67 protein-coding genes and 1 tRNA gene are annotated in these 53,445 nt (G+C 56.6%); 51 read left to right on the forward strand and 17 right to left on the reverse strand.

Going from position 1 to position 53,445, the window contains the following annotated elements:
- The 6 genes from ACR0D7_RS17915 to ACR0D7_RS17940 all read left to right on the forward strand — a co-directional run.
- Positions 1-113: EF-Tu C-terminal domain-related protein (locus tag ACR0D7_RS17915; protein ID WP_480428719.1), on the forward strand; the 113-nt coding region annotated here is incomplete at its 5' end.
- Between the two features lie 334 nt (positions 114-447).
- The gene (locus ACR0D7_RS17920; RefSeq protein WP_480680245.1) at positions 448-1,347 is read left to right on the forward strand and encodes a hypothetical protein; all 900 of its coding nucleotides are present in this window, start codon (positions 448-450) and stop codon (positions 1,345-1,347) included.
- A 282-nt stretch (positions 1,348-1,629) separates the two neighbouring features.
- On the forward strand, positions 1,630-1,944 hold the full coding sequence (gene rpsJ, locus ACR0D7_RS17925; RefSeq protein WP_008756422.1) for a 30S ribosomal protein S10: 315 nt from the start codon (positions 1,630-1,632) through the stop codon (positions 1,942-1,944).
- Between the two features lie 18 nt (positions 1,945-1,962).
- A complete protein-coding gene (rplC, locus tag ACR0D7_RS17930) occupies positions 1,963-2,688 on the forward strand; it encodes a 50S ribosomal protein L3 (RefSeq protein WP_170334115.1) in 726 nt (241 codons plus the stop codon).
- A complete protein-coding gene (rplD, locus tag ACR0D7_RS17935; protein ID WP_155148664.1) occupies positions 2,685-3,302 on the forward strand; it encodes a 50S ribosomal protein L4 in 618 nt (205 codons plus the stop codon). The genes rplC and rplD overlap by 4 nt, the downstream gene beginning before the upstream one ends.
- A complete protein-coding gene (locus ACR0D7_RS17940) occupies positions 3,299-3,595 on the forward strand; it encodes a 50S ribosomal protein L23 (RefSeq protein ID WP_008757532.1) in 297 nt (98 codons plus the stop codon). The genes rplD and ACR0D7_RS17940 overlap by 4 nt, the downstream gene beginning before the upstream one ends.
- 66 nt (positions 3,596-3,661) lie before the next feature.
- Here ACR0D7_RS17940 and ACR0D7_RS17945 read toward each other — a convergent pair whose 3' ends face one another.
- Positions 3,662-4,135, reverse strand: a complete 474-nt coding sequence (locus ACR0D7_RS17945; protein ID WP_480680246.1) for a hypothetical protein — start codon at positions 4,133-4,135, stop codon at positions 3,662-3,664.
- A 363-nt stretch (positions 4,136-4,498) separates the two neighbouring features.
- A complete protein-coding gene (locus tag ACR0D7_RS17950) occupies positions 4,499-5,230 on the reverse strand; it encodes a hypothetical protein (RefSeq protein ID WP_480680247.1) in 732 nt (243 codons plus the stop codon).
- 489 nt (positions 5,231-5,719) lie between these two features.
- On the opposite strand from ACR0D7_RS17950, the gene rplB reads away from it, so the two are divergent.
- The 9 genes from rplB (at position 5,720) to ACR0D7_RS17995 (ending at position 11,888) form a co-directional block, all read left to right on the forward strand.
- A complete protein-coding gene (gene rplB / locus ACR0D7_RS17955; protein ID WP_008757664.1) occupies positions 5,720-6,562 on the forward strand; it encodes a 50S ribosomal protein L2 in 843 nt (280 codons plus the stop codon).
- 3 nt (positions 6,563-6,565) lie between these two features.
- Positions 6,566-6,844 (forward strand): 30S ribosomal protein S19, encoded by a 279-nt coding sequence (gene rpsS, locus ACR0D7_RS17960; protein WP_005980699.1) that lies wholly within the window; start codon positions 6,566-6,568, stop codon positions 6,842-6,844.
- Positions 6,845-6,847: 3 nt separating this feature from the next.
- Entirely contained in the window at positions 6,848-7,228 is a 381-nt protein-coding gene (rplV, locus tag ACR0D7_RS17965; protein WP_039538267.1) for a 50S ribosomal protein L22, read from the forward strand.
- Complete coding sequence (gene rpsC, locus ACR0D7_RS17970) at positions 7,228-7,938, forward strand: 30S ribosomal protein S3 (RefSeq protein WP_008758042.1); 711 nt, start codon at positions 7,228-7,230, stop codon at positions 7,936-7,938. The genes rplV and rpsC overlap by 1 nt, the downstream gene beginning before the upstream one ends.
- Positions 7,939-7,950: 12 nt before the next feature.
- Positions 7,951-8,364: a 50S ribosomal protein L16 gene (gene rplP / locus ACR0D7_RS17975; protein ID WP_480680248.1), complete on the forward strand. Its 414-nt coding sequence runs from the start codon at positions 7,951-7,953 to the stop codon at positions 8,362-8,364.
- 159 nt (positions 8,365-8,523) lie between these two features.
- On the forward strand, positions 8,524-8,988 hold the full coding sequence (locus tag ACR0D7_RS17980) for a YHS domain-containing (seleno)protein (RefSeq protein WP_480680249.1): 465 nt from the start codon (positions 8,524-8,526) through the stop codon (positions 8,986-8,988).
- Between the two features lie 229 nt (positions 8,989-9,217).
- Positions 9,218-9,706, forward strand: coding sequence for a CBS domain-containing protein (locus tag ACR0D7_RS17985; RefSeq protein ID WP_480680251.1), 489 nt, complete (start codon positions 9,218-9,220; stop codon positions 9,704-9,706).
- Positions 9,707-9,729: 23 nt separating this feature from the next.
- Positions 9,730-11,097, forward strand: coding sequence for an ArsB/NhaD family transporter (locus tag ACR0D7_RS17990; RefSeq protein WP_480680253.1), 1,368 nt, complete (start codon positions 9,730-9,732; stop codon positions 11,095-11,097).
- 170 nt (positions 11,098-11,267) lie between these two features.
- Entirely contained in the window at positions 11,268-11,888 is a 621-nt protein-coding gene (locus ACR0D7_RS17995) for a 2OG-Fe(II) oxygenase family protein (RefSeq protein ID WP_480680255.1), read from the forward strand.
- Between the two features lie 211 nt (positions 11,889-12,099).
- Here ACR0D7_RS17995 and ACR0D7_RS18000 read toward each other — a convergent pair whose 3' ends face one another.
- A complete protein-coding gene (locus tag ACR0D7_RS18000; RefSeq protein ID WP_480680256.1) occupies positions 12,100-12,408 on the reverse strand; it encodes a hypothetical protein in 309 nt (102 codons plus the stop codon).
- A 298-nt stretch (positions 12,409-12,706) separates the two neighbouring features.
- On the opposite strand from ACR0D7_RS18000, the gene rpmC reads away from it, so the two are divergent.
- From rpmC to rpmD, 11 genes are all read left to right on the forward strand, one after another.
- The gene (gene rpmC / locus ACR0D7_RS18005; protein WP_010437082.1) at positions 12,707-12,913 is read left to right on the forward strand and encodes a 50S ribosomal protein L29; all 207 of its coding nucleotides are present in this window, start codon (positions 12,707-12,709) and stop codon (positions 12,911-12,913) included.
- A gap of 4 nt (positions 12,914-12,917) precedes the next feature.
- On the forward strand, positions 12,918-13,148 hold the full coding sequence (gene rpsQ, locus ACR0D7_RS18010) for a 30S ribosomal protein S17 (RefSeq protein ID WP_152459158.1): 231 nt from the start codon (positions 12,918-12,920) through the stop codon (positions 13,146-13,148).
- A gap of 76 nt (positions 13,149-13,224) precedes the next feature.
- Positions 13,225-13,593 carry a 50S ribosomal protein L14 gene (gene rplN, locus ACR0D7_RS18015; RefSeq protein WP_008757934.1) on the forward strand — a complete coding sequence of 123 codons (369 nt, stop codon included), beginning with the start codon at positions 13,225-13,227 and terminating at the stop codon, positions 13,591-13,593.
- Between the two features lie 2 nt (positions 13,594-13,595).
- Positions 13,596-13,907, forward strand: a complete 312-nt coding sequence (rplX, locus tag ACR0D7_RS18020) for a 50S ribosomal protein L24 (protein WP_170328772.1) — start codon at positions 13,596-13,598, stop codon at positions 13,905-13,907.
- Positions 13,900-14,460 (forward strand): 50S ribosomal protein L5, encoded by a 561-nt coding sequence (rplE, locus tag ACR0D7_RS18025; protein ID WP_170755578.1) that lies wholly within the window; start codon positions 13,900-13,902, stop codon positions 14,458-14,460. The genes rplX and rplE overlap by 8 nt, the downstream gene beginning before the upstream one ends.
- 19 nt (positions 14,461-14,479) lie before the next feature.
- A complete protein-coding gene (rpsN, locus tag ACR0D7_RS18030; protein WP_068340744.1) occupies positions 14,480-14,785 on the forward strand; it encodes a 30S ribosomal protein S14 in 306 nt (101 codons plus the stop codon).
- Between the two features lie 13 nt (positions 14,786-14,798).
- Complete coding sequence (gene rpsH / locus ACR0D7_RS18035) at positions 14,799-15,191, forward strand: 30S ribosomal protein S8 (protein WP_155148687.1); 393 nt, start codon at positions 14,799-14,801, stop codon at positions 15,189-15,191.
- Positions 15,192-15,202: 11 nt separating this feature from the next.
- Positions 15,203-15,736, forward strand: coding sequence for a 50S ribosomal protein L6 (gene rplF, locus ACR0D7_RS18040; RefSeq protein WP_170356679.1), 534 nt, complete (start codon positions 15,203-15,205; stop codon positions 15,734-15,736).
- Positions 15,737-15,747: 11 nt separating this feature from the next.
- Positions 15,748-16,107, forward strand: coding sequence for a 50S ribosomal protein L18 (rplR, locus tag ACR0D7_RS18045; RefSeq protein ID WP_039523386.1), 360 nt, complete (start codon positions 15,748-15,750; stop codon positions 16,105-16,107).
- Between the two features lie 116 nt (positions 16,108-16,223).
- On the forward strand, positions 16,224-16,793 hold the full coding sequence (gene rpsE, locus ACR0D7_RS18050) for a 30S ribosomal protein S5 (protein ID WP_155148691.1): 570 nt from the start codon (positions 16,224-16,226) through the stop codon (positions 16,791-16,793).
- A gap of 12 nt (positions 16,794-16,805) precedes the next feature.
- Positions 16,806-16,994, forward strand: coding sequence for a 50S ribosomal protein L30 (gene rpmD, locus ACR0D7_RS18055; RefSeq protein WP_058283504.1), 189 nt, complete (start codon positions 16,806-16,808; stop codon positions 16,992-16,994).
- A gap of 130 nt (positions 16,995-17,124) precedes the next feature.
- Here the strand turns inward: rpmD and ACR0D7_RS18060 are convergent, their stop codons facing one another.
- A complete protein-coding gene (locus ACR0D7_RS18060) occupies positions 17,125-18,456 on the reverse strand; it encodes a linear amide C-N hydrolase (protein ID WP_480680257.1) in 1,332 nt (443 codons plus the stop codon).
- A 135-nt stretch (positions 18,457-18,591) separates the two neighbouring features.
- On the opposite strand from ACR0D7_RS18060, the gene ACR0D7_RS18065 reads away from it, so the two are divergent.
- The 9 genes from ACR0D7_RS18065 to rplQ all read left to right on the forward strand — a co-directional run bounded on the left by ACR0D7_RS18065 (position 18,592) and on the right by rplQ (position 25,221).
- On the forward strand, positions 18,592-18,807 hold the full coding sequence (locus ACR0D7_RS18065) for a DUF1127 domain-containing protein (RefSeq protein WP_480680258.1): 216 nt from the start codon (positions 18,592-18,594) through the stop codon (positions 18,805-18,807).
- Between the two features lie 174 nt (positions 18,808-18,981).
- Entirely contained in the window at positions 18,982-19,842 is an 861-nt protein-coding gene (locus ACR0D7_RS18070; protein WP_480680259.1) for a hypothetical protein, read from the forward strand.
- A gap of 144 nt (positions 19,843-19,986) precedes the next feature.
- A complete protein-coding gene (gene rplO / locus ACR0D7_RS18075; RefSeq protein WP_480680260.1) occupies positions 19,987-20,460 on the forward strand; it encodes a 50S ribosomal protein L15 in 474 nt (157 codons plus the stop codon).
- 109 nt (positions 20,461-20,569) lie between these two features.
- Positions 20,570-21,934: a preprotein translocase subunit SecY gene (gene secY, locus ACR0D7_RS18080; RefSeq protein ID WP_058283501.1), complete on the forward strand. Its 1,365-nt coding sequence runs from the start codon at positions 20,570-20,572 to the stop codon at positions 21,932-21,934.
- Entirely contained in the window at positions 21,931-22,575 is a 645-nt protein-coding gene (locus tag ACR0D7_RS18085; RefSeq protein WP_480680261.1) for an adenylate kinase, read from the forward strand. The genes secY and ACR0D7_RS18085 overlap by 4 nt, the downstream gene beginning before the upstream one ends.
- Positions 22,576-22,775: 200 nt before the next feature.
- On the forward strand, positions 22,776-23,144 hold the full coding sequence (rpsM, locus tag ACR0D7_RS18090; RefSeq protein ID WP_008757392.1) for a 30S ribosomal protein S13: 369 nt from the start codon (positions 22,776-22,778) through the stop codon (positions 23,142-23,144).
- Positions 23,145-23,159: 15 nt separating this feature from the next.
- A complete protein-coding gene (gene rpsK / locus ACR0D7_RS18095) occupies positions 23,160-23,549 on the forward strand; it encodes a 30S ribosomal protein S11 (RefSeq protein ID WP_170462414.1) in 390 nt (129 codons plus the stop codon).
- 114 nt (positions 23,550-23,663) lie between these two features.
- Positions 23,664-24,680, forward strand: a complete 1,017-nt coding sequence (locus tag ACR0D7_RS18100; RefSeq protein WP_170387759.1) for a DNA-directed RNA polymerase subunit alpha — start codon at positions 23,664-23,666, stop codon at positions 24,678-24,680.
- Positions 24,681-24,798: 118 nt separating this feature from the next.
- Positions 24,799-25,221 (forward strand): 50S ribosomal protein L17, encoded by a 423-nt coding sequence (rplQ, locus tag ACR0D7_RS18105; protein WP_480680262.1) that lies wholly within the window; start codon positions 24,799-24,801, stop codon positions 25,219-25,221.
- Positions 25,222-25,301: 80 nt separating this feature from the next.
- On the opposite strand, the gene ACR0D7_RS18110 is transcribed toward rplQ, so the two are convergent.
- Positions 25,302-26,285, reverse strand: a complete 984-nt coding sequence (locus tag ACR0D7_RS18110; RefSeq protein ID WP_480680263.1) for a TAXI family TRAP transporter solute-binding subunit — start codon at positions 26,283-26,285, stop codon at positions 25,302-25,304.
- 123 nt (positions 26,286-26,408) lie between these two features.
- On the opposite strand from ACR0D7_RS18110, the gene ACR0D7_RS18115 reads away from it, so the two are divergent.
- From ACR0D7_RS18115 to ACR0D7_RS18165, 11 genes are all read left to right on the forward strand, one after another.
- Positions 26,409-27,758: a DUF3300 domain-containing protein gene (locus tag ACR0D7_RS18115; RefSeq protein ID WP_480680264.1), complete on the forward strand. Its 1,350-nt coding sequence runs from the start codon at positions 26,409-26,411 to the stop codon at positions 27,756-27,758.
- 1 nt (position 27,759) lies between these two features.
- Entirely contained in the window at positions 27,760-28,650 is an 891-nt protein-coding gene (locus tag ACR0D7_RS18120; protein ID WP_480680265.1) for a DUF2950 family protein, read from the forward strand.
- Positions 28,651-28,820: 170 nt separating this feature from the next.
- Positions 28,821-30,206 (forward strand): trypsin-like peptidase domain-containing protein, encoded by a 1,386-nt coding sequence (locus ACR0D7_RS18125; protein WP_480680266.1) that lies wholly within the window; start codon positions 28,821-28,823, stop codon positions 30,204-30,206.
- A gap of 4 nt (positions 30,207-30,210) precedes the next feature.
- Positions 30,211-31,521 (forward strand): replication-associated recombination protein A, encoded by a 1,311-nt coding sequence (locus tag ACR0D7_RS18130; RefSeq protein WP_480680267.1) that lies wholly within the window; start codon positions 30,211-30,213, stop codon positions 31,519-31,521.
- Positions 31,522-31,630: 109 nt separating this feature from the next.
- Entirely contained in the window at positions 31,631-32,674 is a 1,044-nt protein-coding gene (locus ACR0D7_RS18135) for an RluA family pseudouridine synthase (RefSeq protein ID WP_480680268.1), read from the forward strand.
- Positions 32,671-33,342: an HAD-IA family hydrolase gene (locus ACR0D7_RS18140; RefSeq protein ID WP_480680269.1), complete on the forward strand. Its 672-nt coding sequence runs from the start codon at positions 32,671-32,673 to the stop codon at positions 33,340-33,342. Before ACR0D7_RS18135 ends, ACR0D7_RS18140 begins: the two co-directional genes overlap by 4 nt.
- Before the next feature lie 4 nt (positions 33,343-33,346).
- Complete coding sequence (locus tag ACR0D7_RS18145; RefSeq protein WP_480680270.1) at positions 33,347-34,054, forward strand: ATP12 family chaperone protein; 708 nt, start codon at positions 33,347-33,349, stop codon at positions 34,052-34,054.
- Positions 34,055-34,262: 208 nt separating this feature from the next.
- Complete coding sequence (locus tag ACR0D7_RS18150) at positions 34,263-35,282, forward strand: amino acid ABC transporter substrate-binding protein (RefSeq protein ID WP_170387740.1); 1,020 nt, start codon at positions 34,263-34,265, stop codon at positions 35,280-35,282.
- Positions 35,283-35,408: 126 nt separating this feature from the next.
- Positions 35,409-36,677, forward strand: coding sequence for an amino acid ABC transporter permease (locus ACR0D7_RS18155; RefSeq protein WP_480680271.1), 1,269 nt, complete (start codon positions 35,409-35,411; stop codon positions 36,675-36,677).
- Between the two features lies 1 nt (position 36,678).
- Positions 36,679-38,034: an amino acid ABC transporter permease gene (locus tag ACR0D7_RS18160; protein ID WP_480680272.1), complete on the forward strand. Its 1,356-nt coding sequence runs from the start codon at positions 36,679-36,681 to the stop codon at positions 38,032-38,034.
- A 12-nt stretch (positions 38,035-38,046) separates the two neighbouring features.
- Positions 38,047-38,838, forward strand: coding sequence for an amino acid ABC transporter ATP-binding protein (locus ACR0D7_RS18165; RefSeq protein WP_302477035.1), 792 nt, complete (start codon positions 38,047-38,049; stop codon positions 38,836-38,838).
- Positions 38,839-38,883: 45 nt separating this feature from the next.
- Here the strand turns inward: ACR0D7_RS18165 and ACR0D7_RS18170 are convergent, their stop codons facing one another.
- The 11 genes from ACR0D7_RS18170 to rpmH form a co-directional block, all read right to left on the reverse strand.
- Positions 38,884-39,381: a SixA phosphatase family protein gene (locus ACR0D7_RS18170; RefSeq protein WP_480680273.1), complete on the reverse strand. Its 498-nt coding sequence runs from the start codon at positions 39,379-39,381 to the stop codon at positions 38,884-38,886.
- Positions 39,378-40,064, reverse strand: a complete 687-nt coding sequence (locus ACR0D7_RS18175) for a ferredoxin (protein WP_480680274.1) — start codon at positions 40,062-40,064, stop codon at positions 39,378-39,380. Before ACR0D7_RS18175 ends, ACR0D7_RS18170 begins: the two co-directional genes overlap by 4 nt.
- Positions 40,065-40,083: 19 nt before the next feature.
- Complete coding sequence (gene argB / locus ACR0D7_RS18180; RefSeq protein WP_480680275.1) at positions 40,084-40,947, reverse strand: acetylglutamate kinase; 864 nt, start codon at positions 40,945-40,947, stop codon at positions 40,084-40,086.
- Between the two features lie 191 nt (positions 40,948-41,138).
- Positions 41,139-41,792, reverse strand: coding sequence for a ribosome biogenesis GTP-binding protein YihA/YsxC (yihA, locus tag ACR0D7_RS18185; RefSeq protein WP_480680276.1), 654 nt, complete (start codon positions 41,790-41,792; stop codon positions 41,139-41,141).
- A complete protein-coding gene (locus tag ACR0D7_RS18190; protein WP_480680277.1) occupies positions 41,789-42,526 on the reverse strand; it encodes an MOSC domain-containing protein in 738 nt (245 codons plus the stop codon). The genes yihA and ACR0D7_RS18190 overlap by 4 nt, the downstream gene beginning before the upstream one ends.
- Entirely contained in the window at positions 42,523-44,325 is a 1,803-nt protein-coding gene (yidC, locus tag ACR0D7_RS18195) for a membrane protein insertase YidC (protein ID WP_480680278.1), read from the reverse strand. The genes ACR0D7_RS18190 and yidC overlap by 4 nt, the downstream gene beginning before the upstream one ends.
- Positions 44,326-44,448: 123 nt before the next feature.
- A complete protein-coding gene (locus ACR0D7_RS18200) occupies positions 44,449-45,993 on the reverse strand; it encodes a putative bifunctional diguanylate cyclase/phosphodiesterase (protein ID WP_480680279.1) in 1,545 nt (514 codons plus the stop codon).
- A gap of 71 nt (positions 45,994-46,064) precedes the next feature.
- Positions 46,065-46,958: a tRNA 2-thiocytidine(32) synthetase TtcA gene (ttcA, locus tag ACR0D7_RS18205; protein ID WP_480680280.1), complete on the reverse strand. Its 894-nt coding sequence runs from the start codon at positions 46,956-46,958 to the stop codon at positions 46,065-46,067.
- A 56-nt stretch (positions 46,959-47,014) separates the two neighbouring features.
- A complete protein-coding gene (gene yidD, locus ACR0D7_RS18210) occupies positions 47,015-47,260 on the reverse strand; it encodes a membrane protein insertion efficiency factor YidD (RefSeq protein WP_480680281.1) in 246 nt (81 codons plus the stop codon).
- A complete protein-coding gene (gene rnpA, locus ACR0D7_RS18215) occupies positions 47,257-47,682 on the reverse strand; it encodes a ribonuclease P protein component (RefSeq protein ID WP_480680282.1) in 426 nt (141 codons plus the stop codon). The genes yidD and rnpA overlap by 4 nt, the downstream gene beginning before the upstream one ends.
- 25 nt (positions 47,683-47,707) lie before the next feature.
- A complete protein-coding gene (gene rpmH, locus ACR0D7_RS18220; protein WP_005980833.1) occupies positions 47,708-47,842 on the reverse strand; it encodes a 50S ribosomal protein L34 in 135 nt (44 codons plus the stop codon).
- Between the two features lie 296 nt (positions 47,843-48,138).
- On the opposite strand from rpmH, the gene ACR0D7_RS18225 reads away from it, so the two are divergent.
- The 4 genes from ACR0D7_RS18225 (at position 48,139) to ACR0D7_RS18240 (ending at position 51,836) form a co-directional block, all read left to right on the forward strand.
- A complete protein-coding gene (locus tag ACR0D7_RS18225; RefSeq protein WP_170387713.1) occupies positions 48,139-48,870 on the forward strand; it encodes a TVP38/TMEM64 family protein in 732 nt (243 codons plus the stop codon).
- Between the two features lie 4 nt (positions 48,871-48,874).
- A complete protein-coding gene (locus ACR0D7_RS18230; RefSeq protein WP_480680283.1) occupies positions 48,875-50,293 on the forward strand; it encodes a dihydrolipoyl dehydrogenase family protein in 1,419 nt (472 codons plus the stop codon).
- A gap of 19 nt (positions 50,294-50,312) precedes the next feature.
- Positions 50,313-51,695 (forward strand): ATP-binding protein, encoded by a 1,383-nt coding sequence (locus ACR0D7_RS18235; protein ID WP_480680284.1) that lies wholly within the window; start codon positions 50,313-50,315, stop codon positions 51,693-51,695.
- 64 nt (positions 51,696-51,759) lie between these two features.
- A tRNA-Arg gene (locus tag ACR0D7_RS18240) sits at positions 51,760-51,836 on the forward strand.
- Positions 51,837-52,161: 325 nt separating this feature from the next.
- On the opposite strand, the gene ACR0D7_RS18245 is transcribed toward ACR0D7_RS18240, so the two are convergent.
- On the reverse strand, positions 52,162-52,695 hold the full coding sequence (locus tag ACR0D7_RS18245) for a hypothetical protein (protein ID WP_480680285.1): 534 nt from the start codon (positions 52,693-52,695) through the stop codon (positions 52,162-52,164).
- 262 nt (positions 52,696-52,957) lie between these two features.
- Between ACR0D7_RS18245 and ACR0D7_RS18250 the strand changes: the two genes are divergently transcribed.
- Positions 52,958-53,350 carry a hypothetical protein gene (locus ACR0D7_RS18250; protein WP_480680286.1) on the forward strand — a complete coding sequence of 131 codons (393 nt, stop codon included), beginning with the start codon at positions 52,958-52,960 and terminating at the stop codon, positions 53,348-53,350.
- Positions 53,351-53,445: the final 95 nt, after the last annotated feature.

A 53,445-nucleotide genomic window follows, 5' to 3' on the forward strand; every position in this document is an offset into this window, starting at 1 on the left:
CGTTCGGCGTTGAGCTGATCGCGCCGATCGCGATGGAAAACGGCCTGCGCTTCGCGATCCGCGAAGGCGGCCGCACCGTCGGCGCCGGCGTTGTCTCGAAAATCATCGAGTAAGGCGCGCTTGTCGCGCCTGGTTGCGGCAGGCGATTTTCCATAGGAAAATCTGCCGGGAGCAACTCGGTGAAGAACTAAAGAAGGCCGTCCCAAACCGGGGCGGCCTTTTTAGCAAATTGAACTAATTAGTTCGGCGCAAATTTGGATCACTGCAGCGGTTTGCTTGTTTCAGTCTGTGAACTATGCGATCCTGACTGAGATTTTAGATATCAAAATACTGGGATTTCTTATGGCAAATTCTAACGGGCGATCAACGGCAGACATAGTTAACTATTTTAGTTCCAATTTGCCCGAAGGACACGCTCTTCGACAGCTCCAAGGTGGGTTGCCCAACTTGTCGGACGCCGAATACCACCAAGTCAATGAAGATTTGGCCATTTACAGCTTAAATCAATCTGAAACCTTTTTGCCTCTCGAAGAGCTCGCAGAGCTGGCCAAGAGTTTTTCAGCAACGGCAGCAAGAATATATTCCGAAGTGTCGGACAGAGTTCGTGAGGCAATTGTTCTTTTTGCTAAACAACAAAACGTTCCAGTGCCAGTGATTGACGGGATAGGTGGGGATGCAGGGCAATCTGCAAACCCAGTCGATGAAGCTGGCGATAGCGGCGCGGAGATTTCTGCAAGGATTAAGTCTACAAACGTATTGCAACGTCAAATTGACAGTTTTTGGAGTGACTTTGCTGGAAGGACAGATGAAGAAAAGCTATTTGCACTAAAATACTGGGATCAATATGCAAGACAGTTGGACCCTTGTCTTAAACAAGAAATTCAAGGGCCATCTGGATTGTCCCGCCTTTCGCGTAGCGAGAGCGTTGCTGAAAAGGCTAAAGCTAGGACAGATGAAGAAATCGAGCGTCCAAGTAGCTCGAGCCAGAAGTTTTGGCTGGGAGTTCAGAATATTGCGAACCTAATGGGTATAGCTGCCGCTGCTTACACGCTGACAGCCGCGCCGGCTGGAGGAGGTTTCAACCCGACCATAGTCGTTCACGTACAGCAAGTTCAGCAGGTTCAACCACCGCAATATTTTAGGGCAGTTGTAACGGCCCGAAGTGGACTTCTTGTGAGATCTTCAGAAAACAACGGCGTCGTGATTGATGGTCTTGCCTATGGCACGGAAGTCATAGTTGAACAGAAATACGAGACAATGTCTTTGATAAGATACGATAACGAAGACGGCTACGGGGAAAGATCGGGCTTTGTGTCAAACGAATGGATTGAGCGAAGTGGCAAATAGTATTTTCTTTCGTAGCAACAAAGGGCTCCGATGAGTAAGAGCTGGGTTCTCGAATAACCGACCCTCAATATCCCAAAACGCTTGGCAAATAATCTTTTCTGTTGAGTAAACCCGATAGCGGGTGTCTTTCCCCCTTGCCAAACCCCATCAACCCAACTAATACGCGCGAGTTCTCAACAAGAACGTCAAGGCGGGGTGATTCCCGCCTTTTGGGTTCGAAGAGGGTTGGCGATGCGCGTCTGTCCTCCTCTCAACCTCAACGCCTGATAAAAGGCTGTTAATATGCAAAGCCAAAACATCCGTATTCGGCTGAAGGCATTTGACTATCGCGTTCTGGATGCCAGCACGCAAGAGATCGTCAACACTGCCAAGCGGACCGGCGCGAACGTGCGCGGCCCGATCCCGCTGCCGAACAAGATTGAGAAGTTCACGGTTCTCCGTGGCCCTCACGTTGACAAGAAATCCCGCGACCAGTTCGAGATCCGTACGCACAAGCGTCTGCTCGACATCGTTGATCCGACCCCCCAGACCGTTGACGCGCTGATGAAGCTCGACCTCGCTGCTGGTGTGGATGTCGAGATCAAGCTGCAGTCGTAAGATCGGAGGGTATAGATTATGCGCTCTGGTATTATCGCAAAAAAAGTTGGCATGACCCGCCTGTTCATGGAAGACGGCAAGCAGATCCCTGTGACCGTTCTTCACCTGGACAACCTGCAGGTCGTTGCACAGCGTACCGCTGACAAAGACGGCTATACCGCCGTTCAGCTGGGCGCTGGCGCTGCCAAGGCAAAACGCACCTCGAAAGCCATGCGCGGTCACTATGCCGCTGCCAAGGTCGAGCCCAAGCGTAAGCTGGCCGAGTTCCGCGTCTCCGAAGATGGCCTGATCGATGTGGGTGCCGAGATTTCGGCAGAACACTTCCTAGAAGGTCAGAAGGTTGACGTTTCGGGCACCTCGATCGGTAAAGGCTTTGCCGGTGCGATGAAGCGCCACAACTTCGGTGGTCTGCGCGCTTCGCACGGTGTTTCGATCAGCCACCGTTCGCACGGTTCGACCGGTCAGTGTCAGGACCCGGGCAAGGTGTTCAAAGGCAAGAAGATGGCCGGTCACATGGGTGCTGCCCGTGTCACCACCCAGAACCTGGAAGTCGTCAAAACCGACGCCGACCGTGGTCTGGTCTTCATCAAAGGCGCCGTTCCCGGACCGAAATCGGGCTGGGTTACCGTCAAGGACGCCGTGAAGAAGAAAGCACCGGAAGGCCTGCCTTTCCCGGCTGCTGTGAAATCGGCTGCAACCGAAGCACCTGCGGAAGAAGCTCCCGCGGAAGGTGGTGAAGCATGAAACTTGATGTAATCAAACTGGACGGCGGCAAAGCCGGCGACATCGAGCTGAACGCCGATCTGTTCGGTCTCGAGCCGCGTGCGGACATCCTGCACCGTGTGGTCCGTTGGCAGCGCAACAACGCGCAGGCCGGCACCCACAAGGTCAAGACCCGCTCGGAAACCAGCTACTCGACCAAGAAGATCTATCGCCAGAAGGGCACCGGTGGCGCACGCCATGGTGACCGCAACGCGCCGATCTTCCGCAAGGGTGGTATCTACAAGGGCCCGACCCCTCGTTCGCACGGCCACGATCTGCCGAAAAAGTTCCGCAAGCTTGGCCTGCGCCACGCTCTGTCGGCCAAAGCCAAGGCAGGTGAACTGGTTGTGATCGAGAACGCCGAAGCCGAAGGCAAGACCGCCGCTCTGGCCAAACAGGTTGCAAACCTGGGCTGGAAACGCGCTCTGGTCATCGACGGCGCGACCGTGAACGAAGGGTTCCTGAAGGCGTCGCGCAACATCGAAGGTCTGGATATCCTGCCGTCGATGGGTGCAAACGTTTATGACATCCTCAAGCGTGACACCCTGGTGCTCACCAAAGCGGCTGTCGAAGCACTGGAGGCTCGTCTGAAATGAGCGCGAAGGCAGAACACTACGACGTGATCCGCAAGCCGATCATCACCGAAAAGTCGACCATGGCGTCCGAAAACGGCGCGGTTGTCTTTGAAGTGGCGATTGACAGCAACAAGCCGCAGATCAAAGAGGCCGTTGAGGCGCTGTTTGGTGTGAAGGTCAAAGCGGTGAACACCACCGTGACCAAAGGCAAAGTCAAGCGGTTCCGCGGCCAACTGGGCCGTCGGAAAGACGTCAAAAAAGCATATGTAACCCTGGAAGAGGGCAACACCATCGACGTGTCCACCGGTCTCTGATCGGATCACGTTTTGAAGAGAGATAAAGGCCCCCGCGAGAGCGGGGGTTTTTTTGTTGTGCAGATGTCACCAAGTCATCAGACGCGTTTTGCAACCGTTACCTTGAAGATGGGCGAAGTTTTGAAGGCGCGTCATCAGCCATAGCGTATTCACGTTCAGATCTAGTGGTGCGCCAAGAGTTTCTTCACCCAAATCTGATTGGAGCCGTTCAAATTGCTTTGGTGTCTGGTCCCTGCGCACCAACCCGTGATCCTTGTGCCAGATAAAGGTGAAAAGCGCTGGCCCGTCGTGGTCGGGCCAAACTGTACCATAGGTAGCGGTTTCCGTTGTACGTATCGGGAAAATTTCGCGCCCAATGATGGTGCCGTCGCTTTGCCTGAGTACGGCCACGGGAAAAAAATAGGGACGGCTGAAATCTGCATAGGCTTCATAGCTGAGATTGGCCCCGCTAGGGAGCTGCACGCAGGTGCCGAATTTCTTCGAATAGAGTGCAGCAAGCGCCAGTATGATTAAGGTCGCAAGCAACAGGATGGTTGCCATTAGTAAAATGGTTCCTCTAAGAAGTATTCCCAACATCTAATAGCAGCTCATACACGGGTCATTGTGGAAGTGAACTGTCACCACCGGGTTCCAGTCGGGCGCATTGCTCAACCAGTTTTGTGTGTGATTACTTAAGAAACCACGAATGTTCTGAAAAAGTTCTTTTGGCTAGACCTTAAGTTGCGCCAGTGACTGCCCGTGGGATGGCGCTGCAACGGCTGATCAGTGCGCTTTATGGTGCCAAATACATCCGACCTCACACCGAGGCGCAAACGTCCCCAAAGCGCCAGCCCGCCGGGGCGGGCAGTCGCTGGCGCGGCGGCCTTCGGCCTTGTCCCGCGCCAGGTACAGTCATTAAGTGACCTATGCCAAAACGGAGTTTTCCGGGGGTTCAATGTTGTCCCATCTTTCAGCGATAGTGGCGCAAGCCGCTTCCATGTTCTGAAAACGTCTCGTGGCATCTGTGGGCGCTGGTATAAATTTCCCAGTTGCGCAGTCCAAAGTTAGACACAGTTTCTCCTCAGGTGCAGTTTCATCCTGCACGTCGATCATTTTCCGACAACCGAACAACACAGATGATTGATAGGCGCCTACTTCTTCATCTAGTGGTTTGCCTTTAGCATAGCGAATTGTCCCGAGGCCTGTTCTGAGCCGGTTTGTTCGCGTAACCCGTTCGACACCGAAGCGGATGTCCGGGTTCACTTCGACACCATGCAGGTCAACTTTGAAGTTGGATGGAGAATCCGCAAATTCAGCCGTTTTAGGGAATGTATCCATGCTGAATACGTTTCCATAGGCGATCAGGAAGTCGCCATTGATATCCAAAGTGTGTCGCTCGAAATCAGTGTCGGCCATCATATCCAAGATTCGCTGACCCTCGTTTCTCAATTCGTCATTGTTTAACGTGCCCGCAAGCAATCCATTTGTGATGAAAGCTTTCGCTCGGTCATGCTGGATCGCACGGGCGATTTTGCGATATTTGCAGTCGCGAATGATGGAGCGTTTCTTACGTTCTGATGCGACCATATAATCACTTAGGTAGCGGCTATTGACTTTGGGCGTCTTGACCAATCGGTGTGTTGGCGATTCACTCATCTAAAACCTCTGAGGTAAATAAAATGGCGGAACTCTATTTTACCGGGAAAGCACAGGATGGAAAGCGCTTGATGATTGCGCCGATAACCTCGACTAGGCTAGCGAGATGTCCGGAACCTCCAACAGATACAAGTGGTTACTTTCTGATGGAGGAGCATGAAGGCAATTCGAATGGTGCGGTTACTATTCTTGCGCATGTCCCAGATGCTGAAGCGGCATTTCGCCTCGGTCGTCTGTTCTGTATGACGTAATGCCTCGAAGCCAATCCTTTCAACACTACCGAGAGTCTTTTCAGTAAACGAATTCTAGCTCCCTATAGACACCCAACCCCAACCCTGTTACACGCTCCCAATCTTGCGGCCTCGGATTCGTTCCGGGGCCTCTGATATTTGTAACCGGGGACCTTCGGGGCCCTATACCCTTGGCACCTACGGGGGCCTATCACATAGCAGGGAAATCCCTGCACTTGCTAAACGGAAGACAGAAAGCATGGCACTCAAGTCGTACAAGCCGACGACGCCGGGCCAGCGCGGGCTGGTGCTGATCGACCGTTCGGAGCTTTGGAAAGGACGTCCGGTCAAGTCTCTCACAGAGGGTTTGACCAAATCGGGCGGCCGGAACAACACCGGACGGATCACTTCACGCCGCCGCGGCGGTGGCGCAAAGCGTCTCTACCGGATCGTTGACTTCAAACGGAACAAATTTGATGTCGCGGCAACCGTCGAGCGGATCGAATATGACCCGAACCGGACCGCATTCATCGCACTGGTAAAATACGAAGACGGCGAGCAGGCATATATCCTGGCTCCGCAGCGTCTGGCTGTTGGTGACAAAGTCGTGGCATCCGCCAAGGCCGACATCAAGCCGGGCAACGCAATGCCGTTCTCGGGCATGCCCATTGGTACCATCGTCCACAACATCGAGATGAAGCCTGGTAAAGGCGGTCAGATCGCACGTGCGGCCGGTACTTACGCTCAGTTCGTTGGTCGCGATGGCGGCTACGCTCAGATCCGTCTGAGCTCGGGCGAGCTGCGCATGGTCCGTCAGGAATGCATGGCCACCGTTGGTGCCGTGTCCAACCCCGACAATTCGAACCAGAACCTCGGTAAAGCCGGTCGTATGCGCCACAAGGGCGTTCGTCCGTCGGTTCGTGGTGTTGCAATGAACCCGATCGATCACCCGCACGGTGGTGGTGAAGGTCGTACCTCGGGTGGCCGTACACCGGTTACACCGTGGGGTAAGGACACCAAGGGTAAGCGTACCCGCAACAAGAACAAAGCGTCCCAGAAGCTGATCATCCGCTCGCGGCACGCCAAGAAGAAGGGACGTTAATCTATGTCTCGCTCTGTTTGGAAGGGTCCTTTCGTCGATGCTTACGTGCTGAAAAAAGCCGAAGCAGCGCGCGAGTCGGGCCGCAACGAAGTCATCAAAATCTGGTCGCGTCGTTCCACCATTCTGCCCCAATTCGTGGGTCTGACCTTTGGTGTGTACAATGGCCAGAAGCATATCCCGGTAAACGTCTCGGAAGACATGATTGGTCAGAAGTTCGGTGAATACTCGCCGACCCGTACCTATTATGGCCACGCCGCAGACAAAAAAGCGAAGCGGAAGTAAGTCATGGGCAAGGAAAAGAACCCCCGCCGCGTGGCTGAAAACGAAGCAATGGCGAAAACTCGCATGCTTCGCACCAGCCCGCAGAAACTGAACCTGGTTGCGCAAATGATCCGCGGCAAGAAAGTTGAGAAGGCTCTGACCGACCTGACTTTCAGCAACAAGCGTGTCGCGCAGGACGTCAAGAAGTGCCTGCAGTCCGCAATCGCGAATGCCGAAAACAACCACAACCTGGACGTTGACGAGCTGATCGTCGCCGAAGCATGGGTTGGCAAGAACCTGGTCATGAAGCGCGGTCGTCCGCGTGCCCGTGGCCGTTTCGGCAAGATCATGAAGCCGTTCTCGGAGATCACCATCAAGGTGCGTCAAGTTGAGGAGCAAGCCTAATGGGTCATAAAGTAAATCCGATCGGCATGCGCCTGCAGGTCAACCGCACCTGGGATAGCCGCTGGTACGCCGACACCAAGGACTACGGTGATCTTCTTCTGGAAGACCTCAAGATCCGTGAGTTCATCAACAAAGAGTGCAAGCAGGCCGGTGTTGCCCGTGTGATCATCGAACGTCCGCACAAGAAGTGCCGCGTCACGATCCACACCGCACGTCCCGGTGTCATCATCGGCAAGAAAGGTGCAGACATCGAAGTTCTGCGCAAAAAGCTTGCTCGTATGACCGACAGCGAACTGCACCTGAACATCGTCGAAGTGCGCAAGCCCGAGCTTGACGCGCAGCTGGTTGCCGAGTCCATCGCTCAGCAGCTGGAGCGCCGCGTCTCGTTCCGCCGCGCAATGAAGCGGTCGGTTCAGAACGCCATGCGCATGGGCGCCCTGGGTATCCGGGTGAACGTCGCTGGTCGTCTGGGCGGCGCCGAAATCGCACGGACCGAGTGGTACCGCGAAGGCCGTGTGCCTCTGCACACTCTGCGTGCCGACATCGATTACGCACATGCCGAAGCGATGACCCCCTACGGGATCATCGGGATCAAGGTCTGGATCTTCAAAGGTGAGATCATGGAGCACGATCCGCAGGCACGTGACCGTAAAGCACAGGAACTCCAGGACGGCCCTGCACCTCGTGGTGCTGGTGGCGGTCGTCGCTAAGGAGGGAAAGATATGCTTCAACCAAAGCGTACTAAATTCCGCAAGATGCACAAAGGCCGGATCAAGGGCGAAGCCAAGGGCGGCTCTGATCTGAACTTTGGCACCTACGGCCTTAAAGCTCTTGAGCCTGAGCGTGTGACCGCACGTCAGATCGAAGCTGCACGTCGTGCCATGACGCGTCATATGAAGCGTCAGGGCCGTGTCTGGATCCGCATCTTCCCCGACACTCCGGTCACTGCAAAGCCGATCGAAGTTCGTATGGGTAAAGGTAAAGGTTCGGTCGACCGCTGGGCATGCAAAGTCAAGCCTGGCCGCGTAATGTTCGAGATCGACGGCGTCAATGACGACATCGCCCGCGAGGCCCTGCGCCTGGCTGCGATGAAGCTGCCGATCAAGACTCGCATCGTGGTTCGCGAAGACTGGTAAGCGATTTGGGGCAACCCTGTCGTCTAGAATTAACCCCGCCGGGAAACTGGCGGGGTTTTTCTTTTTGCACGGAACGCAGGGCACGAACACGTGACTGGAAACGACGTGCGATAGATGGTTATCATCGCGCATTGCCTCGAAATCTCGGGACTACTTGCCATGACACACCTATTCCGCTTGTTTACGCTTTCGCTTCTGGTGTTTTTCACTGCAGCCGGAGTTACATCGCGGGCTCAAGCGGCCTCGCCAGAAGTGAACCTTGGGTACTTCAACGGTTTGGCGATGAATGGGTATGATGTCATGACATACTGGCGTGGGGGCGATCCGCAAAAGGGTGATCCAGCCAATTCGGCCGAGTTCAATGGCGCAACATGGGTATTTACTAGCAGTGAAAACCGGCACGCATTTCTGACCGACCCCTCGAAATATGCGCCACAATTCGGCGGGTATTGTGCTTATGCCGCCAGCCAGAACGCGGTAGCGGATGTTGACCCTTACGCCTGGCGTATCTGGGATGGCAAGCTGTACCTGAATTACAGTCCACAGGTGCGGCGTATCTGGGCCAGCGACATTGATGCGAATATCGAAAAGGCGAACGGATACTGGCCTGGGCTTTTGCAGTAATGGGTTCTGATCGCTGGTGATCCCTGAACAATGCGCCAGATGTGATATTCACGCGATATTCGTAAAAAATCAGCTTTAAAGGCTGGAAAGTGTCACTGATTAGTGAAAATACGCCGTTGTTACAGAAATTCTCTGCGGACTCGGTGTTTTGGCCGGTGTTCAACCGTTCTTTCGCGAAACAGCGAAAACACTGCAGTGCCGCTGTCCAGATCGAAAGCCGAGGAATACAATGGGCCTTACCTGCCGGGACGTGATGGTTCCGCCTGAAATACAGAATACGATTCACCCCGATGACACTGTGGCAAAAGCGTTCGACATCATCCGTGACAGCCGGGCGAGGTTTCTTCCGGTCGTGGACGGGAACGGGAAATTTGTAGGCGCTTTCACAGCGCCGACATTGATCAAAATGATCCTTCCGAGTGCAGCGCTGATTGGCATGAGCTCGGATGCAACACGTGTTCCAATCAGCAACCTCAGCTTTATGGACCTGACCAAAGAGGATTTTCGGAAGGAAATCGAGCGACTGAACGAGGAACGGGTAGGGGACCATTTGTCCAATCCAGCCAACATTCCTGTCGCTGCCCCTGACACGCCGGTGATGGAAGGCATCTTCCTGATCCATAAATTCAAGCGCCACGTCTTCCTAGTCGAGCCGGAAACCGAACGTTTCGTCGGCACTGTCAGCCCGAATTCGCTGATGGATCACGCGCTGAGTTAACCCCAAAATACCGGATCAGAAAATTGACCGAACATTCCGTCTCGCATGGAGAGCACGCGTTCTCCGTTCCTCAACTATTGGGTATTGATCCCTTGTGGATCGCTACCGGCATTCTTATTGCCGTCTACGCAGTGCTGATCACCGAAAAGGTGAACCGTGCCATTCTTGCGATGCTGGGCGCATCCTTGATGGTGCTGTTTGGTATTCTCAATCAAGAACAGGCCGTGGCTGGCGTGGACGCCAACACTCTGGCGCTGTTGATCGGCATGATGGTGATTGTAGGGATCACCAGCAAATGTGGGTTGTTTCAATACGTCGCGATCAAGGCGGCCAAGGTCGTCAAGGCCAACCCGACCGGTATTCTGGTCATGCTGACCTTGATTACGGCGATCTTTTCGGCCTTACTGGACAACGTAACCACCGTTCTTCTGATTGCGCCGATCACTTTGCTGATCACGGACGCGTTGGAAACGCCCGTGTTTCCGTTCTTCTTCGCCGAGATTCTGGCCTCGAATGTGGGTGGTACCGCCACATTGATCGGTGACCCGCCGAACATCATCATTGGCTCTGCCACCGGGCTCAGCTTTAACGAATTCGTGGTCAACCTGGCCCCGGTCTCGGCCATCTGTCTGGTTGTGCTGACCGGTATCATCTATCTGATGAACCGCCGCACACTGGCGGCCATCCCGAAATCGGCCAGCGAAAAGATCATGCGTTTCAACGAAGGCGAGGCGATCACAGATGTACGCCTGATGATCAAATCCCTGTCGGTCTTGGCGCTGGTTTTGCTGGGCTTCACGCTGGGGCATGGCTACGGAATCCAGCCGGGCACCTCGGCGCTGGCCGGTGCTGGCCTGCTTATGCTGTTGGCCTATGGGCACCAAAGCGGCGAAGAACAATCTGAGTCCGTCCACCATATCTTTGGTGAGGTGGAATGGGTTACGATCTTCTTCTTCGGTGGTCTGTTCGTGATCGTGGCCGGTGTTGAACATGTGGGCCTGCTCGAGTTCTTTGGCCAGAAAGTTCTGGATCTGACCGAAGGCGACATGATGTGGACAGCGTTCCTCATTTTCTGGGCTTCGGGTATCCTTTCGGCCATTCTGGACAACATTCCTTTTGTGGCCACGATGATCCCGCTGATCGAATCCACAACCGACACCTTTGGTGGTCCGGATGCGATCGAACCGTTGTGGTGGTCGCTGGCTCTGGGCGCATGTCTGGGTGGTAACGGTACGCTGTTGGGCGCCAGTGCCAACCTGACCGTTGCCGCCTTTGCCGAGAAGGCCAAGCAGCCAATTGGTTTCGTGAAGTTTGCGATCATGGCCTTCCCGATCATGATCCTGACGCTCATGATCGCCAACGTCTACATCTGGCTGCGCTACTTCTATTAGAGCGTTTGGCGTTTTAGCCGATTGTACGCATCGAAATGCGCGTTCGACCGAAGGTCGAGGCAGCGCATTTCGATGCAATTTAAACGCTAAACGATAAGTCGCACCCGACCAGCCGCTTTTCTGGGGTGGCTGGTCTCGCGCTTGTGCCTCGGCTGGGCTATAGCCGGGGCATGGCACAGATTGAATCACTCTTCGTTACCCGTCTCTATCGCGCAGCTTTGTCCGAGTTCGATCCCAAGATCGATCCGGAGGAACTGGAAAGCTCTTGTCTTGTCATCGCCGAGGATGATGAGGCCGGGCAGGAATGGTGTGAAGAGAACGGCTATCCCGGCTACACCAGCTATGCCTCGCTGACCGATCTGCCGTGGCGGTTCCCGATCTTTGCCGACCTGGTGAAGGCGCTGGATCAGCATGTTGCGGCCTTCGCCAAGGATTTGGAGTTCGATCTGGGCGAGGGGGCGCTCAAGCTCGAAGACCTATGGATCAACATCCTGCCCGAGGGTGGAATGCATTCTAGCCACCTGCACCCGCACAGCGTGATTTCTGGCACGACCTATGTGGCAATGCCCGATGGGGCGAGCGCGTTGAAACTTGAAGACCCTCGCTCAGGTCGCATGATGGCCGCGCCAACGCGTCTGAAAGGTGGGCGGCGGGATTTGCAGCCCTTCATTTATATGAAGCCGCAGGTGGGCGACATACTGCTGTGGGAAAGCTGGCTGCGTCACGAGGTGCCAATGAACATGGCCGAGGAAGAGCGGATTTCGGTGAGTTTCAATTATAAGTGGGAGTAACCAAAAAAGGTGGCGGCCAATTCGGCTAAGCCGCCACTTCAAGTTGTAGTCGACGCGATCCAGGTTTTAGTAGACCCAAGCAAAACGTCCTAAATGGTAGTTTATTGAAGCTGTTTCTTTCGATAAGGAACCGCGCTTTTGTTAAAAAACGATTTTGACCCCCTGTGAAGAAGGCCTGTTCGTTTGGTGTTCGAAGGTGCTTGCAAATCCGTTACAAAAGCTGACAGTAAAATGTCGCGCTGGATTCAACGTAGTTTTTTCGCCAGCACAACGCCCACCCCCTATTCACCATATCAGGGACTGCAAATACAGTTTGAGGTCCCTCGGGCGATTGAATTTCGACCGCTTCATATTCGTTGCCTTCAAAGGTTACAGTGGTGATGTTCACAAGATCACCACACGCATCGTCCTTTTGGCATTTAAGGGCGATATGCTTCCAGGCGTCAAATTCGTTTGCGTCGCCAGCGGATACAGAGAATGCAAGGCAAAGCATCGAAAGCATTACTATCGTAAAACGCATATTCATCTCCTATAATTTTGAAATAATGGACGAATTGTAGGGTGGTATCCTGTAAGTAACAACAATTCATTTCTAGCGATGAGAGGAAATGAATTTCGGCCTCTCGTCAAAACCGTTTGATAAAGGCCATTCAGGTACACAAACTTTCCCTTGCCACCCACCCCCTAAACCCTTATACGGCGGCATCCTGCAAGTCCCCCGGCTGAGTCGGGGGATTCGCATGTCTATCATTCATCCACCAGGTCCAAGGTGACCCTGTCAGGGGGCCTTCTGGTGTTTTGAGCAAAGGAAAAAGGCGATGAACGCCCAAGAACTGCGTGACAAGACCCCGGACCAGCTCCGCGAGGAACTGGCCAACCTGAAGAAAGAAAGCTTTAACCTGCGCTTTCAACAGGCAACCGGTCAGCTGGAAAACACTGCTGGCATCAAAGCGGCTCGCCGCAACGCTGCCCGCGTCAAAACCATTCTGAACGAAAAGGCCGCTGCTGCGGCATCGGAGGAGTAATCCTATGCCCAAGCGTATCCTGTCCGGCGTGGTAACCAGCGACGCCAACGAGCAAACCGTAACTGTTTCGGTTGAGCGTCGTTTCAAGCACCCGCTGCTGCACAAAACCGTTCGTAAGTCCAAGAAATACCGGGCTCACGACGAAAAGAACGCCTTCAAGGTCGGCGACACCGTACGCATCATCGAATGCGCGCCGAAATCGAAGACGAAACGTTGGGAAGTTCTGGAAGCGTAAGCCTCCGGGATTTTCCCATTTGTCGAAACCCTGGGGGATCTAATTAGACCAGCCCCCACAGGTCGGGAGAAACCACATGATCCAGATGCAGACCAATCTGGATGTCGCTGACAACTCCGGCGCACGCCGAGTTCAGTGCATCAAGGTCCTGGGTGGTTCCAAGCGTAAATACGCCTCCGTTGGCGACATCATTGTCGTCTCGGTGAAGGAAGCCATCCCGCGCGGCCGCGTAAAGAAAGGTGACGTCCGCAAGGCCGTCGTCGTGCGCACCGCCAAGGAAGTCCGTCGCGAAGACGGCACCGCGATCCGTTTCGATCGCAACGCCGCCGTCATCTTGAACAACAACAACGAGCCCGTAGGTACGCGTATCTTTGGCCCCGTTGTTCGTGAGCTGCGCGGCAAGAACTTCATGAAAATCATCTCGCTGGCTCCGGAGGTGCTGTAATCATGGCTGCTAAACTCCGCAAAGGCGACAAGGTCGTCGTGCTGGCCGGCAAGGACAAGGGCAAAGAGGGAACGATTACCTCGGTTGACCCGAAAGCCGGTAAAGCTGTTGTCGATGGCATCAACATCGCCATCCGCCACACCCGTCAGTCGCAGAACTCGCAAGGTGGTCGCCTGCCTCAGGCAAACCCGATCGAGCTGTCGAACCTGGCGCTGCTGGACAAGAACGGCAAAGCAACCCGCGTTGGCTTCCGCATGGAAGGTGACAAGAAGGTGCGTTTCGCCAAGACCACAGGGGACGTGATCGATGCTTGATTCCGCAACCTACACCCCGCGTCTGAAAGCTCAGTACGTTGAAACCATCCGTGCCGCTCTGAAAGAAGAGTTCGGCTACAAGAACGACATGCAGCTGCCCAAGCTGGAAAAAATCGTTCTGAACATCGGTTGTGGTGCTGAGGCGGTCAAAGACTCGAAGAAAGCGAAAGCTGCTGTCGAAGATCTGACTGCGATTGCTGGTCAAAAGGCCGTTGCAACCAAGGCGAAGAAGTCGATCGCGGGTTTCCGCGTCCGTGAAGACATGCCGCTGGGTGCGAAAGTGACCCTGCGCGGTGACCGGATGTATGAATTCCTGGATCGCCTGATCACCATCGCGCTGCCGCGCGTTCGTGACTTCCGCGGTGTTAAGCCTTCTTTCGATGGTCAGGGCAACTTTGCCATGGGCATGAAAGAGCACATCGTGTTCCCGGAAATCGACTTCGACAAAGTCGACGAGGTCTGGGGCCTGGATATCGTAATTGCCACCACAGCGAAAACCGACGCTGAAGCGAAGAGCCTGTTGAAAGCATTCAACATGCCGTTCAACGCGTAAGCGCCGGGAGGATTGAGACATGGCTAAGAAAGCAATGATCGAACGCGAGAAGAAGCGCGAACGCCTGGTGGCCAAATATGCCGCAAAGCGTGCCGAGCTGAAAGAAATCGCGAATGACGAGAGCCGCCCGATGGAAGAGCGCTTCAAAGCGCGTCTGAAACTGGCGAAACTGCCGCGCAACAGCTCGGCTACCCGTCTGCACAACCGTTGTCAGCTGACCGGTCGTCCCCACGCTTACTACCGTAAGCTGAAGGTCAGCCGTATCGCGCTGCGCGAGCTGGGTTCTGCTGGTCAGATTCCCGGCATGGTGAAATCGAGCTGGTAAGGGAGACATAGATATGAACGATCCTATCGGCGATATGCTCACCCGTATCCGCAACGCGCAAATGCGCGGCAAGTCCACCGTTTCCACCCCGGCTTCCAAGCTGCGCGGTTGGGTTCTGGACGTGCTGGCGGACGAAGGTTACATCCGTGGCTACGAAAACACGACCGGTGAAAACGGTCATCCGGCCATCGAAATCAGCCTGAAATACTACGAAGGCACCCCTGTCATTCGCGAACTGAAGCGGGTCTCAAAACCCGGTCGTCGCGTGTACATGGGCGTCAATGACATCCCGCAGGTCCGTCAGGGTCTGGGCGTGTCGATTGTCAGCACTCCGAAAGGTGTGATGTCGGACGCAAACGCTCGCTCCAACAATGTTGGCGGCGAAGTGCTCTGCACCGTCTTCTAAGGAGGTCTGCAATGTCTCGTATTGGTAAAAAACCGGTCGAGCTGCCCAGCGGCGTTTCCGCCTCTGTGTCGGGTCAGACCATCGAAGTCAAAGGTCCGAAAGGCACCCGCAGCTTCACCGCAACTGACGATGTTACCCTGTCGGTCGAAGATAACGTTGTGCAGATCAACCCCCGCGGCATGTCCAAGCGTGCCCGCCAGCAGTGGGGCATGAGCCGCACCATGGTTGCCAACCTGGTAACCGGTGTGACCCAGGGCTTCAAAAAAGAGCTGGAGATCCAGGGTGTTGGTTACCGGGCTCAGATGCAGGGTAACACCCTGAAGCTGAACCTGGGCTACAGCCACGATGTTGATTTCACTGCCCCGGAAGGTGTCACCATCACCGCGCCGAAGCAGACCGAGATCGTTGTGGAAGGTATCGACCAGCAGCAGGTGGGCGAAGTCGCGGCCAAAATCCGCGAATGGCGCCGTCCCGAGCCGTACAAAGGTAAGGGCATCCGCTACAAGGGCGAGTTCATCTTCCGCAAGGAAGGCAAGAAGAAGTAAGGACGCAGACAATGGCAAACAGCAAAAGAACCCTGTTTCTGAAGCGCCGCCTGCGCGTTCGGAACAAACTTCGCAAAGTCAACGCCGGCCGTGTACGCCTGTCGGTTCACCGTTCGAACAAGAACATCAGCGTTCAGCTGATCGACGACGTTCGTGGCGTGACCCTGGCCTCGGCCTCGACCCTGGAAAAAGATCTGGGTGTTGTTGGCAAGAACAACGTCGAAGCGGCCACCAAAGTGGGCGCGGCCATCGCCGAGCGTGCCAAGAAGGCAGGCGTCGAAGAGGCCTATTTCGATCGTGGTGGCTTCCTGTTCCACGGCAAGGTGAAGGCAGTTGCCGACGCCGCGCGTGAAGGTGGTCTGAAGATCTAAGACTTGCGGGCGGGTTTCGATCCGCCCCGATGATCCGGGGGCCTCGACTACAGTCGGGGCTCACTTGGATTGAACTAAACGGCGCCGCAAGCGCCACATGAGAAAAGGGATGCCAAATGGCAGAACGTGAAAACCGTCGGGGCCGTGGCCGCGACCGTGAAGAAGCACCGGAATTTGCAGATCGTCTGGTCGCAATCAACCGCGTGTCGAAAACCGTAAAAGGTGGTAAGCGCTTTGGCTTCGCCGCTCTGGTGGTTGTCGGCGATCAGAAAGGCCGCGTCGGCTTTGGCAAGGGTAAAGCGAAAGAAGTACCTGAAGCCATCCGTAAGGCGACTGAACAAGCCAAGCGTCAGATGATCCGCGTGCAGCTGCGCGAAGGTCGCACCCTGCACCACGACATCGAAGGCCGTCACGGCGCCGGTAAAGTGGTTATGCGCACCGCGCCTGAAGGTACCGGTATCATCGCCGGTGGTCCGATGCGTGCTGTGTTCGAAATGCTGGGCGTTAAGGACGTTGTGTCCAAGTCGCTGGGCTCGCAGAACCCGTACAACATGATCCGCGCCACCATCAACGGCCTGCAGAAAGAGCAGAGCCCGCGTTCGGTTGCCGCACGTCGTGGTAAAAAAGTTGCCGACATCCTGCCCAAGCGGGACGAAGCACCGGCTGCTGCTGAAGCAGAAGCATAAGGAGAGCGACCCATGGCAAAAACCATCGTCGTCAAGCAGGTCGGTTCCCCGATCCGCCGCCCCGCCGAACAGCGCGCAACCCTGATCGGCCTGGGCCTGAACAAGATGCACAAAACCCGTGAGCTGGAGGACACTCCTTCGGTTCGCGGCATGATCAACAAGATCCCGCATCTGGTAGAGATCGTCGAAGAGCGCGGCTAAGCGCGACTTCCATCGAACTAAGAAACGCCTCCGTATATTCGGGGGCGTTTTTCTTTTTTGGAGGTATTTGTCTGCTTTGAGCCCGTAGCGGTCAAATGCTCCGATAAAGGCAATTCCAGAAGATCGCGTCTTAGTTTGATGGCGTCATATTAACGATTGTGGGTTCTCGATCACCGCTTGTCTCAAAGACAATCATTTCGTCTCCCATTGCGCCGAAGTCGATTTGCTTCATGTCGACCATGTGGACCGTCCGGTCGTACATCGTGTGATAGAAGTAGGTGAGGTTTTGGGAGTCGCTCGCGGTCGTAATTTGAGTTGCGCTGTAAAGCAAATCATCCGATTGCACGTCGTCCTGCGCCCCTTCCGCAGCGTCCGCTGGGATGTTGAAGTTGTCTAGAATCCTGAATGCCTCACGCACCGTATCGTAACCGCCATCTGTTGGTCGCGCAGTTTGCGAGAACGCGACCGCGCGAACAAAGCGTGACGGTGGAGTGAAATCGCCGGGTAGGCCAATCATTCCGCTACCCGCGCCAAGTGGTGCAAAGGTCACGCCGCTGGCTTCGACCGACGGAAGACCAATTGCCGACAGATTGACGTAGTTGTTGAGATTCGTCATGTGCCAGTCATAATTGGGAGAATTAGTGATAACACCCAGCGGAGCCTCAAAAACTGTCAGTTCACCGTCAATGTATTCGATGACGATCCGCCCACCAAAGCGATCCGCTACCAACATGTGGAAAGGAAACGGAAAGCCAAGGGTTTCGTCCACAACGCCGACGACGCGAATGGCTTCGAGGCCTGCCTGCGCTTCTTCAACTGTCTCGTATTGAGAAAGGACATACGAGGCTAGCAAATCTCCGGGGATCGTGTTGTCGGCAAGTTCTGGCAGGTACTCTTGGTATTCAGTAAAGCCCGGCAAGTAAAACAAACCTGCAGTCAGTCCCACCTCATTAATACCATCTGCGGGCGCTCCGTGGTCCAACATACTGATGCCGACCATACCGAAGCGGCCAGTCCAAGAGGCTCCTTGTTGCCCGTCAGGCATCGCGCCAGCGCTATAAGTGTAACCCCTTGGGATAATGTTGATCTTCGTTTCGAGGTCGAACGGCCCCCATTCTGCCGTTCTTGCGCGAACAATGCTTCCGTCCGTTCCTGTCAGCATGATCCCGGTGCATGCCAATGCCATCGATACAGAAGCTATCAAAGCCACGCTGGCGCGGGCAGTTGCCCAAAGAACTCTGTTTAAGGTCATGCCTCTTCTCCTGGCGGCAGTTTCCAAACGAATCATCCCACATAGATGTGATGTTAACATGTTGAATGGTTTCCACTCAGGTCGCAAATCGCCCATCGGACGGCTGAAAGAACTTGGCAACATGGCACCGCCAACAGAAGCAACGGCAGCTTTATCCGCATACCGGACCGCAGTCGTAGGCGGTGCCGAGTGTCCAGATTTCTGGGCCATTCCCTCAACGCATACCGGCCAGACCAAAACTTCGGTTGTTAGCGATATCTGGCAGGCCTATCTGCATCCTGTCTCCAAAAGGAACAGAAACTCTATCATCGGAGAATTCGCTCCGATCAGGAAAGGAATAATGATATGGCCCATACAGCAACAGCACATCACGGCGGCACTAACCTGATTGCGCGCGTCACAGATTTCGTCGCGAGAGTCAAAGAAGCCTATACTTTGCGCGCCGAATACAACCGCACTTTTTCGGAACTGCAAGGCCTGACCGACCGCGAACTGAACGACATCGGCGTGCGCCGCTGCGATATTAAGGATATTGCGCACGACCACGTCTACTGCTCGTAACCTTGCGATCCACCACTCACCCAGAGGCGCCACTTGGCGCCTCTTTCGGTTTTTGGTCTCGCGCATCACAGTTTCGGAATTTCTGATTAAGTGGCATTGCGAGGGTTTCCCTTGTAGGGCAAATGCTGTCAGGACGGGATCAACTGCCGTCGTATTTTGACAGAAAGACACTTTATGGCGCGTGAATATCAGATCGGAATGCTTTGGGTCGAAGGACCGCTAAGCTTTCTTGAGCAGCTCTGCATCAAGTCCTATCTGGACGCCGGTCAAAGCGTGCGCCTCTATACCTACGACAACGTCACGAATATCCCGGACGGGGTAGAGAAAAGAGATGCGCGTGAAGTTTTGCCTGATTCCGAGTTCATCACGCATGGCAGAACCGGAAGCCCTGCGCCGCATTCGGACAAATTCCGGTATCGGATGCTGGCACAAGAGCCAGACCTGATCTGGGCTGATACGGATGCCTATTGCCTACGGCCGTTCACAACGCCAAATGGCCACTATTATGGATATCTCGAGGGTGAGGTGGCCATTGGTGTGCTGGCTCTGCCTCAGGACAGTGAAACGCTGGGCAAATTGATCGAGTTCACCAATGATCCGTATCGTATTCCGCCCTGGTTGCCGCCCCGCCATCGCAAACCGTTGGAGGAAGCACAGCAAGACGGGGCACCTGTGAATGTTGCCGAAACTCTTTGGGGGGTATGGGGTCCAAAGGCTATGACATGGGCGTTGAGGCAGACCGGTGAAATAAAATACGCGTTGCCCGAACACGTTTTTTACCCGCTGAACTACACGCGCCGACGTGCTCTGGCTCGGCCCGGGGCGAACGTAGACAGATTTTTCAAGGAAGATACGGTTTCGATCCACCTATATGGTCGTCGGATGCGTGCGATCATGCAAAACAAATATAATGGTAAACCCGACCCTGACAGCCTGGTTGGGAAGCTGGTCGAGAAACATGGTATCGACCCACTTGCAGCGCCCATTCAGCCGCGTGAAGGGGGCGAGGAAATGGCAGCACCGGGCGAAGAGTGAGGCGGCACCCACCTCAGACTTGCCAAGCGGGATCAACGCGCCTATACGCCTCCGGTGGACTGCCGTCCGCGAGAATCAAAACCAAGAAATGCCGTGTTTGGCCCATCACGCTTCGGGGGTCACATCCGGCTTAGGAGAAGCGAAATGAAACTGAACGAATTGCGCGACAATCCTGGCGCCAACCCGAAACGCACCCGCGTTGGCCGTGGTCCGGGTTCCGGCAAAGGTAAAATGGGTGGCCGTGGTATCAAAGGCCAGAAATCCCGTTCGGGTGTGGCCATCAATGGCTACGAAGGCGGCCAGATGCCGCTGTACCAGCGCCTGCCCAAGCGTGGCTTCAACAAGCCGAACCGCAAGGAATTCGCCGTCATCAATCTGGGCCTGATCCAGAAATTCATCGACGCCAAAAAACTGGACGCCAAAGCTGCGATCACTGAAGACGCTCTGGTTGCGTCCGGTCTGGTTCGCCGCAAGCTGGACGGTATCCGCGTTCTGGCCAAAGGCGAGATCAGCGCCAAGGTGAACCTGGAAGTTACTGGTGCTTCGAAAGCTGCCGTCGAGGCAGTTGAAAAAGCGGGTGGTTTACTGACGGTCACAAAAGCTGCTGCGGCAGAGTAAGCGCTTGTGAGCGGGCGAAGACCCGCTTACATAGAGCACTAAGTTTTCCCAGACGCCGCCCGAGCCGGAAAACGGTTCTGGGCGGTGTTTTCATAAGAGAGACCGATTTATGGTATCAGCAGCAGAACAAATGGCAGCCAACACAAGCTGGTCTGCCCTTGGCAAAGCCACCGATCTGCGCAACCGCATCCTGTTCACACTGGGTTTGTTGATTGTTTATCGCCTGGGCACCTTCATTCCGGTGCCGGGAATCGACGGACAAGCACTGCGTGAATTCATGGAGCAAGCGGGGCAGGGCATCGGCGGCATGGTTTCGATGTTCACCGGCGGGGCGCTGGGGCGGATGGGTATCTTTGCCCTCGGCATCATGCCCTACATTTCAGCCTCGATCATCGTACAGCTGCTGACCTCAATGGTTCCCGCGCTCGAACAGCTCAAGAAAGAGGGCGAGCAGGGTCGCAAGAAGATCAACCAATACACTCGTTTCGGCACCGTGGCACTGGCCACTGTTCAGGCCTATGGTCTGGCCGTATCGCTGGAATCGGGCGATCTGGCGACCGATCCGGGCATGTTCTTCCGCATGTCGACCATGATTACGCTGGTTGGCGGCACCATGTTCCTGATGTGGCTGGGTGAGCAGATCACAGCACGTGGCATCGGCAACGGTATCTCTCTGATCATCTTCGTGGGCATCATCGCCGAAGTTCCGGCTGCACTGGCGCAATTCTTCGCCTCGGGTCGTTCGGGTGCGATTAGCCCCGCCGTGATCGTGGGTGTGATTGTGATGGTTATCGCCGTGATCACCTTTGTGGTGTTCATGGAGCGGGCCTTGCGCAAGATCCACATCCAATATCCGCGCCGTCAGGCCGGTATGAAGATCTATGAGGGCGGCTCCAGCCACCTGCCGGTCAAAGTGAACCCGGCGGGCGTTATCCCGGCGATCTTTGCCAGCTCGCTGCTGTTGCTGCCAGTGACGATCTCGACCTTCTCGTCGGGCGCAACCAATGGGCCGGTCATGTCATGGCTGCTGGCCAACTTTGGCCCCGGACAGCCGTTGTACCTGCTGTTTTTCGCCTCGATGATCGTGTTCTTCGCGTATTTCTACACGTTCAACGTATCGTTCAAACCGGACGATGTGGCGGACAACCTGAAAAAGCAGAACGGTTTTGTGCCGGGTATCCGTCCGGGCAAGAAAACCGCCGAGTATCTAGAATACGTGGTCAACCGCGTACTGGTTCTGGGTTCGGCCTATCTGGCGGCGGTCTGTCTGTTGCCTGAGATTCTTCGGGGCCAGTTTGCCATCCCGTTCTATTTCGGAGGCACTTCGGTTCTGATTATCGTCTCTGTGACCATGGACACGATCCAACAGGTTCAGAGCCACCTGCTGGCGCATCAATACGAAGGGCTGATCGAAAAGTCCCAACTGCGCGGCAAGGGTAAGAAACGCGGCAGGAAGGGACCCTCTCGTCGATGAATATTATTCTTCTTGGCCCCCCGGGGGCCGGTAAAGGGACGCAAGCGCGCCACCTGGTCGAAACACGCGGCATGGTTCAGTTAAGTACTGGCGATATGCTGCGCGAGGCCAAGACCAGCGGAACAGAAATGGGCCAGAAGGTTGCGGCGATCATGGATGCGGGCAAGCTGGTCACGGATGAAATCGTGATTGGTCTGATCGAAGAGAAGCTGACCTCTGAAACCGGGGCTGGGTTCATCTTTGACGGTTTCCCGCGCACGTTGGCTCAAGCCGATGCGCTGGCGGCACTGCTGACCAAGCTGGGCCAGTCGCTTCACACCGTGATCGAAATGCGCGTTGATGATGATGCTCTGGTGGGCCGTATCACCGCGCGGTCGACCTGCGGTGGGTGTGGTGAGGTCTATAACGACAACACCAAACCGATCCCGGCGGATGGCAAGTGCACCAATTGTGGCAAGGAAAATGATTTCCAGCGCCGCGCGGATGACAACGAAGACAGCCTGCGCACACGTCTGATGGAATACTACAAAAAGACGTCGCCGCTGATCGGTTATTACTATGCCAAGGGCGATCTGCGCCCGGTCAATGGCTTGGCCGACATCAAGGAAGTCACCGCCTCGATCGAGGCGATTCTGGGCTGACTTCAGGTAGGGGCTTGACGGCCCCACCAAAACCCCATATCGACCCACATCCCTATGGGAATCAAGACTGCAGGCGGGATTCGTCCCAAATGCCCCGACCACCTCGAATAATGCTGAACCCTCTGGCGGCACTGCCACGGTTAGGCGTTGTGAAAAAAGGTTCTGGAGTTACGGAACCGCAACGAAAAGGAAAGTGACACGTGGCACGTATTGCCGGCGTAAACATCCCGACTGCAAAGCGGGTACCAATCGCCCTCACATATATCACCGGTATCGGAAACACCTCGGCCAAAGCGATCTGCGAAGCCGTAGGCATTGAAGCGCACCGTCGCGTCAACGAACTGTCCGACGCCGAAGTTCTGGCCATCCGCGAGCATATCGACGCAAACTTCACCGTCGAAGGTGACCTGCGTCGTGAAGTTCAGATGAACGTCAAGCGCCTGATGGACCTGGGCTGCTACCGCGGTCTGCGTCACCGTCGCAACCTGCCGGTTCGCGGTCAGCGCACCCACACCAACGCTCGTACCCGCAAAGGCCCCGCAAAGGCCATCGCTGGTAAGAAGAAATAAGGGAGGGTCTGACTGATGGCACGCGATAAGACTCGCATCAAGCGCAAAGAGCGTAAGAACATCGCATCGGGCGTCGCCCATGTGAACTCGACCTTCAACAACACCAAGATCCTGATCTCGGACGTACAGGGCAACGCCATCTCGTGGTCGTCTGCCGGTACCATGGGCTTCAAGGGTTCGCGGAAATCGACCCCGTACGCCGCTCAGATGGCTGCGGAAGACGCAGGCAAGAAGGCGCAGGAACATGGCGTCAAGACGCTGGAAGTCGAAGTTCAGGGCCCCGGTTCGGGTCGTGAATCGGCTCTGCGCGCGCTGGCTGCTGTGGGCTTCAATATCACGTCGATCCGCGACGTGACCCCGATTGCTCACAACGGCTGCCGCCCGCCGAAGCGCCGCCGCGTCTAAGCGATTTTGAATTGAGCTGGGGCTGTGTTTCTGCACGGCCCCAGCACGTCATTTTGAACCTCGGGCGTCTGCACCTTGTTGGTCATGGGGCGCGGACAGGAATGGAGGGATTACATGATCCATAAGAATTGGGCAGAATTGATCAAGCCGACCCAGCTGGAAGCCAAGCCGGGCAATGATCCCGCGCGTCAGGCGACCCTTGTTGCCGAGCCGCTGGAGCGTGGTTTTGGTCTGACTCTGGGCAACGCGCTGCGCCGCGTTCTGATGAGCTCGCTGCAAGGCGCGGCCATCACCAGCGTTCAAATCGACAACGTCCTGCACGAGTTCAGCTCGGTTGCAGGCGTACGTGAAGACGTCACCGATATCATCCTGAACCTCAAGGGCGTGTCGCTGCGCATGGAAGTCGAAGGGCCCAAGCGCCTGTCGATCAATGCCAAAGGCCCCGCAGTTGTCACCGCAGGCGACATCAGCGAAAGCGCCGGTATCGAGGTTCTGAACCGCGATCACGTCATCTGCCACCTGGACGATGGCGCCGACCTGTTCATGGAACTGACCGTCAACACCGGCAAAGGTTATGTCTCGGCTGAGAAGAACAAGCCAGAAGATGCACCTATCGGCCTGATCCCGATCGATGCGATCTACTCGCCGGTCAAAAAGGTTGCCTATGACGTTCAGCCGACCCGCGAAGGTCAGGTTCTGGATTATGACAAACTGACCCTGAAGATCGACACCGACGGTTCGATCACTCCGGAAGACGCGCTGGCATTCGCCGCACGTATCCTGCAGGATCAGCTGTCGATCTTCGTTAACTTCGACGAGCCGGAATCGGCTGGCCGCCAGGACGAAGACGATGGTCTGGAGTTCAACCCGCTGCTGCTGAAGAAAGTAGACGAGCTGGAACTGTCGGTCCGTTCGGCAAACTGCCTGAAGAACGACAACATCGTTTACATCGGCGACCTGATCCAGAAAACCGAGGCCGAGATGCTGCGCACCCCGAACTTCGGCCGCAAGTCGCTGAACGAGATCAAAGAAGTGCTGTCCGGCATGGGCCTGCACCTCGGCATGGATGTCGAGGACTGGCCGCCCGACAACATCGAAGATCTGGCGAAGAAATTCGAAGACGCGTTCTAAGCGCGTCTTCTCCAATGCCCGGGCTTCCGGGGACTGTATGGGCACTTCCGCCCCAAGGAGAGCCGGTGACACGCATCGCCGGCCAGACAAAGCAAAACGCGAAAGAAGGAATTGAAAAATGCGTCACGCACGTGGTTACCGCCGCCTGAACCGTACTCATGAGCACCGTAAAGCTCTGTTTGCGAACATGGCTGGCTCGCTCATCGAACATGAGCAAATCAAAACGACTCTGCCCAAGGCAAAAGAACTGCGCCCGATCATCGAAAAGCTGGTCACTCTGGGCAAGCGCGGCGACCTGCACGCCCGCCGTCAGGCCGCAGCACAGCTGAAAGAAGACAAAGACGTCGCGAAGCTGTTCGAAGTTCTGGGCCCCCGCTACGCCGAGCGTCAGGGCGGTTATGTCCGCATCCTGAAAGCTGGCTTCCGCTATGGTGACATGGCTCCGATGGCGATCATCGAATTCGTTGATCGTGACATCGACGCCAAAGGTGCGGCCGACAAGGCCCGCGTTGCCGACGAAGAGGCAGCAGACGAAGAATAAGAAAGCCTAGCTTTCTGAATTCTGACCCCCGTGTCTGCGGACGCGGGGGTTTTTTTGTCGGCGGATAATTTTGCCCCGCCCTATTTGATCCAACCTTGTTCCTGGTAGTATTGGATCGCGCCCGGATGCATTGGCGCGGACAAGCCGTCGCGGATCATCTCTGATGGTTGCAAGCCGTATAGGGCAGGGTGTTTGCGCCTCAGCTCACTCAGGTTTTCAAATGTGAATTTGACGAAGGCATAGACATCCTCCTCACGCATTTCTGCGCTGGTCAGCAAAGTTGCCTTATAGCCAAATGTCTCCGTCGGTGACGTCACGCCTGCATACGTATTTGCCGGGATTGTCGCTTTGCTGAGCGTATCAGAGACGGCGACCAGACGGTCGATTCGAGACCCGTTAAGGTTTACCAACTGGATCGAGCAGGTTTGTGCTGTTTTCTGAATCCGACCTGACGGATAGGCGACTACCCCGGCTATGGCATCAATCTCACCTGAGCACAGCTCGGTATGTTGTTCATTCAGGTCGCCGGGCTTGAATGTTCTGAAAGCGGACGTATCCCAGTTCTCTACCTGAGGGATTTGCCGCACCATGTGCGTGGAGGACCTTCCCAGCCGGACGCGCTTACCACTCAGGTCGCTGACCCCTTTAATCCCGGCGCCCTTTCTGGTCACGATGGTTAGGGGTTCACTATGGATCGAAAATAGCGATCTCAGTGATGGGTCGGAGCCCTTGGACTTGAAGTGCCCGGTTCCTTCAAGTGCCTGTTTGGCCCAGTCAGAGCGCGCTACGACGATGTCAAACTTCCCACTCCGAAGCTTTGGGAGGTTCTCCCTTGGGCCATCCGTTGACCGGGCGCGGCATTTGTAGCCATTTGTTTGTTGCCCGAAGGATTTGCAGATCAGATCGCCGATTTGGAAATAATACCCGCCCTTTCCCCCTGTACCGACAGTTATCCTGCTATCCGCAGCCTGAGAGGCAGGCGCGATCAATCCCGAAAGTATAGCGATGATTGCAAATGAAAGGCGAGGACGAGTGAGCCTGTTCTGGCTGAAAGTTTTAAACACAAAATTTCCGTTCTAAGTAGTAATTGTGGGGGTATGTTTCCCGCGCCACCGCTGCCCGTCAATGCGAATTGTTGCCAGAATCGCAATCTTGGGTGATCCTTTAAGAAATTAAAGGATCGCAATATGTTTAGGTATCTGATTTTTGCGCTCGGTATTGGCGCATCCACAGCACTTTATGCGCAAGAGACGTCCGACGATACAGCAACAGACGAAGACGTGTCGGCTGACCAATCTAATTTTCTGACAGATGCTGAGCTTCAAACTCTTGTTGCTCCGGTGGCTTTGTACCCGGACACTTTGCTCATCCAGATATTTGTTGCTGCCACTCAGCCGTTGGAGATCGTGAAGGCCGAGCGTTTCCTGTTGGACAATGCCGACCGTGATCCGGCTGAGTTGGAGCCGGAAATCGAAGCCATGGGCTGGGACCCTTCGGTCAGTGTTCTTGCAACGGCTTTTCCCGAAGTTGTTGGGCAGATGGCCACTCATATTGACTGGACTGAAACGATGGGCACCGCGATGTTGGCCCAGTCCGATGATGTAATGGACGCTGTTCAGGTTATGAGGGACCAGGCGATTGACAGTGGTGCTTTGGTCTCGGGTCCTGAACAAACCGTAGAGGTGGCCGAAGATGAAACAGTCGTCATCACGCCAACAAATACTGAGACAGTGTATGTACCCCAGTACAATCCCGAAACAGTCTACACCGGACCTTCGACCGGAGACATAGTGGGTACGGCTTTGCTGACATTTGGTGTTGTTGCCCTCATCGATGAAATTTTTGACGACGACGATGATTGGTACGACTATTGGGGGTGCCGGAATTGCGGGGGCTGGAATGGTCAACCCATTGTCCGGAACCCCGATATCGACATTGATGTCGACCGTAACGTCAATATCGACAACGTTGATCTTGGCGATCGAAAGGATATCGGATGGCAACCCGACCCCGATCGCAAAAAGCAGGCGCAGGATAAAATCTCGAACCACAAAAGGCCCGAAGGTGGCCGTGGCGATCTGCCGGTGAACCGCCCTGAAGGCCGAACGGACGAGTTGCGGGCGAAACTGAGCCGGGAATCCGGTGCTGCTGATATCAGCCGGGATGGCGCATCGCGGGATCGGGCAGCAGCGGTTGCCGCCGGAGCAGGTGCGGGAGCCGTCGCTGGCGGTGCTCTTGCCAGCCGGGGCGGTGGAAAAAAGGACCTGCCACAGGTGAACCGGGGCAATGTCGACCGGGATAAAGCTGCGGCCAAACAGCAAGCCGTCGACCGTACCAAGCAAAGACCAGATGCTGCGAAAAAGCCTGTTAAACAAAAACCTCAAGCCGCCAAGAAACCTCAGGCGAAGAAAGCGACGACGGCTCAGCGCAAACAATCTGCGTCGAAAGGTAAGGCGATGAAGAAACAGGCGTCAGGGAAGAGAACCCACAGCGCGTCCAATCGCGGCCACGCCGCCAAAGGAAAGCGGAGACGGTAAGATGCGTAATTCGGTTTTTTCTATTGTATTATTTGCTGCAACTGCCGGTCCGGCACTTTCGGATGGGGCTCGGTTTGATACGCCGCAAACCGCCTTGGATAACTTTGTAGATGCCCTGAGGGCGGATGATCAGAACAAGTTACTGGAAATTTTCGGACCCGAGGCCGAAGACCTGATTGGGACAGGTGATCCCGTCGAGGACCGGGAAAGGCGGCAAGAAGTGCTTGGCATGTACGCCGAGGGTTATCGCTTTCAGCCAGAGGATGAAGGGGTTGTTATCCTGCTGGGCGAAGACAGCTGGCCTTTCCCGATCCCCATTTCCCGCGGGGAAGACGGTTGGCATTTCGATCTCGAAGCCGGGATTGAAGAGCTCTCGGCCAGAGAGATTGGTTTGAACGAACTGGATGTCATCGAATTGCTTGAGGCTTACGTCGATCTTCAGGCCGCGTTCAGGCTGGTCGATCACAATGGCGATGGCGTGATGGAATTTGCTCAGACGATCATTGCGGACCCGGGTGTCAAAAACGGGCTGTTCTGGCCCGAAGAAGATAGCTTTGTCGGTGCAGCGCTGGCCCGAGCTGCCGCATCGGGTTGGAGTGACGGCGAGGCAGACTATGACGCCGAGCCTTTTCTTGGATATTACTACACCGTCTTGCAGGGGCAGGGTCCAAACGCGCCCGGAGGGGCTTATTCCTATTTTGTCGGCGATAAATTCGTGGCCGGGCATGCGCTCTTGGCGGTCCCGTCAGACTACGGTGAAACCGGAATCCATTCATTTCTGGTGGGTGAAAACGGGATTGTCTATGAGGCGGATTTTGGTCCGGATACACTCGAACGATTGGCTGAAATCTCGACCTATGATCCCGGTCCGGACTGGTCGCCGGTCGAGTGACGAGTTGAGTTAAACTTTAAATCTGCGTTTGTCACCAGCCAAGCCAATCGCCGAGGGATTACCTTGCTGGGCACATGTCTGCACGGTCTTCTGAACCGACTGTCGCCGGAAGCTTGCATTACGTTTCACGCGGGCGCATATCCAACTCAACTCTGAAAGTTGAGGTCACTATGTTCCGCGCGACACTTATCGCTTTTTCCTTCGTATGCGCTTCGGCTGCCATTGCGGAAACCCGTGTGCCGCAGTCGCAAGCCGAGATATCGTTGGGTTTTGCCCCGGTGGTCAAAGAGGCCTCGCCTGCGGTCGTCAATATCTATGCCAAGATCGTTCGGCAGGGGCGTTCAAACCCGTTCTTCTCAGACCCGTTCTTTCAGGATTTCTTTGGCGGTGGCTTTGCTGAACCGCGTCCACGGGTGCAGAACTCGCTGGGTTCGGGTGTGATCCTCTCCGCGGACGGCTATGTGGTGTCGAACTATCACGTGGTCGGGACTGCCACCGAAATTCGAGTGGTGACGACAGATCGGCGCGAATATTCGGCCCAGGTCGCTCTGGGTGACAAGGAGAGCGATATCGCCATATTGCGCCTTGAAGAGGCCGATGACCTTCCGTTCCTGCAATTGCGCGACTCGGATCATGTCGAGGTGGGTGAGCTGGCCTTGGCCATTGGCAACCCCTTTGGGGTCGGGCAGACCGTGTCGTCGGGCATCATATCAGGGCTTGCCCGAACCGGGGCTGCAACCGGTAACGCGCGAGGTTATTTCATTCAGACAGACGCGGCCATCAATCCGGGGAACTCGGGTGGCGCGTTGATCGATGTGAACGGCGACCTGATCGGGATCAACACCGCGATTCTGACCCGTTCGGGTGGCTCAAACGGCATCGGCTTTGCGATCCCGGCCAATCTGGTGGCCGAGTTCCTGCGGCAGGCGAAGCAGGGCAATGAAACCTTCGTAAGCCCCTGGGCCGGAATGGCGGGCCAGCACATGAGCGCCGATATCGCCGAGTCGCTGGGTCTGGTGATCCCTATGGGCGTGGTGATCTCTGACTTGCACCCGCTCAGCCCATTGGCTGTGGCCGGGCTGCGTGTCGGTGACGTGGTAACCCATGTGGATGGGGATGAGGTGAACTCTCCGGCAGAGATGAAGTTCCGTATGTCTGTGGCTGGTGTCGGCGGCACCTCGGTTGTTACACGGCTGCGCGGTGACGAAAACGCCGAGGTAGAGGTGGCTCTGATCAAGGCTCCCGATCATCCAGCGGCCGAAGAAACGACGCTGGATGATCATACCGTGATGCCCGGCCTGACTATTTCGCGCATCAACCCGGCAGTGATTGCGCGGATGGGGCTGCTGCTGTCCCAGACGGGTGTGGTCGTGGTGGACGCGGGGCGATATGGTGGCCGGTCCGGGCTGCGCGTGGGGGATGTGGTCAACAGCATCAACGGCACCCAGATTGCGCACCCGCAGGATGTAATTGATGCCCTGACTGACCCGGGGCGCAGGCTGACCTTGGATATTGTGCGCGGGGGCCGTTCGGTTTCCCTGCGGTTCCGGTTGTAACGACGTGAGTGACTTGTTTGACACCGGGGCCGCCGAGCCTGCGCCGCCTGCCCATCGCCCACTGGCGGATCGGTTACGACCGAAGACGCTGGCCGAGGTTATCGGGCAGGAACAGGTCTTGGGGCCGGACGCGCCGCTGGGTGTCATGCTGGCCTCGGGCAGCTTGTCTAGTCTGGTGTTCTGGGGACCTCCGGGTGTGGGGAAAACCACGATCGCGCGGTTACTGGCGCAAGAGACTGATCTGCATTTTGTACAGATCAGCGCGATCTTCACCGGCGTGCCGGATTTGAAGAAAGTGTTCGAGGCCGCCAAGATCCGTCGTCAGAACGGGCAGGGTACGCTATTGTTCGTGGACGAGATTCACCGTTTCAACAAAGCCCAGCAGGACGGGTTTCTGCCGCACATGGAGGACGGCACGATCCTGCTGGTCGGGGCCACCACCGAGAACCCGTCTTTTGAGTTGAACGCCGCTGTGCTGAGCCGAGCGCAGGTGCTGGTATTGGAACGGCTTAGTCTGGCCGATCTGGAACGTCTGACTCAACGTGCGGAAAAGGAATTGGACCGCGCCCTGCCACTGAACGGTCCCGCCCGTGAGGCGCTGCAAGAAATGGCCGACGGTGACGGGCGCGCGCTGCTGAACCTGATCGAGCAGGTCGCGGCGTGGAAGGTCAATGCGCCGTTGGACCCGGATGCGCTGTCGACCCGGCTGATGCGTCGGGCGGCGAAATATGACAAATCCGGGGACGAGCATTACAACCTGATCTCGGCCCTGCACAAATCGGTGCGCGGGTCTGACCCGGACGCTGCGCTCTATTGGTTCGCGAGGATGCTGACGGGCGGAGAAGATCCGCGCTATCTGGCGCGTCGGATCACACGGATGGCGGTCGAGGATATCGGCTTGGCCGACCCACAGGCACAGGCGATCTGTCTGCAATCGTGGCAGACCTATGAACGCCTAGGTAGCCCCGAGGGCGAGCTGGCGCTGGCGCAGGCGTTGGTTTATCTGGCCTTGGCCCCGAAATCGAACGGGGCCTATGTCGGATACAAAGCCGCAATGCGACTGGCCAAGCAATCGGGCAGTGAGCCTCCACCCAAGCATATCCTGAATGCGCCGACCTCGTTGATGAAGGATCAGGGCTATGGCGCGGGCTATGCCTATGATCATGATGCCGAGGATGGGTTTTCAGGCCAGAACTACTTTCCCGACGGTATGGAGCGACCCGAATTGTACCAGCCGGTCGAACGAGGGTTCGAACGCGAGTTGAAAAAGCGGCTGGACTATTTCGCCAAGTTGCGGGCGCAGCGGAACGGCTAAGGCCTGCTTGACTCTTTGCCCTTTGCACGCCACAGACGCGCATGTTTTCTAGGGCACGTACAGACAGGTTTACCGCGCAGAACATCTGCGCGACGCAGGGGATATCGGCATGAGCGGCGTACAGATGATCACCGTGGCAGAGGGTGATGGCGACCAGCGGCTGGACCGGTGGCTGCGCCGCCTGTTTCCGCATGTCAGCCAGGGGCGCATCGAAAAGATGTGCCGCAAGGGTGAGCTGCGGGTTGAAGGCGGACGGGTCAAGGCTTCGACCCGGCTCGAGGCCGGTCAGGTTGTGCGCGTGCCGCCGCTGCCCGATGCGGATCACAAGCCAGCCGAGGTCAAGCGCCGCATCTCGGATGCGGATGCCAAGATGATCCAGTCTTGCGTGATTTATCGCGACGATCACGTGCTGGCGTTGAACAAACCGCATGGCCTGCCGGTGCAGGGCGGCAGCGGTCAGACTCGCCATGTGGACAGCCTGTCCGAGGCACTGCGGTTCGGCTATGACGAGAACCCTCGCCTTGTGCATCGGTTGGACAAGGACACGTCAGGCGTTTTGCTGTTGGCCCGCACGCGCGAGGCCGCAAAAGGGCTGACCGCCGCGTTCCGTCACCGTGATACGCGCAAGATCTACTGGGCCTTGGTGGCCGGGGTGCCGACCCCCTACCTGGGTGAGATCAAGACCGGGCTGGTCAAGGCCGCGGGCCACGGCAAGCAGGGCGAAGGCGAAAAGATGATCGCCGTACATATGAACGAGGTGAACGACACGCCCGGCGCGAAAAGGGCGCATACGCTTTACGCGACGCTATATCGAGTCGCAGGGCGCGCCGCCTGGGTTGCGATGGAGCCGATCACAGGCCGTACGCATCAACTGCGCGCGCATATGGCAGCCATTGGCCATCCGATCATCGGTGACGGTAAATACGGCGGCTCAGGGCAGGAGAATCTTGGCGATGGCTGGGGCGCGCAGCTTGGCGGTATCATCAGCAAGAAATTGCACCTGCACGCGCGTCAGGCTTCATTTCAGCATCCGGTGACGCGGAAGACAATCACGGTGACCGCACCTTTGCCCGATCACATGAAGCACAGTTGGGACACGTTCGGCTGGACCGAAGACCTGGTTGACAACGATCCCTTTGAGGCGCTGCAATGAGCGCACCGCTGCGTTTGGTGCTGTTCGACGTAGACGGCACTTTGGTCGACAGTCAGGGCAGTATCGTGGCGGCGATGACCGCCAGTTTCGATGCACACTCCCTGCCGGTGCCCAAGCGGGATGCAATCCTGTCTATTGTGGGCCTGTCCCTTCCGGTAGCCATGGCGCGATTGGCGTCGGAACATTCCGACACGGTTCAGCAGCGTTTGGTTGATGGCTACAAGCAGGCCTATCATGCGCATCGGCTGGAACAGGGGGCCGCCAGTTCGCCGCTCTATCCAGGGGCGCTGGATGCGATTGAGGCGCTACATGCGGTGCCCGAGGTTCTGCTGGGCGTGGCCACCGGGAAATCGCAGCGTGGACTGGACGCCTTGATCGAGGCGCACGGGCTGGAGCGGTACTTTGTGACCCGGCAGGTGGCGGATCACCACCCGTCGAAACCGCATCCGTCGATGATCGACACAGCGCGCAGCGAAACCGGGGTGGAGGCGGCCAACACGGTCATGATCGGTGATACACAGTTCGACATGGACATGGCCCGCGCCGCTGGTGTGGCTGGCATTGGCGTGGCCTGGGGTTATCACGAGCGGTCCGCTCTGAACGGTGCAACCCGCGTTATTGAAACCTTTGATCAGCTGCCTCGTGCGCTGGACGATATCTGGACCTGAAGACATGAGCGACTGGAAGCCGAAACGATTTTGGACCGAGAGTGCGGTGGTTGATGCCGAGGGCGGCTATAACGTGGAACTGGATGGTCGCCGTGTGAAAACTCCGGCCAAGGCCACCCTGATCCTGCCGACCCGTGCCATGGCTGAAGAAGTGGCGGCGGAATGGGACGCGCAGGATAAAGAGGTCGACCCGACCTCGATGCCGTTCACACGATCGGCAAATGCCGCCATCGACAAGGTTCGCCGTCAACACGCTGAGGTTGCGGACATGCTGGCCGACTACGGCGATTCGGATCTGCTTTGTTATCGCGCAGCCCACCCGCAAGAGTTGCAGGAGCGTCAGGCCGAGCAGTGGGACCCGGCATTGGACTGGGCCGCCGAGGTGCTTTTGGTTCGACTGCAATCCGTGGTCGGCGTGTTGCATCAGCCCCAACCACCTGAAGCTCTGACCGCCCTCAGGCAACGTGTTCATGCACTTAGCCATTTTCAACTGGCTGCTTTCCACGACCTTGTAAGCCTGTCTGGGTCGCTTATTCTGGGATTGGCTGCCGCCCAAAACTGGCGCAAAGCCGAAGAAATCTGGAATATTTCAAGGTTGGACGAACTTTGGCAGATCGAGCAATGGGGCCATGACGACGAGGCATTCGCAGCCGCAGAAGTCAAAAAAGCCGCCTTTTTGCACGCAAAACGGTTCTTTGACCTCTCGAATTGAACCTTCAGCGTCTGATTTTGTAACCTCGGATGAGGCATCTCTGAATTGACTCATCGTTTTCCCTGATCCTGCCCTTGACGTTTGTTTATGAATGCGACCAAACTCGTGCCCACTAAAGGGGAGACACCTTTGGGGAAACCTTTCTGGTGCCAGAGGTGCCGGACAGAACCGTCCCTGGAGTGGGGCGGACAATCAGGAAGAGGTAAAAATGAAAAAATCCGTAATCTTGGGCGTGGCAACCATCGCCGCGCTGGCTGCTGGTGCAGCTGCGGCGGGGACCGTCGATGATGTCAAAGCACGCGGTAAACTGAACTGCGGCGTGGCAACCGGCGTACCCGGCTTTGCCAGCCCGGATGCCAACGGCGAATGGCAGGGTTTTGACGTGGCCGTGTGCCGCGCAGTTGCAGCCGCCGTTCTGGACGATCCGTCCGCTGTCGAATTCATTCCGACCACCGGTAAAACACGCTTTACTGCTTTGGCTTCGGGCGAGATCGACATGCTGGCCCGTAACACCACCTGGACCTTCAGCCGCGATGTGGACCTGAAGTTCGAATTTGTGGGCGTCAACTACTATGATGGTCAGGGATTCATGGTTCCCAAGGCTCTGGGCGTCAGCTCGGCCAAGGAATTGGATGGCGCAACCGTCTGCATCCAGACTGGCACCACCACCGAGCTCAACCTGGCGGATTTCTTCCGCATCAACAACATGAGCTATGAGCCGGTTCCGATCGAAACCAACGCCGAAGCGCAGCAGCAGTATCTGGCTGGTGCCTGTGACGTCTACACAACAGACGCATCCGGCCTGGCGGCTACCCGCGCCACATTTGAAAACGCTGGTGATCATGTGATCCTGCCCGAAATCATCTCGAAAGAGCCTCTGGGCCCGCTGGTCCGTCACGGCGATCACGAGTGGGGCGATGTGGTTCGCTGGACCCTGAACGCGCTGATCGCGGCGGAAGAACTGGGCGTGACCTCGGCCAATATCGACGAACTGTCGAGCGGCCCCGGCGACAACCCGGAAGTGAACCGTCTGCTGGGTACCGAAGGTACTCTGGGCGAGATGCTGGGTCTGGATGCGACCTGGGCACAGCGCGCGATCAAGGTTGGCGGCAACTACGGCGAAGTGTTTGCCAAGAACATCGGTGAGGAAACTCCGATCGGTCTGGCACGCGGCCTGAACGCACAGTGGACCGATGGCGGTCTGCTGTATGCACCGCCGTTCCGCTAAAATCCACGGAATAGGGCGCAGGGCAACCTGCGCCCTTTTTCCTTAAATAAGAAACACTCCCGGATAGATTGAGCGAAGACCAACTTCGCCGGTTAAAAGCGGGATGCACGGGGAAAAAAATAGGTCATGACGACAATCACTGACCCGCCGAAGGAGCACTTCCGGCTGTCCATGCTCCTTTACGATACGCGGTATCGATCTGCGACCATTCAGGTCATAGCGATGATCGGTTTCATGCTTCTGGCAGCCTGGATTATTAGCAACACCATTCAAAACCTCGAAACGCTGGGCAGAACAGTCGGGTTTGGATTTTTCAGCGAGCCGTCGAGTTATGACATCAACCAACGCCTGCTGGAATACGACTCGCGCGATACCCATTTGCGTGCGGCCTTCATAGGCTTGCTGAACACGCTTGTTGTCGCGGTTCTGGGCTGTATCACGGCAACGATCATCGGCGTCATGGTTGGTGTTCTGCGTCTGTCGAACAACTGGCTGATCGCGCGGATCATGACGGTTTATGTCGAAATGTTCCGCAACGTTCCGGTTCTGCTTTGGATCGTGTTCGCTATGGCAATCCTGATCGAAAGCCTGCCAGCGCCACGCGCCTTTCGCGGTGAAAATCCAGAAGCCACGATGGATCTGTTCGGCACGGTCGCTGTGACCAACCGTGGGGTTTATATCCCTGAATTTCTGTTTTCGCGCGGTTTGGGTGACATCCACCTGTTCGGCACGTCGAGCTTGCGCTTTGATGTCTCGCTGGATTTGGTCGCATTCCTGATCGTGTTTGGCGGCAGTATCTTTGCTATGCGCAAGGTGATGGCCTGGGCCAATGCCACGCAGGAACAGACAGGCGATCGTCCAACCATCTGGCACATCCAGCTGGGCCTGCTGTTCGTCCCATCTGCCATCCTTTTGACTGTGCTGGGCTTCCACCTCGGCTATCCCGAATTGAAGGGCTTCAACTTTACCGGCGGCACCCATTTGCGGAACTCGCTGATTGCCCTCTGGCTGGCTCTGTCGCTGTACACTGCGGCTTTCATCGCGGAGATCGTGCGTGCCGGTATTCTGGCCATCTCTAAAGGTCAGACCGAGGCCGCATCTGCACTGGGTCTGCGCCCGGGTCGGACCATGCGCCTTGTTATACTGCCGCAAGCACTTCGGGTGATCATCCCGCCGATGATCTCGAACTATCTGAACCTGACCAAGAACTCGTCACTGGCGATTGCGGTCGGATATATGGACATCACGGGTACGTTGGGCGGCATCACCATGAACCAGACCGGTCGCGAACTGGAATGCGTTCTTCTGCTGATGCTGGTCTATCTGACCATCTCGTTGAGCATTTCGGCGGTGATGAACTGGTACAACAACCGTGTCAAACTGGTGGAGCGGTAATATGAGTGATGTTTCATTTGTCCGCACGGAAATGTTGCCGGAAAAAGCTCCGCCCGCATCCGAAGTGGGTGTGCTGGGCTGGATCAGGCATAACCTGTTCTCAAGCTGGCTCAACGCCATCCTGACCTTAGTGTCGCTGTTCTTCATCTACTATGTGCTCTCCAACATCCTGGCATGGACGTTCCAATCCGTTTGGAACGCCAATTCCCTGTCGGAATGTCGTGAGATCATGATGGCGACATGGGGCGATACTCATGGCCATGCTTGCTGGGGTGTTATCAAGGACCGGTGGCTGCAATTGCTGTACGGTTTTTATCCGCCTTATCCGGCGCATCCGGACGCAACGTGGTCTAATCCGCCAGAAACTGGCGCGTGGCCGGCCTATTTCCGTCCGAACCTGACCTTCATCCTGTTGCTTGTTGCGATTGCGCCTGTGCTGTTCACCAAAGTTCCGCGCAAACTGCTTTTCGTGACTGCGGCCTACCCGTTCCTGCTGCCTTGGCTGATGTGGGGCGGCAGCATCTGGGGGCCGCTGATGGTCGCCGCCGGGTTTGCCATTGGGTATCTTGCATACAAGTTTGTGCTGCCCGTCGCGGGTTCACTGACAGCGATGATCCTTGCGGTCGCGCTGCCAATTCTTTGGTGGTTGTTTGCTGCTGGTTCGGTTGCTGACGCGATCAACTCTGTCATTCCGATTGGCATTGCCTCAGTGGAAAGCCGCGACTTTGGTGGCTTCATGCTGGCGATCCTGTTGGGGGTTGTCGCCATCGGTGTCTCATTGCCCATCGGTATCGTTCTGGCGCTCGGCCGTCAGTCGGATCTGATGATCGTTAAGTATCTGTGCGTGGGCTTTATCGAATTCATCCGTGGCGTACCGCTGATCACCCTGCTGTTCGTGGCCTCGCTGCTGTTGAACCTCTTCCTGCCGCCGGGTACCAATTTTGACATCATCCTGCGGGTGATGATCATGATGACCCTGTTCTCGGCCGCCTATATGGCCGAGGTGATCAGGGGTGGCCTGGCAGCCCTGCCACGCGGTCAGTACGAAGGGGCCGACAGTTTGGGCCTGAACTACTGGCAGGCGCAACGGCTGATCATCATGCCACAGGCTCTGAAAATCTCGATCCCGGGCATCGTGAGCACGTTCATCGGTATCTTCAAGGATACGACTCTGGTCTCGATCATCGGTCTGTTCGACGTGATCGGCTTGACCAACGGCATCCGCGCCGATACCGCCTGGAATGGCGTCTACTGGGAACTGTTTGCCTTTATCGGCGTTCTGTTCTTCGTCGTCTGCTTCTCCATGTCCCGTTATTCCATGTACCTGGAGCGCAAGCTTCAGACTGGCCACCGTTAAGGAGTTCAACGCATGTCTCAACTTGCTGTAGAACGTGAAATCGACCGCACCAAGATGCAGGTGAGCGACGAGGTCGCCATCGAAATTACCAACATGAACAAGTGGTACGGGTCTTTCCACGTGCTGCGCGACATCAATCTGACCGTCAATCAGGGCGAGCGGATCGTTATCGCGGGGCCGTCGGGGTCGGGCAAATCTACTCTGATCCGCTGCCTGAACGCACTGGAGGAACACCAGCAGGGCAGGATCGTCGTGGATGGGACCGAGTTGTCGAATGATCTTAAGAACATCGACAAGATCCGGTCCGAGGTTGGCATGGTGTTCCAGCACTTCAACCTGTTCCCGCACCTGACCATTCTGGAGAACTGCACGCTGGCCCCAATCTGGGTGCGCAAAACGCCCAAGAAAGAGGCCGAAGAGCGCGCGATGCATTTTCTGGAAAAGGTGAAGATCCCCGAGCAGGCCGACAAATACCCCGGTCAGCTTTCGGGTGGTCAGCAGCAGCGTGTGGCGATTGCCCGCTCGCTCTGCATGATGCCGCGGATCATGTTGTTCGATGAACCGACCTCAGCGCTGGACCCCGAGATGATCAAAGAGGTGCTCGACACCATGATCGAACTGGCCGAGGAAGGCATGACCATGCTGTGCGTGACCCACGAGATGGGCTTTGCCCGTCAGGTCGCCAACCGCGTGATTTTCATGGATGCCGGTCAGATCGTGGAACAGAACGAACCGGAAGAGTTCTTCAACAACCCGCAGAGCGAGCGGACCAAGCTGTTCCTGAGCCAGATTCTGGGTCACTGATCCCAGTAAATCGAATGAAAAGGCGGGGTTTAGCCCCGCCTTTTTTCATTCCAGCAACTCGCGTGGAATTGCGAACCCTTGCACGACGCCACTGTGCCATCGAACATTTGCCCAGTTCCCAGCGTCCAAGCGGATCACGGTGGTCGCGCAGGTCGGGTAATCGTGAAACCTGGGGTGATCTGGGGCTTGCCGAACAATACGGCTGGCAAAGGCCGCGATGCCGGGGTTGTGGCCCAGCATCAGCACAGTAGGTTTGGTGGCGCCAGACAGCTCGCGCAACATGTCTTCAGGGTCCGCGTGATAGAGTGCGCGATGAAACGTAATCTTTTCGGCCTGCAAGCCCATCCGGTCCCAGGTCTCGCGTGTACGGGTCGAGGTCGAACTGAGCACTTCATCCGGCAGCCAGTCGTTTTCGCGCAACCAGCCGGCAATCGCCGGGGCTGATTTGCGCCCGCGCTTGTTCAGTGGGCGGTCATGGTCGTCAACGGAAATGTCATGCCAACTGGACTTCGCGTGGCGGGTCAGGATCAGGGTGCGGGTCATGATGGATGGAAGGCTCTCATGTGATGGGCGGACTGTTCCGGGTCGCGCCCGGCACCCTCGCTTAAGGGGCAGGACAGGCGCGCAAGGCAACCGCCTTCCATGCAGGTTTGTCCCTCAGCTGTAGAGAGGTGCCCATGGCAGGCGTCGACGTCATAGAAGCTTTGGCTGTTCAGCGCACCGACCGGACAGGATGTTGCGCAGGGGGCCGGGCAGTCTGTGCAAGGTGACGTGCTGCTGCCTTCGGGGATGTCGAATTCCCGCCCGAAATGCAGCGCCCCGCGGAATGAGATCATCATACCCACTGTATCTTGCACCAAAGCGCCAACCGGGCTGCTGAAGGTGCGACCGGATTTCAAAGCCCAGTCGATAAAGGGCGCGTAAGGTGGTCCGCCAAACGGAAAATAGGCCTGCGCGCCCAGATCCTGTGCCATCTGCCCAATGACGCGGCTGGACCAGCGGTCCACCGGATCGGGTCCCGACCATTCTGCGGACGCTTTCAGGGCGGGCCAGAAAGCCGCGCCCGCGCCCAAAAGAATCAGAGTTCCCCCGTCCAGACCCTTGGCACCACTTTGCCGTGGATGTGTCGCGCCCATGACGATCAGGCCCGCTTGATGCGCCGCGCGCATTACCCAGCCATAGCTGATTGCTGCCGCGTAAGAGGATGGTGGGGGATGTCCGGTCATCTCTCCTCTGCGGGTTACGTCAATCTGGCCGGATCAGCGAACCGGCACCATGTTCGGTGAACAGTTCCAACAATACGGCGTTGGGTGCACGCCCGTCCAGAATGACAACTGCGCGGACACCACTATGTAGCGCGTCCAGTGCGGTTTCGGTCTTGGGGATCATGCCGCCCGCAATGGTGCCATCCATTGTCATTTCGCGAATCTGACCGGCTTTTAGCTCGGTCACAACCTCACCGCTTGCGTTCTTCACACCCGAGACGTCGGTCAGCAGCAACAGTCGGTCTGCCTTAAGCGCTGATGCGATTGCTCCGGCTGCGGTATCGCCATTGATGTTGAAGGTCTCGCCGTTCTTGCCAGCGCCCAAGGGCGCGATAACTGGGATCACATCGTGCGAGAACAGGTCGTGCAGGATGGCCGGGTTCATCTTGGACGGAGAACCGACGAACCCCAAAGAAGGGTCGGCCTGATCGCAGATCATAAGGTTGGCGTCCTTACCCGACAGGCCCACGGCGGAACCACCCTGACCGTTGATCGCCTGCACGATACGTTTGTTCACGAGGCCGGACAGCACCATCTCGACCACTTCCACGGTGGCCTTGTCTGTCACACGCTTGCCGTTGACGAATTCGGACTGGATATCCAGCTGTTTCAGCATCGCGTTGATCATTGGTCCGCCGCCATGCACGACCACCGGGTTTACACCGACTTGGCGCATCAGAACGACGTCGCGGGCAAAGCTTTCCATCGCTTCGTCGCTGCCCATGGCGTGACCGCCAAGTTTGATAACGACGATTGCCCCATCATAGCGCTGCAGATACGGCAATGCGCTGTTCAAGGTGGCTGCGGTGGCGATCCAATCCCGGTTCATATCTCGTGTCTTCATGGCTGCTTATCCCTCTGGCATCCTGTGTTAGGGCCTTTGAAGGGTGGTGCCAAGACCGGATAGCGAATATCCTCGGATCGCGGAGAAGCAAATAACCATCAAGGGAAAACTACAACACAAAACGCCCTTATAGTGCTCGGGGACATCGCCAGCCTACGACCGCAGGATTGGTGTGGGGCCGACTGGCCGGATTATTCCAAATGGGCGATAATCGACCGCAAGGTGGGAATGCCGTCCCCTTTTTCAGACGAGGTCAGCACGATTTCCGGGAAGGCCGCGGGATGTTTCGACAGTGCTCCGCGCACTTGCTCCAGCACCTTTTCCCGATCCTTGGCTTTGACCTTGTCGGCCTTGGTCATAACGCATTGAAAGGTCACGGCGCTGGTGTCCAGCAGCTTCATGATCTCGGCATCGACGGGTTTCACCCCGTGGCGCGAGTCGATCAGGACAAAGGCCCGGCGCAGAGTTTGACGGCCGCTCAGGTATTGCTTCAGCAGCCTTTGCCACTTTTCGACCACCTTGACCGGCGCGTTGGCGTAGCCATAGCCGGGTAGGTCGACCAGATACAGCTCGGGGCCTTGGGTGAAAAAGTTGATCTCTTGCGTGCGGCCCGGCGTGTTCGAAGCACGTGCCAGCCCCTTGGTGCCGGTCAGTGCGTTGATCAGGCTGGATTTGCCCACGTTTGAACGACCTGCAAAACAGACCTCTAGCCGGTCAGGCGCGGGCAGGCCATTCATGGCCACGACCCCTTTGACAAACTCGGATTCGCCCGCAAACAGTTTGCGGCCACGCTCCAGCGCGAACTCATCGGGGTTTTCGACCAAAGGGAAGGGGAGGGTGCTCATAGCAGTTCTACCTTATCGCCAACCGAAATCGCGCCACCTTTGACGACCTCGGCATAGACACCGAAATCCTGATGGCCCCAGGTTTTCAGCGCGCCCAGCGTGTCCGCGTCACTCGCGCCCGTTTCCGGATTTGCTGTTGTCGCCAAACAACGAGTGATGCGTTCACGGACGCGAAACACGGCCTCGCCGATCTGCACGTCGCCGCCCAGCCATTCGAACTCTTCCCATAGCGGCATGTCGTCGAACCAGATGTTGCCACGCCAACGGTGGATTGACAGATTCTGGCCCAGCTTTTGGCCGACGGCACGATGCGTCGCCATGTTGCACAGGCTGATCGACGGGAAATCACTATCGGTCATGCCGCGCCCCGGAACCTGGATGATCCGTGCCGAGGCGGCGCGATCTGCGGGCATCAGCGGTTTGACCCAATCGAGAAAGGCTTGCTGTTCGCTGTCTGGTGCAAAGGTCAGGTCCGGACGATCCGGGTGGGATAAAGTCAGCATATCCCCATTTGACTGCGCAGATATCGCCATCAGCAGTGGCGCCTTCGCGCCGCGGCTAAAGATGGCGCACGGGACCCAGTCCGAGCCATCCGCAGTGGACGCCTCATGCGCGACCGCCCAAACGCGATCCCCGGGCATGGTCTGCCCGGGGATTACGGTTACGGTCTGGACAGCTTCACGACCATGGCTTTTGATCGGATGCCGCCAAAGCTGGGTCACTTCAGCTGTCATTTATCATCCGTCTTTGGCGTGCGCTTAAAGCCGGATTTGATATTGCCGAATACGTCCGGCTTGTAGCCTTGGCTGCGCATGATCAAGTACTGCTGCGTGAACGTGATGGTATTGTTCGCGATCCAGTAGACCACCAGCCCGCTGGCAAAGCTGCCCAGCATGAACATGAATACCCACGGCATCCAGGCAAAGATCATCGCCTGCGTCGGGTCGGTTGGTGCCGGGTTCAGCTTTTGCTGCAACCACATCGAGATACCCAGCAGCAACGGCAGGATGCCGATAAAGATCAACGCCATCAAGCTTTCGGGCGCCGGGGCAGCCCAGGGCAACCAGCCAAAGAAGTTGAAGATCGAGGTCGGGTCCGGCGCGCTGAGGTCCTGGAACGGGCCAAACCACGGGGCCTGACGCAGTTCGATGGTGACGAAAATCACCTTATACAGCGAGAAGAAGATCGGAATCTGCATCAGGATCGGCAAACAGCCCGCGGCGGGGTTTACCTTTTCCTTCTTGTACAGCTCCATCATGCCCTGCTGCATTTTCTGGCGGTCGTCGCCGGCGGCCTCTTTCAGGGCCTCCATCTGTGGCTGCAGTTCCTTCATCTTCGCCATCGAGACGTAGGATTTGTACGCCAGCGGGAACAGGATCGCCTTGATAATCAGGGTCAGGCCGATGATGGACCAGCCCATGTTGCCGATCAGCGCGTTGATGTTGTGCAGCAGCCAGAAAATCGGCTTGGTCAGGAAAAAGAACCAGCCCCAGTCGATGCTGTCGATGAATTTCTGCACGCCTTCCGCTTGGTACTCGCGGATGGTTCCCCATTCCTTGGCTCCGGCAAACAATCGCGTCGTCACTTGCGCCGTTTCCCCGGCACCTACGGTCAGCGTCGGTGTCTTGATGTCGGCCTGATAGACTTTGTTCCGGGCGTTGAACGCAGCGGAAGAAGTGAACTGGGATCCCTGCTCGGGGATGAGCGTTGTCATCCAGTAGTGATCCGTGAACCCGATCCAGCCTTCATTCATGTTTTCGAAAGTTTCGGACTCATCCTGTAAATCGCCATAATCGACTTCGGTGAGGGTGCCGTCAGCCATGCTGATCAGGCCCTCATGCAGGATGAAGAAGTTTTTCAGGTCGGGAATGTCGCCATCTTCGCCAATACCATGGCGGGCAAGGATACCGTAGGGTGCCATCGCCACAGTAGCGTCGGATGCGTTCTCGACTGATTGGGAGACGGTGAACATATAGTTTTCGTCTACCGAGATCATACGGCGGAAGGTCAACCCCTTGTCGTTTTCCCATTTCAGGGTGATCGGGGTTTCAACGCCCAGCGTTTCACCCTGTTCAACAGTCCACTGCGTGTTCGGGCCGGGAACGTCTTCGCCTCCGACACCTGCGCCCGGGGCCCAGCCATACAGGGCGTAATAGGCGGATTCAGATCCAACAGGTGAAAGCAGGTCAACGATTGGCGCGCCTTTGTCGATCGAAACTTTGTAGTCTTTCAGAAGTAATTCATCGATCCGGCCACCCGACAGCGACAGGCTGCCTTTCAGGCGCGGCGTGTCGATTTCGACCCGTGGAGCCTGATCCTCGGGCAGCGCCTCTTCGGTGGCAGTTGTCGTGCCACCTGCTGTCCCGGCGCCAGTGGCGCTGGGCGTCTGAACCTCATTACCTTCGACGGCGGTAATCTCGGTCTGTTCCGATGTTGGCGCCTGTTCCGGAGGGGGGAACAGCACGAACCAAACAAGGATCACGAGAAAGCTGAGCGCGGTTGCAAGGATGAGATTCTTGTTCTGATCGTCCATTGGGGACAGCCACCTTAAGCAGTGAAACACACCCGGTGGGTTCAACAGAGTGCAGGCCCAAAGGTCAAGCGGAATCGCCTGTTATTTCGTCACGGATCGCGTTTCTGTGGCGTAAATCAGCGATTAGGGGCCGGTCTTCCGGCCGATTTCGGGTATTCCGTTGACCTTGTTCTGATGCGCCGCCATCCAGTCCAGCGTCTTTTCGAAAGGCATCGGCTTGCCGATCCCGAAGCCCTGCACGTGATCGCACCCAAGCTGCGCCATCAGGGCATGCTCACCCTGCGTTTCAACCCCTTCGGCCAGAGTTTCGACATTCAGACGTTCTGCCATGGTCAGGATGGCGCTGACCAGTTGTTGCTGGCTGGCATCGCGATCCGCCTTGGCGACAAAAGAGCGGTCAATCTTGATCCGCGAGACGTCAAATCGTTTGATCGACGCAATCGAGGCATGCCCGGTTCCGAAATCGTCCAGATCAATGCAACAGCCAAGCTTGGACATACCGAGCACGTTGCGCGTTAATACGTCATCTGGCTGGCGCGAGAATACGGTCTCGAGGATTTCGACCGCCAGCTGATCCGGCGTCATGTCGTTCTGATCCAACTCCCACTTCAGGTGGTCTATCAGGGCCGGGTCCCGCAATTCCTCCGAGGAGAAGTTGATGCCGATCCGGGGCACGATAACCCCAGCGCGATCCCATTCACGCATAGCTGCAAAAGCGTGATGTCGCATCGCCTGGCCAAGTTTCCCCATCAATTCAAACTGTTCGGCAAAGGGTAAAAAAACCTGAGGTCCCAACACGCCCTTTTGCGGATGCTCCCAGCGCGCCAATGCCTCAAACCCTGTGACGCGTCCGGTATCAGTGGAAATCTGCGGCTGAAACCAAGGCCGGATTTCCCCGTTGTTCAATGCAGATTCGAATTCCTTGCGCAGATTGGCGCGAATGTACGAACGGCGGCGGGTTTCATTGGAAAAGGCGCGAATGGTTGATGGGCCGTTTCGCTGGGCTTCGTTCAACGCTGCTGAGGCCGCTTCAATCCAGTCTTCGTATCGCTCGTTTGACACATTGGACAGCAAACTGAAGCCGATCGAGCATGTGACATAGACCCCTGCACCGTTCAGTGTGAAGGGATCTTCGACCATTGCCTGAATGCGTCCGGACATCTGAATGCAGGCTTCAAGATCCAACTGAGGGGATGGGCGCAGGCCGATTGCGAATTTATCCTGGCCCAAGCGGGTTGCGATGTCCTGCGTACGAATAGCTGAAAGAACGCGGCGGCCAAACTGGTCAGCCAAGTGGTTGGCAGCAGTGTTGCCATGCAAATCCAGAAAATCCGAAAATTCATCCAGCGCGACAATTATGCAGGCCGATTCTGCTCCGCTGGATGCAGATGATTGGAAGATCTTCTCTAGTTCGGCGGCAAATGTGTCGATTGTCATCAAGCCGCCGGGCGGGCTGTGCTGCTGTCGATTTTTGTCAACCCGCTCTTCAAACGCGGCTGCGCCCATGAATAGAACCGGCAGGCCAAGAGCGACGATCACCAGAGCCCTTTCGCCCCCCATCCAGAAGGCTGCAAGGCTGATGGCCGGAACAAAGGCCAGCGCTGCAGGGCCGTTCAGAGCTGAGGTAAGGGCGTGAAGAATGCGTTCGACTTTGATATGTTTCCACATCGGATTTCAGGGCCTCTACGTTGGGCAAAGCACGTATTGGGCAACCGTAGAAAACCAATCTGAGTCAGACGTTAACGCAGCTGTGGAATCTCGTCTGAATTTTCGTCTTTTTTGCCGGGATTCAGGGCAAGGTTCGCGAAATCGAACAGTTTAGGATCCAGAAGATGCGAGGGGCGCGCGTTGGTCAAAGCCCTGAACATCACCTGCCGTCGACCGGGGCTGTTCTTTTCCCACTGGTCCAGAATCTGTTTTACCTGTTGACGCTGTAACCCATCCTGACTGCCGCAGAGGTCGCAGGGGATGATGGGATAATTCATCGAAGTGGCGAATTTCGCGCAATCAGCCTCGGCTACATGGGCCAAGGGGCGGAAGACGAACAAATCACCCTCTTCGTTCACCAGCTTGGGTGGCATTGTGGCCAGACGCCCACCGTGGAACAGGTTCATGAAGAACGTCTCGAGGATATCGTCGCGGTGATGGCCCAGTACGACGGCGGAACAGCCTTCTTCCCGCGCGATCCGGTAGAGGTTGCCCCGGCGTAGTCGCGAGCACAGGGCGCAATAGGTACGGCCCTGCGGAACCTTGTCCATGACGACGGAATAGGTGTCCTGATATTCGATGCGGTGCGGTACGCCCATGCGCTCCAGAAACTCGGGCAGGACGGTGGCCGGGAAACCGGGCTGGCCCTGATCCAGATTGCAGGCCAGAAGGTCGACTGGTAGCAATCCACGCCACTTCAGCTCATAAAGAACCGCAAGCAGTGTATAGCTGTCTTTGCCGCCCGACAGACAGACCAGCCAGCGCGGTGGTTTGCCATCCTTGTCATGGGCGGACGGGTCCACCATCCCATAGTGCTCGATGGCCTCACGGGTCTGGCGCACGATGCGTTTGCGCAGCTTTTTGAACTCGGTGGTCGAGGGCGCGCCAGCAAAGAGCGGATGGATATCGTCAGCTTCGTCAAACATTCGCAGCCCCTACAATAGTTGGCGCAACCGGGCAAGATGTCGACCGATTGCTGGGTCTAGTCCTGCTTTGTCTGTTCATCGGTGTCTGGCACCGGATCGTAGCCATCCCCGCCCCAAGGATGGCAGCGGCCAATTCGCCGTGCGGCGAGCCACGCGCCTTTGATCGCACCGTGCTTTTCAAGCGCTTCCAGTGCATAGGCGGAGCATGTGGGTTGATAGCGGCAGTTAAATCCGACCCACGGGCTGAATATCAGCCGATAGGCCCGGACGGGCAGGGCCAAGATATGTGACAGCAGAGTCATTTCCGCGTGCTGTGGACCTTGCGCAGAGCATAGCGCAGATCGTCCAGCAAAGCGTCGAACGGACGCGCGGCAGTCACTTCGGCGCGTCCGATCAGCACGTAATCCCATCCATCGCGGCCAGCCTCTGGCAAGACGGCCCGCGCGACCTCGCGCAGGCGCCGTTTGGCGCGGTTGCGGGCCACGGCATTGCCGACCTTCTTGGAACACGTGAAACCGACGCGAATTCCCGTACCCTCATCCACAGCGCGCTTGCGGGCCTGCACCATCATGGATGCGGTGCCTTGCCTGCGCGCACGGGCGGCCTTCAGGAAATCCGACCGTTTTTTAAGAACGGTCAGAGTTTCAGGCGCGCAAACGCACGCCGCCGGAGGCATATCCCCGGGGTGGTTCTTACCATCCTCAGGAGCCTCCGGCGGCGTCATGTTCATAACCTGATCAGTGAGCGGTTTACGCGCTCAGCGACTTGCGGCCACGTGCGCGGCGCGCGTTCAGGATCTTGCGGCCGGCCTTGGTGGCCATGCGCGCGCGGAAACCGTGGCGGCGTTTGCGAACCAGGTTCGAAGGCTGATAGGTGCGTTTCATCGCTCCGTCTCCAATCTATGCGGTGGGGTGCGGCGCGGATTCGCCTGGCCCTAGTGTTCGAAGCCCGTCCTCTACTGGGAAGCGGGGGGTAAGTCAAACCCCTAGGTGGGGGTTTTGACGCCTTTTGCAACAATTCTGTAACCACAGCGCACGAAAGGTTTCAAAATGGCGGTTATACGGCCCTTACCCCTCACATTCGCTGCTGTAAACATCAAGGCCGCGTGAGGCCCCTGTTGTATTGGCCCGCGACGGCGCATGTTTGGGGCAGAATGAAACGTACGAAACCGGACAGCCTTATGAGCGATACAACTCAGGCCCCGCGCAGCGGGCTTGCGCGACATATTCCTTTGCTGGTGATTCTCGCCGTCGCTGCGGTGGGTTTTTTCACGCTGGGCGACTATCTGACCTTTGAGACATTGCGCGACAATCGCGAAGCGCTGTTGGCGTGGCGGGATGCAAATTATTGGTCAATGGCGGCTGCTTTCGTGGCCATTTATATTGTCATCGTCGCTTTTTCATTGCCGGGCGCTGCTGTGGCCTCGATGACTGGCGGGTTCTTGTTCGGTCTCTTCGCGGGCACGGTTTTCAATGTATTCGCAGCCACGGTCGGCGCGTCTGCTATCTTTCTCGCGGCGCGCTGGGGGTTGGGCGAATCCCTGACGGCGCGGTTGGAATCATCTGAAGGCACGGTCAAGAAACTAAAGGATGGCCTGCGCGAGAACGAAATATCGGTCCTGTTTCTGTTGCGGCTTGTGCCAGTTGTTCCGTTCTTTGTGGCCAATCTGGTGCCCGCGCTGGTGGGTGTGAAATTCCGTAACTTCCTGATTACCACGGCGCTTGGCATCATTCCGGGCGGTATTGTCTACACCTGGATCGGCGTCGGGTTGGGGGGCGTGTTTGATCGGGGTGAGACTCCGGATGTCTCGCTGCTGTGGGAGCCCTTTGTCATTGGCCCGATCATTGGCTTGTGCGTGCTGGCAGCGCTGCCGATAGTTATCAAAGCCCTGCGCGGCAAAAAGGACGCCTGAATTCATGCAAGAACTGAAAACCGATATCCTGGTGATCGGGGCCGGGTCAGGCGGCTTGTCTGTGGCGGCCGGTGCCAGCCAGATGGGTGCTGACGTGATCCTTTTGGAAGGTCACAAGATGGGTGGCGATTGCCTGAATTTTGGCTGTGTGCCGTCGAAGGCCCTGATTGCAAGCGGTAAGGCAGCCTATGGGCAGGCGCATGCTGCGGCGATGGGCGTGGCCGATGTGGTGCCGCAGGTGGAATACGCAGCCGCCAAGGATCACGTCCAATCGGTGATAGCCCAGATCGAGCCGATGGACAGCCAAGAGCGGTTCGAAGGGTTCGGGGTCAAGGTGATTCGGGAATATGGCAGCTTTGTCTCTCCGACACAGGTCCAGGCGGGGGAAAACCTGATCACCGCACGGCGGGTGGTGATTGCGACCGGATCGTCACCTCTGGTGCCGCCGATCCCCGGATTGGATCAGGTGCCTTACTACACCAATGAGACGATCTTTGATCTGCGCGAGAAGCCCGAACACCTGCTGATCATTGGCGGTGGTCCGATTGGCCTGGAAATGGCGCAGGCACATATTCGTTTGGGTTGTGAAGTGACTGTGATCGAAGGCATGCAGGCGCTGGGCAAAGACGACCCCGAGGCAGCAGGTATCGTGTTGGACGCATTGCGGGCCGAAGGCGTGGCCATTCATGAGCAGGCGATGGTCGCGCAGGTCCGCGACAATAACGGTGTGGTCGAGGTCGTGACCCAAAATGGTGACATCTTCTCGGGCTCGCATCTGTTGCTGGCAGCGGGACGTAAGGCCAACACCGACCGGCTGAACCTTGCAGCCGCCGGGATCGAGCCGACCCGTACCGGGATCAAGGTCGACGAGGCGCTGCGGACCACAAACCGCAAAGTCTATGCCATCGGTGACGTTGCAGGTGGTCTGCAATTCACCCATGTCGCTGGGTATCACGCCGGAATCATCATTCGTTCGGCACTGTTTGGCCTGCCGTCCAAAGCAAAGACGGCGCATATTCCCTGGGCCACCTATACCGACCCCGAACTTGCGCAGGTTGGCCTGACCGAGGCTCAGGCGCGCGAACAGCACGGTGACAGGCTGGAAATCGCGCGGTTCGACTATCATCACAACGACCGTGCGATATCCGAGCGCAAAACGAAGGGCTTCATCAAAGTCATGATCGTGAAAGGCCGACCTGTCGGTGCTACAATCGTGGGGCATCAAGCGGGCGAATTGATCAACTTGTGGTCGCTGGCGCTGGCTAATAATCTGAAGATGGGGCAGATCGCGGCAATGGTTTCGCCCTATCCGACGATCGGAGAGCTTAACAAACGGGTGGCGGGGGCCTATTTCACGCCAAGGCTGTTTGAGAATCAGACAGTTAAACGGGTGGTCCGGTTCGTCCAGCGCTGGATGCCCTAACCGGGAAAGGGAGAGCAGATTGAACTCACTGTCGGGCCGATTTCTGATCCTGACGACGGTCTTCGTTATGTTGGCCGAGATTTTGATCTTTGTCCCCTCGATCGCGCGCTTTCGTGAAGATTTCCTGCTGAACCGGCTTGAACGCGCGCAGATTGCGTCACTGGCCTTGTTGGCCGATGACATGCTGGCAGAAGACCTCGAGGCCGAGCTGCTGGCCAATGCAGGGGTCTATAACGTTGTACTACGGCGCGACGAGATGCGGCAGTTGATGCTGTCTTCACCGATCCCAGAGGCGATCACCAATACCTATGACCTGCGCGATGCGGGGGCGTGGATTCTGATCCGGGATGCGCTGACACGGATGTTCACCCCGGACAATGAAGTCATTCGCGTGATGGGTGAGCCAGTCAAAGGCGCGGGGCTGCTGATCGAGGTGACCATCGACAGCGAGCCGCTGCGCATGGCGATGACCGACTATGGCCTGCGTATTCTGGGCCTGTCCTTCGTAATTTCCATCATCACGGCTTTTTTCCTGTTCCTCGCCGTGCGTGTCGTGCTGGTAAAGCCGATCAAAAGCGTTGTGGGTTACATGCAGCGCTATGCAGAGGCCCCCGAGGATGCGCGGGGGATCATCTCGCCCAACTCCAAAGTGACCGAACTGCGCGAGGCAGAGGAGGCGTTGCAGCAGTTGCAAAAGGAACTGACGCAGGCGCTGAAACAGAGGGAACGCCTGGCGCAGCTAGGCGAGGCGGTGGCCAAGGTCAGCCATGATCTGCGAAATATCCTGACCTCGGCTCAGTTGTTCACTGACCGGATAGAATCCAGCGATGACCCGCTGGTGGGGCGCATGGCGCCTAAGCTGGTGAATTCGATCACACGGGCAGTGTCTCTGTGTGAAAGTACCTTGGCCTTTGGTCGTGCCGAAGAGCCCGCGCCGACCCTGACCATGGTTCCTTTGCGCGACGTGGCCGAGGATGTAGTCGTCAGCGAGAAACTGGCCGTAGCCGATTCCTGCGTCGAGTTCGTGAACGAAGTGCCGAAAGATCTCGTGGCGCGTGCGGACCCCGAACAGATTTTCCGTGTCATGATGAACCTTGTGCGTAACGCCCGTCAGGCGTTGGTGGCGTCGGGTAAATCGGGCAAAGTTACGATCGCCGGCTGTGTCCACGAGGATGACTGGTGCGTCGAGATAAGGGATAACGGACCTGGCTTGCCGCCCAAGGCGCGTGAAAACCTGTTCACACCGTTTCAGGGCGGTGTGCGCAAGGGTGGCTCTGGTCTGGGCCTCGCCATCTCACAGGAACTGGTGCGCGGGCATGGTGGAGATCTTGTTTTGAAAGAGACGGGGCCGGAGGGAACTGTATTTGAAATTCGGCTCCCGCGGGGCGACCTGACTTTTTAAAATATTTTTGAAGAATCGACTTGCACGTCCCCAGAGGTAGGTCTACATAGCGCCTCACCAACGCGGACCGATAGCTCAGCTGGATAGAGTACTTGACTACGAATCAAGGGGTCGGGGGTTCGAATCCTCCTCGGTCCGCCATTGGTATCCTGTTGAACGTCACACGAACCTGACCCAACCGTCATAGTTGGACCAGAAACGTGATGAACGTTCGACATCAGAAGACCCCTCAATTCAAATATTCTTCTGGAAATAGAATGGGACCCAGAGCTGCAGATCAGTTGCTGGCAGTGGAGTTTGGTGCAGCTCTTTAGGTTGGCTGCTAGCCATCACTCGGTCCTTAAGAGACATTCGCCTCACATGTGAGATGCTGCAGTTGCAGCCTGTATTGCCGCCATTTGCCACGAAGAAGAAATTTGGGGCCGGTTGAGTGGGACAATCGACAGGATACGCCTCAATTGAAGCGTCAATTCTCTTTTTCTTGCTCCAGTCCTTCAACAACGACCTCAAAATCTAGTTCAGAAACGCTCCTTTCGGCATTGTCGAGTATGCGATGAAGCTGACCTAAAGCCGTTTCGATGCGTTCTAACTGGTGGCTCGAAGCAGCGACATGCCTGTGCAAGATCGAGATGCACTCATCCCACTTTCGTAGTGACGCAAAGCGAGAACTGTTTGCGATTGTTTGTTGGGTATTGAAAACGGTAGTCAGACCCACTTCAGTTTCGGAAATCATCTGTTCAATGATCGGTTCCACGTTACCCAGAAGCATGTCTTCGTCTTCGGGAAGGTCACACAAAGCTGAAATGCGATGTCGCAAGTGTACTTGTTCTGATCTAAGCAAGTTTATTGCGTTGTTCAGATTGAGTTCGAATTCCGCGTTCAGTTTGCTTGCTTCAGCGTACTTGCTGCTGACTGCTTGAGCGTGGTTTTGCCCCAGTCCAAAAATCGAAAGCAGAGTAGAAAGAATTGCTGCCCCTCCAAAAAGTCTTAGCTTACCCAATACCTTTAAAAATTTGAAGTCGACCGGTAATTTGTAATCTTTGACAAATAACGCGGCCCGAACCTGTCATCCAGCACGGTGTCAGTACTATGCGACTGCAACTGGCATTGGGGCCATTCACAGATTGGTTGATCACCCAGTTTACGACCGGTGGCGTCAATGAATATGGCAACACGGGTATGATTTCGCGTTATGATTGTTATTACTAGGGAAAATTGTCGTACCAATATTGGGTTCGTGAAGTTTTCAAGGAGTTTGAGTTTTGGCAAAAAGTTTATTGAGCGCTACCCTTCGTGCCGTCAAAGCCGCTGAGCGGGAGCGTGTGCGTCAAGCAAAGGCGTCGCAACGTGCGTATAGTGCAGAATTGAAAGAGCGCGAGCGCGAAGCAAAAGCGCGAGAGCGGCAGTTGAAGCAAGCAGCGGTTGCGAACGCCAAGGAAAGAGCCGCGCAAGAAAAGGCGGTCAAAGCAGCCCATATTGCTGCCCAGATGGCCGAAGTCGAAGGACTGAACGCGCAGATTTCAGATGTATACGCCGAGCTGGATGGGCTGCTCGCAGCGACGCTTGATGTAGATGATTTCGTGGACCTTGAGGCGCTACGAAAACCGGACGATGCACCCTTTGACAAGCTGGAGCTTAAGACGCCGCTTGTCTGACGTCAGCACCAATGGGACAGTTTAGGTCGATTTGATAAGAGAGGGTTTCTGGCTCATCGTAACCGCCAAGGAGTGGAGATGAGAAAGAAACCCGG

The organism is Ruegeria sp. BB7 (assembly GCF_056539365.1).

What these genes read in the sequence shown, in the direction of transcription:
- rplO (WP_480680260.1), top strand. Translation starts at nt 19,987, where the DNA reads ATGAAACTGAACGAATTGCGCGACAATCCTGGCGCCAACCCGAAACGC.
- rplD (WP_155148664.1), top strand. Translation starts at nt 2,685, where the DNA reads ATGAAACTTGATGTAATCAAACTGGACGGCGGCAAAGCCGGCGACATC.
- ACR0D7_RS18190 (WP_480680277.1), bottom strand. Translation starts at nt 42,526, where the DNA reads ATGACAGCTGAAGTGACCCAGCTTTGGCGGCATCCGATCAAAAGCCAT.
- ACR0D7_RS18085 (WP_480680261.1), top strand. Translation starts at nt 21,931, where the DNA reads ATGAATATTATTCTTCTTGGCCCCCCGGGGGCCGGTAAAGGGACGCAA.
- argB (WP_480680275.1), bottom strand. Translation starts at nt 40,947, where the DNA reads ATGAAGACACGAGATATGAACCGGGATTGGATCGCCACCGCAGCCACC.
- rnpA (WP_480680282.1), bottom strand. Translation starts at nt 47,682, where the DNA reads ATGACGCCGCCGGAGGCTCCTGAGGATGGTAAGAACCACCCCGGGGAT.
- rpmD (WP_058283504.1), top strand. Translation starts at nt 16,806, where the DNA reads ATGGCAAAAACCATCGTCGTCAAGCAGGTCGGTTCCCCGATCCGCCGC.
- rpsQ (WP_152459158.1), top strand. Translation starts at nt 12,918, where the DNA reads ATGCCCAAGCGTATCCTGTCCGGCGTGGTAACCAGCGACGCCAACGAG.
- ttcA (WP_480680280.1), bottom strand. Translation starts at nt 46,958, where the DNA reads ATGTTTGACGAAGCTGACGATATCCATCCGCTCTTTGCTGGCGCGCCC.
- rplC (WP_170334115.1), top strand. Translation starts at nt 1,963, where the DNA reads ATGCGCTCTGGTATTATCGCAAAAAAAGTTGGCATGACCCGCCTGTTC.
- ACR0D7_RS18230 (WP_480680283.1), top strand. Translation starts at nt 48,875, where the DNA reads ATGCAAGAACTGAAAACCGATATCCTGGTGATCGGGGCCGGGTCAGGC.
- ACR0D7_RS18225 (WP_170387713.1), top strand. Translation starts at nt 48,139, where the DNA reads ATGAGCGATACAACTCAGGCCCCGCGCAGCGGGCTTGCGCGACATATT.
- ACR0D7_RS18125 (WP_480680266.1), top strand. Translation starts at nt 28,821, where the DNA reads ATGTTCCGCGCGACACTTATCGCTTTTTCCTTCGTATGCGCTTCGGCT.
- rplF (WP_170356679.1), top strand. Translation starts at nt 15,203, where the DNA reads ATGTCTCGTATTGGTAAAAAACCGGTCGAGCTGCCCAGCGGCGTTTCC.
- yidD (WP_480680281.1), bottom strand. Translation starts at nt 47,260, where the DNA reads ATGACTCTGCTGTCACATATCTTGGCCCTGCCCGTCCGGGCCTATCGG.
- ACR0D7_RS17940 (WP_008757532.1), top strand. Translation starts at nt 3,299, where the DNA reads ATGAGCGCGAAGGCAGAACACTACGACGTGATCCGCAAGCCGATCATC.
- ACR0D7_RS17985 (WP_480680251.1), top strand. Translation starts at nt 9,218, where the DNA reads ATGGGCCTTACCTGCCGGGACGTGATGGTTCCGCCTGAAATACAGAAT.
- ACR0D7_RS17945 (WP_480680246.1), bottom strand. Translation starts at nt 4,135, where the DNA reads ATGGCAACCATCCTGTTGCTTGCGACCTTAATCATACTGGCGCTTGCT.
- yihA (WP_480680276.1), bottom strand. Translation starts at nt 41,792, where the DNA reads ATGAGCACCCTCCCCTTCCCTTTGGTCGAAAACCCCGATGAGTTCGCG.
- rpmH (WP_005980833.1), bottom strand. Translation starts at nt 47,842, where the DNA reads ATGAAACGCACCTATCAGCCTTCGAACCTGGTTCGCAAACGCCGCCAC.
- rpsE (WP_155148691.1), top strand. Translation starts at nt 16,224, where the DNA reads ATGGCAGAACGTGAAAACCGTCGGGGCCGTGGCCGCGACCGTGAAGAA.
- rpsN (WP_068340744.1), top strand. Translation starts at nt 14,480, where the DNA reads ATGGCTAAGAAAGCAATGATCGAACGCGAGAAGAAGCGCGAACGCCTG.
- rplQ (WP_480680262.1), top strand. Translation starts at nt 24,799, where the DNA reads ATGCGTCACGCACGTGGTTACCGCCGCCTGAACCGTACTCATGAGCAC.
- rplN (WP_008757934.1), top strand. Translation starts at nt 13,225, where the DNA reads ATGATCCAGATGCAGACCAATCTGGATGTCGCTGACAACTCCGGCGCA.
- ACR0D7_RS18155 (WP_480680271.1), top strand. Translation starts at nt 35,409, where the DNA reads ATGACGACAATCACTGACCCGCCGAAGGAGCACTTCCGGCTGTCCATG.
- ACR0D7_RS18170 (WP_480680273.1), bottom strand. Translation starts at nt 39,381, where the DNA reads ATGACCCGCACCCTGATCCTGACCCGCCACGCGAAGTCCAGTTGGCAT.
- ACR0D7_RS18200 (WP_480680279.1), bottom strand. Translation starts at nt 45,993, where the DNA reads ATGTGGAAACATATCAAAGTCGAACGCATTCTTCACGCCCTTACCTCA.
- rplX (WP_170328772.1), top strand. Translation starts at nt 13,596, where the DNA reads ATGGCTGCTAAACTCCGCAAAGGCGACAAGGTCGTCGTGCTGGCCGGC.
- ACR0D7_RS18060 (WP_480680257.1), bottom strand. Translation starts at nt 18,456, where the DNA reads ATGGCCCAGAAATCTGGACACTCGGCACCGCCTACGACTGCGGTCCGG.
- rpmC (WP_010437082.1), top strand. Translation starts at nt 12,707, where the DNA reads ATGAACGCCCAAGAACTGCGTGACAAGACCCCGGACCAGCTCCGCGAG.
- rpsS (WP_005980699.1), top strand. Translation starts at nt 6,566, where the DNA reads ATGTCTCGCTCTGTTTGGAAGGGTCCTTTCGTCGATGCTTACGTGCTG.
- rpsC (WP_008758042.1), top strand. Translation starts at nt 7,228, where the DNA reads ATGGGTCATAAAGTAAATCCGATCGGCATGCGCCTGCAGGTCAACCGC.
- rpsK (WP_170462414.1), top strand. Translation starts at nt 23,160, where the DNA reads ATGGCACGCGATAAGACTCGCATCAAGCGCAAAGAGCGTAAGAACATC.
- rplE (WP_170755578.1), top strand. Translation starts at nt 13,900, where the DNA reads ATGCTTGATTCCGCAACCTACACCCCGCGTCTGAAAGCTCAGTACGTT.
- rplR (WP_039523386.1), top strand. Translation starts at nt 15,748, where the DNA reads ATGGCAAACAGCAAAAGAACCCTGTTTCTGAAGCGCCGCCTGCGCGTT.
- ACR0D7_RS18070 (WP_480680259.1), top strand. Translation starts at nt 18,982, where the DNA reads ATGGCGCGTGAATATCAGATCGGAATGCTTTGGGTCGAAGGACCGCTA.
- rpsJ (WP_008756422.1), top strand. Translation starts at nt 1,630, where the DNA reads ATGCAAAGCCAAAACATCCGTATTCGGCTGAAGGCATTTGACTATCGC.
- rplP (WP_480680248.1), top strand. Translation starts at nt 7,951, where the DNA reads ATGCTTCAACCAAAGCGTACTAAATTCCGCAAGATGCACAAAGGCCGG.
- ACR0D7_RS17980 (WP_480680249.1), top strand. Translation starts at nt 8,524, where the DNA reads ATGACACACCTATTCCGCTTGTTTACGCTTTCGCTTCTGGTGTTTTTC.
- ACR0D7_RS18175 (WP_480680274.1), bottom strand. Translation starts at nt 40,064, where the DNA reads ATGACCGGACATCCCCCACCATCCTCTTACGCGGCAGCAATCAGCTAT.
- rplV (WP_039538267.1), top strand. Translation starts at nt 6,848, where the DNA reads ATGGGCAAGGAAAAGAACCCCCGCCGCGTGGCTGAAAACGAAGCAATG.
- ACR0D7_RS18135 (WP_480680268.1), top strand. Translation starts at nt 31,631, where the DNA reads ATGAGCGGCGTACAGATGATCACCGTGGCAGAGGGTGATGGCGACCAG.
- rplB (WP_008757664.1), top strand. Translation starts at nt 5,720, where the DNA reads ATGGCACTCAAGTCGTACAAGCCGACGACGCCGGGCCAGCGCGGGCTG.
- ACR0D7_RS17995 (WP_480680255.1), top strand. Translation starts at nt 11,268, where the DNA reads ATGGCACAGATTGAATCACTCTTCGTTACCCGTCTCTATCGCGCAGCT.
- ACR0D7_RS18150 (WP_170387740.1), top strand. Translation starts at nt 34,263, where the DNA reads ATGAAAAAATCCGTAATCTTGGGCGTGGCAACCATCGCCGCGCTGGCT.
- ACR0D7_RS18100 (WP_170387759.1), top strand. Translation starts at nt 23,664, where the DNA reads ATGATCCATAAGAATTGGGCAGAATTGATCAAGCCGACCCAGCTGGAA.
- yidC (WP_480680278.1), bottom strand. Translation starts at nt 44,325, where the DNA reads ATGGACGATCAGAACAAGAATCTCATCCTTGCAACCGCGCTCAGCTTT.
- secY (WP_058283501.1), top strand. Translation starts at nt 20,570, where the DNA reads ATGGTATCAGCAGCAGAACAAATGGCAGCCAACACAAGCTGGTCTGCC.
- rpsH (WP_155148687.1), top strand. Translation starts at nt 14,799, where the DNA reads ATGAACGATCCTATCGGCGATATGCTCACCCGTATCCGCAACGCGCAA.
- ACR0D7_RS18120 (WP_480680265.1), top strand. Translation starts at nt 27,760, where the DNA reads ATGCGTAATTCGGTTTTTTCTATTGTATTATTTGCTGCAACTGCCGGT.
- ACR0D7_RS18115 (WP_480680264.1), top strand. Translation starts at nt 26,409, where the DNA reads ATGTTTAGGTATCTGATTTTTGCGCTCGGTATTGGCGCATCCACAGCA.
- ACR0D7_RS18160 (WP_480680272.1), top strand. Translation starts at nt 36,679, where the DNA reads ATGAGTGATGTTTCATTTGTCCGCACGGAAATGTTGCCGGAAAAAGCT.
- ACR0D7_RS18065 (WP_480680258.1), top strand. Translation starts at nt 18,592, where the DNA reads ATGGCCCATACAGCAACAGCACATCACGGCGGCACTAACCTGATTGCG.
- ACR0D7_RS17950 (WP_480680247.1), bottom strand. Translation starts at nt 5,230, where the DNA reads ATGAGTGAATCGCCAACACACCGATTGGTCAAGACGCCCAAAGTCAAT.
- ACR0D7_RS18145 (WP_480680270.1), top strand. Translation starts at nt 33,347, where the DNA reads ATGAGCGACTGGAAGCCGAAACGATTTTGGACCGAGAGTGCGGTGGTT.
- ACR0D7_RS18000 (WP_480680256.1), bottom strand. Translation starts at nt 12,408, where the DNA reads ATGCGTTTTACGATAGTAATGCTTTCGATGCTTTGCCTTGCATTCTCT.
- ACR0D7_RS18140 (WP_480680269.1), top strand. Translation starts at nt 32,671, where the DNA reads ATGAGCGCACCGCTGCGTTTGGTGCTGTTCGACGTAGACGGCACTTTG.
- ACR0D7_RS18165 (WP_302477035.1), top strand. Translation starts at nt 38,047, where the DNA reads ATGTCTCAACTTGCTGTAGAACGTGAAATCGACCGCACCAAGATGCAG.